The following is a 55537-nucleotide window of genomic DNA, read 5'->3' as shown; positions in this document are numbered from 1 at the left end:
CGGGATAGTTCTCGACGTCGGTGGTGATCATGAGCTGCCCCCCCTGCTGCAGGCCGGCGACCAGCATCGGCTTCAGCATGGCGCGGGCGGCATAGATCGCCGCGGTATAACCCGCCGGGCCGGAACCGATGATGAGGACAGGCGCGTGCTTGGTGGTCATGAAAGCCTCTGCGGAGGACTGCCGGCGTTTGCGGCATGGAAAACTCGTCGATGTCGCGCGTAATGTAAGTGTTGCCCACGACGCCAGCAAGGCAAGTTGGCGTTCGTCCCCGGAAAGCTTTGTCGCACCGGGCGAACCGCTCCGGTACGGCGCGGGATTTCCCCGTGGGGGATGGCGTGGACAGCAAAGTCGTTTAATTACAAAATCCCGCAAGATTCTTTCGCCACCCATAATCATCGAAAGCCCCGAAAAATGCCGCTCAAGGCCGATCTCGACGCAATCGACTGGAAGATCCTGCGCGAATTGCAGGCAGATGGACGCATGACCAATGTCGAACTGTCGAACCGCGTCGGCATTTCGGCACCGCCTTGCCTGCGCCGCGTCAAGCGGCTGGAGGAAGCCGGCATTATTCGCGGCTATCGGGCGCTGCTCAACGCGCCGGCGCTCGGTCTCGACGTAGTCGCCTTCTGCCTGGTCGGCCTGCACCATCAGGCCGATGCCGAGCTGCGAACCTTCGCCGAGCGCACGCGCGGCTGGCCGGTCGTACGCGATGCCTGGATGGTGTCGGGCGAATCCGATTTCCTCCTGCACTGCGTGGCAAGCGACCTCGGCGCCTTCCAGACCTTTGTCATCGAGGAGCTGACCTCCACGCCGAATGTCGACACGGTGCGCACAGCCCTCACCATCCGCCGGGTCAAGGATGAAGGGCTGGTCTCGTTCGAGCGGCCGTGACGCGATGACGGCGCCCGATGCGAATTCGGGAATTTCGCCACATCGCCGCCGCGTTGATAACGGACAGACACAGGCAGCCGCAGTCCTGTACGATTTGGCGCCTGATTGGTTTCCTTGCCCAAGCAGCGTAAGTTCCAACGACAATCCGCCGTGGAAGGGGACCATGACCAGGTTTGCAAGCCCGATTTCGGCGCTCATCATATGCATGAACGAGGCCGATATGATCGGCCCTTGCCTCGAAAGCATCGACTTTTGCGCCGAGATCGTCATCGTCGATTCAGGCTCCACCGACGCCACGCTGGACATCGTTCGACAGTTTGTCGCCGAGGGCTATCCGATAAAGCTGCTGCACAATGGGTGGCCGGGTTTTCCGCATCAGCGACAATTCGCGCTCGAACACGCCACCCAGCCCTGGTGCCTTTCGATCGACCCGGACGAACGCGTCGACGACCGGCTGCGGCAGTCGATCGTGGCGGCCGTCGAGATGGCGAACGCCGGTATCAGCGGATGGTACATCCGCCGCCGCGACTGGCTGAAGGGCTACGGCTATGCCCATCGCTGGGTGCTGCATAACAGGCTGTTGCGGCTTTTCCGCCGGGAAGGCGCAACCATGGACGTGACCGCGCGGGTGCACGAATCCTTCGGCGTTTCCGGCGAGACCAGCACGATCGAAAGCGGCGTGCTGCTGCATCGTCGCGAAATATCGGTCGAGGAGGATATCGCCCGCGCAAATGCCTATTCCAGCCTCAAGGCGGCCACGCTGGTCGAGAAAGGCAAGAAGCCGGGCCTGGTGCGGCTGGTGCTTTCGCCGCTCGGCAACTTCCTGAAATTCTATCTGGCCAAGCGCTACTTCCTGTGCGGCCGGCACGGCTTCGTCTATTCGATGTCGGTAATGATCTATTCCTTCGCCACCGAGGCCAAACTGTACGAGGCCTCGCAAGGCAGCGAACCGGCGTGAGCGGTCGGATCCGGGTCAGGACGGCTTGGCTCGCCCATCGAGCCGCCCTATGGCGGCGACAAGACCGTCGAAGTCGCTGCTGTCCCGCAAGGGCTTGATGATGAAACCGGAGCGAAGCTGCGCCTCGCCGTCGACGAGCCAGCCCTGCGGCAGGCCGGCGCGCAGGCCTGCCTCCATGTCGGCGAGCTTATCGCCGACGATCACGGATCGCCGGAGGTCGAGATCGAGGCGTTTCGCCGCCTCGAAGAGCATGCCGGGATTGGGTTTGCGCATCGGGTGGTCCGATATGCCCAGCGGCCCCACGCCGGCCTCGTGATAGGCGCAGGCCAGCACCATGTCCACGACAACGCCCCGATCGCACAACAGGTCGAGCACGCGGCGGTTCACATCGGCGAAGGCACTCCAGCCGAAAAAGCCGCGCGCGATGCCGGACTGGTTGGTCACCATCACGACCGGGATGCCGGCATTGTTGGCGGCGGCGATCGCCGGCAGCATCTGCGGCCGGAGCTCGATCTCGGCCGGATCGCTGGGATAGTCGGTATCGACATTGATGGTGCCGTCGCGATCGAGGAACAGCGCCGGCTGGCGGGCGGGAAAAACCCTGCCGCCGATCCGCTCCACCCAAAGGCCCGGCTCGGCCAGCGGGTGCGGCGTCTTGTCAGCCATTGCTGAGGCGCGCTTCCACCACTTCGCACAGATGATGGTAGAGGCACAGATGCCCCTGCTGGATGATCGGCGTCGAGGTCGAGGGCACGTTGAGCAGGATGTCGGTGAGCGGCGCGAGCTTGCCGCCTGTGTCGCCCGTCAGGCTGATCACCGTCATGTCCATGGTCCGCGCCTGTTCGGCGGCGGCCAGTATGCTCGGGGAATTGCCACTGGTCGAGATCGCCAGAAGCACGCCGCCGGCCGCTCCATGCGCCTCGACCTGGCGCGAAAAAACGGTGTCGAAGCCGTAATCATTGCCCCAGGCGGTCAGCACCGCGGCATTGGCCGGCAGCGCGATGACATTGTAGCCCTTGCGCTCCTTGAGAAAGCGGCCGACCAGTTCGCCGGCGATGTGAATGGCGTCGCTGGCCGAACCGCCATTGCCGCAGATCAGCAGCGCCTTGCCCGACGAAAGGGCAGCGACGATCGCGCTCGCCGCACGTTCCATCGCGCCTGTGAGATCGCGCTCGACCAACGCCGTGATCGCGGCGGCCGAGCGGACCAGGTAATCGTTCAGTTCGGACATGAAACCCTCAATTCTTGTTGCCGGCCGAGCGCAGCCTGCCGATTGTGCCGGTCGTGCTCTTGCCGGCGACGAGATCGACCAGGACCACGCGCCCGCCGGCTTTCTGCACCACGTCCGCGCCGACCACGGTATCGACTGTGTAGTCGGCGCCCTTGACCAATATGTCGGGCAGAAGCGCCTCGATCAACGCCAGCGGCGTGTCCTCGTCGAAGACCACCACCGCGTCGACAGACGCGAGTGCCGCCAACACGCAGGCGCGGTCGTGCTGGTCGTTGACAGGCCGTTCCGGACCCTTCAGCCGGCGCACCGAAGCATCGCTGTTGAGGCCGAGCACCAGCCGGTCGCACTGGCTGCGCGCCGCGTGCAGCAGACTGACATGACCGGCATGCAGGATGTCGAAACAGCCATTGGTGAAGCCGACGCTCAGGCCCTCTTCCTTCCAGGCCGCGACCATGCGCGCGGCCGATGCGGCGTCGAGAATGGCATCCTTGTGGGCGGTCGGTCCGTGCGAGCGGAACAGTGCGCCGGTGAGTTCCTCGACCGTCAGCCGTGCGGTGCCGCGCTTTCCCACCACAACGCCGCCGGCGGCATTGGCGATGGAGGCGGCCGCGGCCGGATCGGCGCCGGCGGCAAGCGCCAGCGCGAAGGTCGCGATCACCGTATCGCCGGCGCCCGACACATCGAACACTTCACGCGCCTGGGTGGCGATGTGGCGCGCCTCCGCCGGACTGACGACGCTCATGCCTTTCTCGCTGCGCGTGGCGACGACGAAGTCGAAGCCATGCGCGTCAAGCAGTTCGCGCGCCGCGGCCACGATCTCGTCATCGCTGAACACCGGCCGTTCGACCGCTTCGCCGAGTTCCTTGCGGTTGGGCGTGATGGCGGTCGCCCCGGCATAGCGTGCATAATCGCGGCCCTTCGGATCGACCAGCACCGGCTTTCCCGCCTCGCGGCAGATCGCGATCAATTCGCCGGCGACGCCTTCGAGCAGGATGCCCTTGCCGTAATCGGACAGGATGACGATGTCGGCGCGCGCCAGCGCGGTGCGGAAATGCTGGACCAACGCCGCGCGTTCCGCCGCACCGAGCGGCCTGATCTCCTCCTCGTCGAAGCGCAGCACCTGCTGGTTGAGCGCGCTGAAGCGGCTCTTGGACGAGGTCATGCGGCCGCGCTCCCGCGCCAGGCCCGTCGTGTCGGCGCCAAGTTCGCCGAGCATACGCACCAGGCTGTCGCCTGCCGTATCGGAGCCGATCACCGAGACCGGAATGGCGGCGGCGCCGAGCGAGATGATGTTGGCCACGACATTGCCGGCGCCGCCCATGGCCAGGCTCTCGCCGCGCCCATGGAGCACCGGGATCGGCGCTTCCGGCGAAATCCGCTCGATGACGCCGTTGACGAAACGGTCGAGGATGAGATCGCCGACCACCAGCACGGTGGCCTGGCCGAAATGCGCGATGGCGCGATGCAGGGGTTCGGGGGAAAGTGGATCGTGCTTGATCATGTCACTGGCAACGCGCGCAAAAACCGGTTGTGAAGATGCATCGGGGACAAATTGGCCGGGACCGGTCGTTCATGGCGATGCCGATATACCGCAATTCGAGCCAGCGCAACGCCGGCTGGCCTCGTCAGCTCTTCTGCAAGGCGACATGGACGCCGAGCCCGACCAGCACGGCGCCGCCGGCCCGCTGCATCATGCGCTGCGCGCTGCTGGAGCGGCGCAGCCTGCCGATTACGGCACCAGCCAGGAACACGCAGACGATATCGGCCGAGGAGAACATCAGATTGACTGTCGTGCCCAGCACGACGAATTGCAGCCAGACCGGGAATGCGGCAGAGGCATCGATGAACTGGGGCAGGAAGGCCATGAAGAAGATCGCGGTCTTCGGATTGAGCACCTCGACGGCGATGCTCTCGAAAAAGGCGCGGCGAGCCGATTTCCGCTCGATCGCCGGCAGTGCCATGTCACCTTCCGCGCGCTTGCGGAACAGCGACACACCGAGCCAGATCAGGTAAAGCGCGCCGACGAGCTTGACCGCCATGTAGAGCGGCGGCACGGCGTGGAAAAGCACCGACAGTCCGGCGGCGGCGGCAAAGACATGAACATAGCCGCCCAGATGAATGCCGAGCGCTGCCGTCAGGCCGGACCAGCGGCCGCGCGCCATCGTTTGCGCGGCGGCATAGAGCATGGCCGGGCCCGGAATATAGGCGAAGATCGCCGTGGTGGCGAAAAATGCGATGAGCAGTTCGGTCGACGGCATTCATGGCCCCTGTGATGGCGCCCGGCGGCGCGAGCCGACTGAAGCGGCAGCTTTGCGGCGCCACTGTGGCGCGCTGCGCCGCGCAAGGCAATCGCGGCGGGTTTCGCCCATCCTTCGTGCCGACATCGGGGGGCCGCCCCGCCACCCTGCTTTGTCGACAGCCTCGCAAGCCTCCCTTATAAGGACCGGAATCGCAAGCAACCAGAGGGCGTTCATGATCATCGTCACGGGCGGCGCCGGCATGATCGGCGCCAACATCGTCGCCGCGCTCAATGCCGAGGGTCATGACGACATTTTGGTCGTCGACGACCTTACCGATGGCCACAAGATCGCCAACCTTGCTGACTTGCGGATCGCCGACTATCTCGACAAGGGCGATTTCCTGGCCCGCCTCGAGGATGGCGGGCTCGGCCGCATCGAGGCCGTCTTCCATCAGGGCGCCTGCTCGACCACCACCGAATGGGACGGCAAGTTCATGATGGAGGTGAACTACGCCTATTCGAAGCGGCTGCTGCATGCCTGCCTGGCGCTGCGCGTGCCCTTCCTCTACGCCTCCTCGGCGTCGGTCTATGGCGGCGGCTCCGAGTTCCGCGAGGACCCGGAGCTTGAGCGGCCGCTCAACGTCTACGCCTATTCAAAAAAGCTGTTCGATGACTATGTCAGGCGCAATGTCTTCGATACCGATCATTCGCAGGTCGCGGGCCTGCGCTACTTCAACGTTTATGGGCCGCGCGAGGCGCACAAGGGCGCTATGGCCTCGGTCGCCTTCCATCTGTTCAACCAGGTCGGGCGCAGCGAGAATCCAAAGCTGTTCGGCGCCCATGACGGCTTCGGTCCCGGCGAGCAAAGCCGCGACTTCATCCATGTCGGCGACGTCGCCGATGTCAATCTGTGGCTGTGGAAGCGCGGCGCGAGCGGCATCTTCAATTGCGGCACCGGCCGGGCGCAACCCTTCCGCGCCATTGCCGAAACCGTCATCGAGGCGCTGGGCAAGGGCGAGATCGAGTACATACCCTTTCCCGACCACCTCAAGGGCAGCTACCAGAGCTTTACGCAAGCTGATATGTCGCGTCTGCGCGCGGCCGGTTACAATGGGCAATTCCGCAACGTCGAAACCGGCGTCAGAGACTATGTCGAATGGCTGAAAGCCCAGCGATCCTCGTGATCGGCCCACGCTGGGTGGGCGATATGGTGATGGCGCAGTGCCTGTTCTCGGCGCTGAAGGAGCTCCATCCAAATGCCGCGATCGACGTGCTGGCACCGGCGTGGGCGGCCCCTTTGGTCAAGCGTATGCCTGAGGTCCGCCAGCAGATCGATTTCCCCCTGAAACCCGGCGCCCTCGAATTCACGCATCGCCGCCGTTTCGGCCGCCTGCTGCGCGGCCGTTACGACAGCGCCTATATCCTGCCGGGCAGTTGGAAGTCGGCGCTGATCCCGTTCTTTGCCCGCATTCCACGCCGTTTCGGCCATCTCAGGGAAATGCGCTACGGCCTGTTGACCGATATCGTTCCAATGCCGGAGGCCGTGAAACGGCGCACGGCGCAGGCCTATTTCGGCCTTGCGCGGGGTGGCGGTTTCCAGGCGCCTCATCTGACGGTGGACACCAACAACCAGGCCGCCCTGCTCGACCGTTTCGGCCTGGGGTCGCAGAAATTCGTGGCGCTGATGCCGGGTGCCGAGTTCGGCCCGGCCAAGCGCTGGCCGAGCGAACACTATGCCGGCCTTGCCCGGGAGTTCATGGCCAGAAGGTTCAAGGTCGCGCTGTTCGGGTCGAAGAACGACCGCGACGTGACCGCGGAGATCGCCGCCCTCGCTCCTGGCGTGGTCGACCTGGCCGGCCGGACACGGCTGGAGGACGCCATCGACCTGATCGCGGCCGCCGGGCTGGCGGTCTCCAACGACAGCGGGCTGATGCATGTTGCGGCGGCGGTCGGTACGCCGGTTGTCGCCGTCTATGGTTCGACCTCGCCACAGAACACGCCGCCGCTGGCCGAACGGCGCGAACTGGTCTGGCTCGGCCTGTCCTGCTCGCCCTGCCACCGCAAGATCTGTCCGCTCGGCCACCTCAATTGCCTGAAGACGCTCGAGGTCGCACGGGTCATGGCGGCGGCGGACCGGCTGCTGGACATCCCGGCCGCCGCATGAAGGTGCTGATCGTCAAGACATCGTCGATGGGCGACGTCATCCACACATTTCCGGCGCTCCAGGATGCGCGCCGCGCACGGCCCGATATTGCGTTCGACTGGTGCGTCGAGGAGCCTTTCGCTAGCATCGTCGCGCTGCATCCCGCAGTCGGCACCATTCACACGGTCGCCATCCGGCGTTGGCGAAAACATCTCTTCGATAGGGCCACCTGGCGCGAGGCGACCGTCTTGCGACGCGCCTTGCGCGCGTGCCGCTACGATCTGGTCATCGATGCGCAAGGCCTGTTGAAGTCGGCGCTGCTGGCCAGGCAGGCGAAGGCGCCGATCGCCGGCTTCGACCGCTCGAGCGCGCGCGAGCCTTCGGCAACGCTGCTTTACGATGTCGGCCACGCCGTACCCCGCAACCTCCACGCCATCGAACGGACACGGCGGCTTTTCGGGCTGGCGTTGGGCTACCAGCCCGATCTTTCGATGCTGGATTCGGGCATCGTGCCGCCGCCCGGCAATCTGACCGGCATAGCCGGCAAAACGGCCTTCCTGCTGCACGGCACCAGCCGCGAGGACAAGAAGTGGCCGGTTGAAGACTGGATCGAAATCGGCCGCCTGCTGGTTGAGCGGGGCATGACGCCTGTCACGACCTGGTCGAACGAGCGCGAACAGGCGGTGGCCGAAGCGATCGCCGGGGCCGTGCCGGCCACGAACATCGTGCGTAAATCCCCATTGGCCGACATCGCGGCGATGCTCGGCCGCTCGACACTGGTGATCGGCGCCGACACGGGGCTGACCCATCTCGCCAGCGCCTTCGGGCTGCCGACGGTCGCGGTGTTTTTAGCGACGGAGCCGGGTTTAACCGGTCCACGCGGGCCGTATGCATCGACGCTGCTGGCCGCGCCGGGTGGGCGGGTGACGCCGGCGGAGGTGGTGGCTGAGGCTGAGAGGCTGATGGAGCACCAGGGTGACGCCGCCGCTGGCAAGAATTGATCTATCCAATCGGAAAGCTGGCGCTGCCAATCTTGGCTAAAAACGCGCAGATCAGCGCCCCTCGAGCTCCTTAAATAAACTGCACCTGGACGATCTCGTAGCCCCTTGCACCACCCGGCGCATTGACCTCGATGGCGTCGCCGACTTCCTTGCCGATGAGCGCCCGCGCGATCGGCGAGGAAATCGAGATGCGGCCGGACTTCACGTCCGCCTCCTGATCGCCGACGATCTGGTAGGTCTTCTTCTCCTCGGTGTCCTCGTCGACCAGCACCACGGTGGCGCCGAACTTGACCTTGTCGCCGCTGAGCTTGGTGACGTCGATGACTTCGGCCCGGGCGATGAGATCCTCAAGCTCGTTGACACGGCCCTCATTGAGGCTCTGCGCCTCTTTGGCGGCATGGTATTCGGCATTCTCGGACAGGTCGCCATGCGAGCGCGCTTCGGAGATCGCCTCGATGATGCGCGGCCGCTCCTCCTGCTGGCGCCAGCGCAGTTCTTCCTTCAATGACGCGAACCCCTCGCCTGTCATCGGGACCTTGTTCATGATACCTGACCTTTCCTGCCGCCACCCCCGTCTTTCGGGGAAAGCCTTGTCGATGGTGCAAAAAGAAAACGGTCCGGCAGCCTTGGGCTAACGGAACCGTTCACCGCAATTTCCCTGAATATAGCAATCTTTGCGGGGTTTTCACGTCCAAAAATCGGTTTCTGAAGAAATCATCACCGTTTTCGCGCGCACCGTCGCAGGAGCCGGCATGGCAACAAAAAACCGGCCGTGATTGCTCGCGGCCGGTTCGAAAGGCAATGAAGGATCAGCTCCTCATGAAATGATCGATCTGTTCGGCCAGCATGCCGTATTCGCGCGACCCTTTGCCGGCCCGCTTTTCGATCTCCATCAGCTGTTGCTGGGCGCCGGCCAGGTCTCCGATCTGGAGATGGGCCTCGCCAAGATATTCGCGCACCAGCGTGTAGTTGGGGTCGATGCGCAGCGCTTCCTCGTAATAGCCGAGGCCAACGGCGACGCGGCCGGAATGGCGGTGCGAATAGCCGAGATAGTTGAGGATGCGCGGGTCCTGCTTGTTGGCGGCGAGGCTGAGCACGGCGATCGCTTCGTCATAGCGGCCGGCCATCGCCAGGTCATGCCCGGCATCATAGATGCTGTCGTCGTCCAGCATGCCTTCCTGGGGTGCGACGCACTTGTTCTTCTTCTTGTCCCAGACCATGCCTTTCTTGCATTTGGTAGTCGTACTGGTGTCGTTACCGCTGCCCGCGGCAAACACCGGAACGGCAAGGAACTGCAGGGCGAGAAGCGCGCTCGCCGCCTGGATCAGCACTCTTTTATGCATCGGAGCCTCCTGGAGGGTGAGAATGCAACACTAACGCAGCGTGTCGGCGGTTTCATCCCGGAAAAAAGCACGGGGCTAACATGAGGTGACGGATGCTTGAAATCCGCTATCATCGGCGGCGATGAAAGCTGAGCCAGCGGAGACCGCCAGTGCAGCGACGGCTTGAAAAGAACTGGGATCTGACGATCGGACCCGACACCGTGCGGCTGCTCATCCTCAAATGCAAGGCGCTGAGCGCCGCCGTCAATGAAGACTATGCCGACGGCGCCGAACACGAAATCGAGTTCGACGGCGACACCCGTGACAATCACCACCATGACGGACTCGCCGAGGAAAGCTCGGAAAACCTCACCGAAGAGGAACTGCGCGAGCTGATCAACGACCTCAATGTCGACGAGGCAGCCGAACTCGTCGCGCTCGCCTGGGTCGGCCGCGGCGACTACGACGCCTCGGAATGGGCCGACGCCGTCGCCGCCGCCCGCGAGCGCGCCAACAGGCACACGGCCAAATACCTGCTCGGCTTGCCGTTGCTCGCCGATTGGCTGGAGGAAGGGCTGGAAGCGATCGGCGCGTAACGCGCCGGTAACCGATTGTGATCGGGCCTAAGCGCCCTTCCAGGCAACTTCGGGCATCCCGGCACCGTTTCGGAGCGATGGCAACACTGAGCTTTTCCCGAAAATACAGGATTGCATTGTTCATGGTCGTGGCAGCCCTGCTGGTGACGCCGGCCGATGCCAAACATCGTCACAGGCATCACGAGCCACTTTCACCACGGGTGGAACAGCCGCTGACGCCGCGGGTCGACCGGCCGCTGAAACCGCGCGGCGAAAGGCATCGCAAGCCGAAGCCGGCACGGCAGAGGACGCAAAATCCTATCCCGGTACGTGCGGATGTCCCAGTGCCTGAACCGCGCCCCGCTGACACGCCAGAGGCGACAGAACCGAACACGCAAAATCCAGCCGCAACATCCGACCGGTTCCAGGACGAAGGATCGCCTCAGAAGCAACAAGCCCGGCCCGAGCCGCCAGCCGATGCGAAAAGCGAACCGGAGCCGCCAGCCGTGGCGCCGACGCCGACACAAAGGCCTGAGACTGGGGAACCGGAGGTTGAGCCGCCGGCCCTCGCCCCGCCACCGCCGCCAAAACCGGCGGACGCGGACAAAAAGGAGATGCTTCCCGACCCGCGTTCGGCTGACCTGCCCGACGCGAAAATGCCTGCCGAGGAAGTCGCCTGCCGCGAGCGGCTGAGGGGTCTCGGCGTCGAATTCGAGGAGCACAAGGCGGAAAGCGATCGCGATATCGGCTGCTCGATCCCCTATCCCCTGGTGCTGAACAGCCTTGGCAAGTCGATCGCCATTGCCCCGGGCGCCGAGCTCAATTGCGCAATGGCCGAGGCGGCGGCACGCTTTGCCGGCGATGTCATGCAGCCGGCGGCGAAAGCCGAATTCGGCGCCGACCTGAAATCGATCGGCCAGGCATCGGCCTTTGTGTGCCGGCCACGCAACGGCACGCGCAAACTGTCCGAACATGCCTTCGGCAATGCGCTCGATATCGCCAGCTTCTCACTTGCGGACGGGAGGACGATCGAGGTCGGTCCGGCGCCACCGGACAAGGACGCCAAATTCCTCGACGCGGTGCGCAAGGCCGCCTGCGGGCCGTTCAAGACCGTGCTGGGCCCGGGCAGCGATGCCGATCATTCGCTGCATTTGCACCTCGATCTCGAGCCGCGCCGCCACGGCGGTACCTTCTGCCAGTAGGGCCGGCTCAGAAGCGATGCCGTAATTCGGCCGCAGGCATGAACGCCGGCGCTGATTTTTCCTTTACCGTTGATCGTTAAAATCCCGCCTATCGGGGAAAGGGACTGCCGATGGACGGGATATTTCGTGCCGCGCTGGCGCTTGCGCGGCAATCGAAACGCGCGCGCGCCGCGGCCGGCGGGCTGGCCGCCCTGCTTGCGCTGGCCGCGGTGTCGGCCTGCAACACCGGCAACGTGCTGGCACTGGAGCCGGCCGTCGATGTCGGCGCGCAGACCGCGGCCGTGCCGCAATATTCAGGCATGCAGCGGCTGGTTCCTTCCAATCCCTACATGACGCAGGCCGCCTATCCACGCATGGACGAGCCGATGTCGTCGGTCGAGCAGATGCCTGCCGGCGAGACCGACTGCCGTCAGCAGCTGAGGCGCCTCGGCGTCACCTTCACCGACCTGGCGCCGATCCATGAAGGCCAGTGCGGCATCGACTATCCCGTCAAGGTCACTGCCATCGGCAGCGTCGAGATGAAGCCCGCCGCGACGCTGACCTGCGACATGGCCGCCAGTTTCGCAAGTTGGACGAAGAACGAACTCGTTCCTTCCGCCCGCTGGCGCTACTTCTCCGGCGTCAGGACTATCCACCAGGGTTCCAGCTATTCCTGCCGCAACATCGCCGGCGAAGGCGTGCTGTCGGAACATGGCAAGGGCAACGCGCTCGACGTCATGAGCATCGAACTCAACAATGGCGACGACATCGACGTGCGCAAGCCCGGCCTGTTCGCCTTCCGCACGCGCGGCTTCCTCAACAATGTGCGCGCCGACGGCTGCCAGTATTTCACAACCGTGCTCGGCCCCGGCTACAATTACGACCACCGCAACCATTTCCACTTCGACATCAAGAACCGCAAGAGCGGCTATCGCGCCTGCCGCTGATCCCTTTGCCTGGCGGCGGCTTCGCCGCGTACAGTGATGTCGTAGAACTCGAGCGGCATCGATGAGCCAACGAAGCTTCCGACGACGCGCTGCGACCTGGCTGGTGTTGCTCCTGGCGGCCTATCTGGCGCTGGCCTATGTCGCCGCGCCGGAATTCTGGACGTTTCGCGATCGCGGCTTTCGCAGCCAAAGCTTCGAGATGGTGACGCACACCCCGCAAGGCATTCCGGGCGACCCGATCAATGTCGGCCTGATCGGCACGCAAAAGGAGGTTGTCCATGCCTTCGCCGTCGCTGGCTGGGACACGGCCGACGCCGTGACGCTGAGAACCGCGATCGATATCGGCGAAAGCGTCTTGTTTTCGCGCCCCTATCCGGACGCGCCGGTGAGCCGGCTGCTGTTCGAAGGCCGCGCCCAGGATCTCGCTTTCGAAAAGCCCGTCGGCGTGAGCGCCGACCGCCGTCATCATGTGCGCTTCTGGCAGACCGATGCCACGGGCGACGACGGCCGTCCGCTATGGCTTGGCTCGGCCAGTTTCGACCGTGGCGTGGGCCTGAGCCACGACACCGGCGCCATCACCCATCATATCGGCCCCGATATCGACGCCGAACGCGACTTTCTTATCCGGGATTTGACCACCGCCGGGATGCTGGTTTCAACCAGCGACCTGGAAGGCATCGGCGCCACCACGCACGGACGCAACGGCGGCGGCGACCCCTATTTCACCGACGGCAAGGCCGTGCTCGGCGTGCTGAAGCAACTGCCGTGATGGCTGAAGTCAACTCGTAACGATCACGACCATGCCGAACGGTCCCTGCTCCAGATGCCGGAAGGCCTGCGCCACCTCCTCGAAGCCGAAGACCTTATCGACCACCGGCCGGATGCCGAGCGCCTCGATCGCCCGGTTCATCCGCTCGAAGGCGCGGCGGTGGCCTATCGATATGCCTTGCACGACGATGCGGTTGCGCTGATCGAGCATTTTTCGGCGCCGCCCTGGGATGCCGCCTGACCGGGCCGCATGCGCTGTCATCTTCTTGAAAACTGCTGCTGACTATTTTCCAATCCAGCACGGCAATGCTATTGACCCCTGATGCTGTATGTTGAAATCGCCACCGTGGTCGTCCTCATCTGCGTGAACGGCCTTCTGGCAATGTCCGAGCTTGCCATCGTCTCGTCGCGGCCGGCTCGCCTCAAGGCAATGATCGACCGCGAGGTCAAGGGTGCCGGCCGGGCGCTTGCGCTTGGCTCTAACCCCGGCAAGTTCCTGTCCTCGGTGCAGATCGGCATCACCCTGGTCGGCGTGCTGTCCGGCGCCTTTTCCGGCGCCACGCTCGGCGAAAGGCTGGCGCAATTCCTGGCCGCGAACGGCATCCGCGAAACCATCGCCGATCCGCTTGGCGTCGGCATCGTCGTCGCCATCATCACCTACGCCTCGCTGATCATCGGCGAACTCGTGCCCAAGCAGATCGCGCTGCGCGATCCCGAGCGGGTCGCCGTGCGCGCCGCTCCGGCCATGACCGTCCTCGCCACCGTCTCGGCGCCGCTGGTCTTCCTGCTCGACATTTCCGGCCGGGCCGTGCTTTGGCTGCTCGGCCAGCGCGGCGAGAGCGAGGAGAAGGTCACCGACGAGGAGATCAAGATGCTGGTCGCCGAGGCCGAGCATCACGGCACCATCGAATCCGACGAGCGCCGCATGATCGCCGGCGTCATGCGGCTTGGCGACCGCGCCGTGCGCGCCGTCATGACGCCGCGCACCGAGGTCGACTGGATCAATCTCCAGTCCGACGATGCCACCATCCGCAAGCTCCTGATGGACACACAGCATTCGCGCCTGCCCGCCGGCGACGGCGGCGTCGACGCCATGATCGGCGTCGTCCAGACGCGCGACGTGCTGGCGGCGCTGCTGGGCGGCCGCGCGCTCGACCCGCGGCGCCACGTGCGCGCCGCGCCCATCGTGCACGATCAGGCCGACGCGCTCGACGTGCTGCAGACGCTGAAGGAATCCGACGTGCCGATGGCGCTCGTCCATGACGAGTACGGCCATTTCGAAGGCATCGTCACCCCCGCCGACATCCTGGAGGCCATCACCGGCGTTTTCCGTTCGGACCTCGAAGCCGGCGAGGAGGAGAATGCCGTCAAGCGCGACGACGGCTCATGGCTGCTTGCCGGCTATATGCAAGCCGACGAGATGGCCGAGGTGCTGGGCATCGACTTGCCGGAAAACCGCGACTACGAGACCGTCGCCGGCTATGTGCTGTCGCACATGCACCATCTGCCGGCGACCGGCGAATGCGTCGATGCGCAAGGCTGGCGTTTCGAGGTGGTCGATCTCGACGGCCGCCGCATCGACAAGCTGATCGCCACGCGCCTGCCCAGCGGCCACCGCGAAGTGGTGCGCTGACTGTTCGAACGTCGCCGCGGGCCGAGAGCGGTCATTGGTCGTCGGTCCGCGCCTACTGCTCCGTGAAGGCGCGGGCGAAGGAATCGAGCATCGGCCGCGCGAGATATTCCAGGAAAGTCCGGTCGCCAGTGCTGATGAACGCCTCGACCGGCGTCCCGGGATAGAGCTGTTCGGGCTTCACGCGGGATGGCAGGGCGTCGATCTTCAGCTTCGCTCGGAAATAGGGTTCACGCGTAGCCTCGTCGATCAGCCGATCCGCGGAAACCTGTGTCACGGTGGCTGGAACCTCGGGCGTGAGCCGCGTGTTCAAGGCGGACAATCGCAGTTTCGCCGTCTGGCCGACGCGGACCTGATCGATGTCCTTCGGCCGCAGCTTCGCGTCGACGACCAATCCCGATGCCGTCGGCAGGATCTCCATGATCTTTTCGCCCGGGGCAATTACGCTGCCCTTGGAATTGTAGGTCGACGACACCACGATGCCCGCTGCCGGCGCCTTGATCGTCGTGCGCCGCAGCACCGCCGCGGCCGCCCTGATCTGTTCCTCGATGTCGGCCAAGTTGGAGCGAACCTCGTCCAGCTTCGTCAACGCCTCCTCCACCCGTTGCGTGGTCAAGCGCTCGGTCTGCTCCCGCGCCTCGACGATCTGGGTGCTGGCCGATGCAAGATTGGCCTCCAGCGCCCCCGCCTGGCCGACGAGGTCGGCTTCGCTGCGCAGAAGCTGGGAGTATTCGGTGCGGTTGGTCAGGCCCTTGTCCAAAAGGCTGGTCTTGATGCCGAGCTCCTTCTTCACCACCTCGACCTGCTGCTGGATGGCTTGTTTCTGGGCGTTCAATCCCACGACGGACTGCCGATGCATCGCGACCCGCTGCGCGAGGATGGATCGTTCCGACCGGAACCGGGCGAGCCTGGCGTCGAACTCCTTCTGCTGTTCCCGAACCAGCATTTCGAAATCGTGCTGAAGCGGCGCCGGCGCCGCTGTTGTGATCGGCGCCAGCCTGTCCAGCCCGTCCCGCTCCGCCTCCAGCCGCGCCGCACTTGCGCTGAGTGCGATCGACTGCCTCGTCAGCCGGTTGAGCTCGGCCTGCGCGGCGGTTGGATCCAGCACGATCAGATCCTGCGCCTGCTCCACGCGATCGCCTTCGTGGACCAGCAACTCTTGGACGATGCCGCCCTCGGGGTGCTGGATGAGGATGTTCCCTCCCACCGCCGAGATCGTGCCTTGCGTGATCACCGCGCCGGCCAACGGGGCGCTGACCGCCCAATAACCGAAGCAACCTGCAAATACCGCTATCGCCGCATAGCCGGCCAATGCCACGCGTCCCGTGTCGGTGCGCGGACTGCGTTCCCCGGCGAGGCCCTGCACTGCCATCGTCTACGATCCAAAGCGGTTTTTTTGCGGGGCGCTGCGGATCGTCGTGGCGAACGACCCCGTCACCACCGTATTCTGCTGGGGAGAATTGCCGGCGAGCGGCTGCCGCAGCAAATCGCTGCTCGGACCGAAGGCTTCGATCGCACCGTCGCGCAGCAGCATCACGCGGTCGCAGGCCGCTGCCATCGAAGGGCGGTGCGTGATCACGATCAAGGTAGTCCCTGCCGTACGCGCGGCAGAGAGCACCACTTCGAGCGCCGCCTCGCCGGCGCCGTCGAGATGGGCGTTGGGCTCGTCCAGAACGAGAATTCTGGGATTGCCGTAGAGGGCGCGCGCCAGCCCGATCCTTTGGCGCTCGCCGCCCGACAGCGCCCTGTCAGACGGACCTATCATCGTCTGGTAGCCGTCGCGCTGCGCCAAAATCAGGTCATGGGCCTGGGCACGCTTTGCCGCCTCGACGATCGAGGCATCATCCGCGTCGGGATCGAAGCGGCCGACGTTTTCCGCGATCGATCCCGGGAAAAGTTCCACCTCCTGCGCGAGATAGCCGATATGCCTTCCAAGCTGCTTTTCGTCCCAGGTCCTGAGGTCCGCGCCGTCGATCCTGACCGAGCCGCTGACCGGTTGGAGCGCACCGACAAGCAATCTGGCGAGCGTTGATTTACCGGCTCCGCTCGGGCCCACGATCGCCACCGCCTCGCCGGCCCCGATGTGGAAATTCAGCCTCTTGACGATGGGCTGACTGCCTGGCGTATTTGGCGCGACGTAGATCAGATCCTGCGCCGATATCGCGCCTGACGGATCAGGCAAGGCCAGTTTTTGCGCCCCGGTCGGATGCGACGAAAGGGTCGCCTCCAGGCGTTTCCATGACCGCCTGGCGTCGACGATCTGCCGCCACGAGCCGATCAGCTGGTCGAGCGGCTGCAGCGCGCGCGACGAGACCAGAGAGGATGCGAAGATCATCCCGGCCGTCATCTTTCCTTGCAGGACCAGCCATGCTCCCACACCCAGTATCGCCAGTTGCAGCATCATCCGCACGGCACGCGACGTTCCGCTGAAGATCGCATTGGCCGTCGATGCGCGGTCATGAACGATCAGCGCTTCGGCGACGTGCTTTCCCCACGCCCGCGCGGCGTTCTGGACCATGCCCATGGCGCGCAGCGTCTCCGTGTTGCGGGCAAAGGCCTGCTCCGACTGGCTGGCGACCGCCGAACGTCGTGAAAACAAGGCGTCGTTCCTGCCGACGGCAAGCTGGGTTGCCAGGACCAGTGCAAGCAGCATCGCCACGCCAGCCAGCGTGAGCCAGAACAGCACGGGATGGATCAGGTAGAGCAGGCCGAGGAACACGGGAGCAAACGGCAGGTCGAACAGGACCGCCACGCCGCGCGATCTGATGAAGGCGCATACCGAGGCGAGATCGCGCAATGGCGACAGGCCTGCGGAGGCATGGTTGGGCGCGAGCGAGGCGGCGAACGTCTGCGCACCGAGCTTGCTGTCAATGCTGGCCGCGACGCGCTGCGTGTAAATGGAACGCACTGCGTCCAGAAAACCAAGAAAGGCTAGCGCGAGAACCGCGATGATCGACAGGTAGACAAGCGTCTCAACATTGGAAGAAGGCAGGACCCGATCATACACCTGCAACAGATATAGCGGGATCACCAGCAGCAGGATGTTGATCAGGAACGAGAAAACGCCGACATCGGCGATGGCGCGCCACAAGACCGCCCGCAGACCTGATTCTCCAATCATTTCCCGCATTTCCCTAGGCCGAGTGGTCGCCCGCGACGTCCAACGGGTGGTGCTGCAGGTCATCCAGCGTATAGGCGCGGATGTAGTCGATCTTCATCTCCGCCGGCGTGGCGAGATGGTCGGGAGGCGCGCCGGCAAAGCCGCCCACGGCGAGATCGGCCAGCATGTACATGGGTGTGTGCATGTCGGACGGGGTCGCGGCTTCGGCGACCTTTACGCCGTCATATGTCCAGACGAGCGTATCCGGAGTCCACAGCAGGCCATAGGTATGGAAGCCGTCGGTGTCCGAAACATTCACCGAGGAAGAGACCTTGGTGTGCTGTCCCGTCTCGTTCGTGTGCGCCGTCATGATGAGCGTGTTCGGATCCTGCCCGCGCGCTTCCAGGACGTCCAGCTCCGGCGGCCACGAGCCGTCTTCCGGCAGCAGCCAGAAAGCCGGCCAGGCTCCGGCCGTTTCGGGCAGGTCCGCCCGCATTTCGAAATAGCCGTAGGTTTGCGAGAAGCTTTCGTGGGTCGTCAGGATGCCCGAGGTGTACTCGTAATTGTTGATCAGTGGCTTGATGTCTGCCGGCGACTGCGCCGCTGTGATGGTGAGGACCCCGTTTTCCACGCTGAACGGATGCACTGAACTGGTCGGGCCGTAATTGGCGTCGATGTACCATTGCAGCTCCCCATTGCTGCTCAACGTGCTTCCGTTCGGCGCACCCCACCAGAAGTTGGAATTCCAGGTGCCGTCATGGCCGTTCCAAAGGCTGAGCGTGTTGAAGTCGTCCGAAAAGGACAGCGTCATTCCGGACTTGTCGATCGGCAGTTCGAACTGGCTGGGCGCCAGCTTGTCCACCGTCGTGTTGTTGAACACCAGCACCTCGTCGGATCCGAGGTTCAACAAGAGGTTCGCTCCTGCCTGGGTCATATGGGCCTTGACGTCATCAAACGACATGAAATCGTAGCCATTGAGGCGGACTGTGTCGTCCGCGCCGAAATCGGTGATCAGGTCGCTTCCGTTGCCCTTGGTGATGATGAAAGTGTCGGCGCCGCCGCCGCCAATCAGCACGTCGTTGCCCTGGCCGCCATCCAGTGTCTGATGGCCGGAGCCGCCCCTGATAATGTTGTCCAACGCATTTCCAAACGCATAGCGATTAGCGCCGGTGACGACGAGGTTCTCGAAATTTTCGGGGAGCTTGTAGCTCATCCATGTGTCGATCGTGTCGATGCCAGCCCCGGGATCCTCCACCACCTTGTTGTTGGTGGAATAGAGGTGGTAATAGTCGTCGCCCGCCCCGCCATAGATGGTGACGTTGACGCTGGCGTCTCCCCAGAAGGAATCGTTGCCGGAGGTGCCGTGCAGTTCCGGCCCCGATCCGGTCGCCGAGAACCAATGGGTGGACGTGCCCGTATAGGGGAGAGGAATGCCTTTGGCGTTCACGACGGTGCTCATCAGGAAATCCTTTCCTCGCGCCTGTTCAGGTCATTCGAAACGGCAACCGCTCACGGAGCAACGTTGCCATGCACGATATCGTTCCAGGAGCTTGCCACACAGTTCAGCATTACATCGGCTGTTGGATGATATTTTTTGATGCGGAAGCACTACAGGCCAGAAAATGGTCTATGGATCGTAATGAAATCAGTAAAACTTTTAATAAAACTCTCACTATACCGAGAAAAATGGCGATATACTTTCCGCCACGCCTGGCGTAGGTCAAAAAAGGCAATTCCGGCTTTCTGGCGGGCCGTAATATTGCCGCTCTGGAGCAATGGGCGAATTCCAGGGCTGGCGCATCGAGCGAGGGAACAGGCCTCGGGCCGGCAGCGCGGTGCCCGCTATTTGTCTCAGGGGAAGACCCTCAAACCGCGGCTTCGATCGGTTCGGAAAGCTTCGGATTCGAGCGCGAGGCGATCAGGCAACTGGCCACGATGAGGCCCGCTCCCGCCAGCGTGGTCCAGGTCACCGCCTCGTCGAAGAAGAACCAGCCAAGCGCGATCGCCCAGATGAAGGCGGAGTATTCGGTCGGGATCAGATATTGCGCTTCGGCGCGCGCGTACGCCCAGCTCATCAGGAATTGGCCGGCGAGCGAAAGCGCCGTCACCCCGGCGAGAGGAAGCCAGAGCTCGCTCGGCAGCGCAACGGCAAGCCAGGGCGCCGCAAGACCGAGGATGACGGCAACGCAAAGGTTCTGGAACAGCATGATCTCGATCGGCTGGGCCAGCAGCGCCTGTTGCCGCGCGAGGATCAGATTGTAGGCGTAGAACACCGTCGATACCAGCACGGCGGCGGTGCCGAGCAGGGCATCCTCGGCATAGGTCGCATGCCCGAACTGTCCGGCTATTATGATCGCGACGCCGGCAATGCCGGCCAGCGATGCCCAGATCGCCTGTCGTTGTATCCGTTCGCCCAGCAACAGCGCGGCCAGCAGGAGCGCAAACAGCGGCGCCACGAAGCTGAGACCGATCGCCTCCGCCAGCGGCAGCCTGGCAAGGCCCCAGAAAAACGACAGCAGGACAATGCCGACGACAACGGCACGCAGCGCGTGCAGTCTCAGCACGGAAAGGGCGGGAAACGCGCGCGACCCTGCCGACCAGCCGGCGCCCGCGACCACGGTCGCCAGCATGCTGCGCCATAGCACCGTGTTGTAGACACCCACGGCAATGACCAGGACCTTCATCGCCGCATCCATTCCCGACAGAAGGAAGATGCCGAGCGCGCACACCAGCACCGGGATCATGGGGGAAACGACGCCTGCCAGGCTGGACGACTTCACGGGGCTTTTGCTCATGTGATGGAACGCAGCCGGATATATCAGGGCAGAATGGCCGAGCCAGATGGCAGCTCCGCCCATATGGAGGGCCAACCCCGTGTCCGTCCGCGATCGCGCGAAAGCAATCTCCACAGCTCCATGGCTCAGCCCGGATACGATGCTGAACTCCGCTGTGTTGCTCGCTTCCGCAGCCCCGAACGTTGATGAAAACAGATGAACTTCCAGGCCTGGCCGGCGTTCCCTGCGCATGATGCGGAAACTCTTCGTGTTTGGCACCTTGAAGAAAGGCTTTCCCCTTCACGGCGAGGGTTTGTCCGAAGCCGGCTTTCTGGGCGTCTACAGGACGCGAGAGCGCTTCCCGATGCTGATCGCAGGACCTCGCTTCGCTCCGATGATGTTCAATGAGCCAGGCGTCGGTTTCCAGGTCGGCGGCGAACTCTACGCTGTGGACGATCGCGCCTTGGCAAACCTCGACAGGATGGAATCCGTCGGCAAGCCCGGAAATTTGCGCGTGCTGATCGAAACCGAGCCTGTCGGTGGCGGGGCGCCTGTCTCGGCATATGTCTACATGAAGACCCGGCATCTCGCCGCCCCGATCCACTCCGGATATCTCGAGGACTACGCTGATCGGCGCTTCACGCTCTCATCAGGCAGCTAGAACCATTCCAGGAATAAGTGCATGGCGTTTCCCGCCTGGTTCGGCCCTCATTTCTGCGACGCCAAGTGATCCACCTCGCCACGGATGCTCCGGCGGTTTTTTCGGCGAGAGATTTTGAGCTAAGGTGACGCACCACCGATGCGGCAGAGAGCATCCAGATGACTGAACGTACCGGCACAAGAGACAGCAACACGGCAGTCGCAAGCGATCCCGCCGACGACGATCCTCGCCTGGCGTTCATCTATCAGGAGGCGGTGCGAGGCCTCAATCATCAGCAGAACCTCGTCGAGAACATGAACACGCGCGCCGGCAGCCTCATCTTCGCCACCGCGTTTGTGAACTCGTTGCTTGGCGCAAGGGCGCTTTCCGACGGGCTCGGGCTCTGGGATTGGATCGCAGTGGCCCTGCTGTTCGGCATTGGCGGGCTGATCGTCTTCCTGCTTTGGCCCTATCACAAATACACGTTCCGCTTCGATCCGGAAGAGCTGCTCCACCACTATGTCGATGGCGACAGGCCGCTGAAGATATCGGCCATGCAGCGCGCGCTTGCCCTTCGCATCAAGGCGGACATGGCCAGCAACTGGCGCATCATCCAGCGGCTTCGGGTAGCATTGCAGATCGCGCTCGTTCTTTTGTTGTTCGATATCCTCGCCTGGCTTTTCGCGGTCGCCGGCATTTGACACGCATGATTTTGGGCCGATGGCTGGGCGGCGCTGTTATCCTGCGCAGGCGCCGTCGCAAGCGAATTAATCGATCGAAACTACAACTCTTCGGCTTTCCCGCGCAGGAACCCTCAACACCAAAAAAGGGCGGCGCAAGCGCCGCCCCACATCCTTGGGAGGATGATTTCGAAGCTTAGGCCGCCTTGATTTCCTCGTCTATGGCGTCGGCCTGACGCGCGCTCTTGAGCGCCTTGGCCCACCAGGCGACGTCGTTGACCAGCGCGGTCGCGGCCTGGTTCAGGTGCTCGATCTCCTCGAGCTTCTTCTCGCCCTGACGCACGGCGAGGAAGTCGCCCCAGGCGATATGGACGGCCGACTTGACCGGCGCCATCTGCAATTCGACCGCATGGAGGCGGAGCTGTTCGACGGCCCGGGCGCCGCCGACGCTGCCATAGCCGACGAAGCCGGCCGGCTTCTTGTTCCATTCATTGGCGGCGTAGTCGATGGCGTTCTTCAGCACGGCCGTGGGGCCGTGATTGTACTCGGCGGCGGTGAAGATGAAGCCGTCATATTCGGCGACCTTCTTCTGCCAGCGCTGCGCCACCTCGTTGGTCGACGGCACCCAGGCGGAGGATGCGACCTCGTCGAAGAAGGGCATCGGGAAATCGCGCAGGTCGACGACATCGACCTCGATGTCGGCATGCGACTTGGCGATCTTGGCGATCCACTGGGTAGGCACGTCAGCGAAGCGCGCGGCGCGTGTCGAACCGACGATGATGGCGATCTTGGGTTTGGACATAGGGCTCTCCTGGTAAGCAATTCCGGGGCAGGTAAGACTGGTATCGTTTGGATACCGGGGCTATATGAGTTCCTGTCAACTTCGTGCGCAAGGAGGCACCTTTTTGTTACTGAGGAACCCGCACAACACCGAAGACTGCCGTGCCGTTTCGGAAATCCTGCAGCGCGTCGGCGACAAGTGGACCGTGCTCGTCGTCGGCAAGCTCGGCGACGGACCGCTGCGCTTCAATGAGCTGCGCGCGGCTGTCGGCGGCATCTCGCAGAAGATGCTGACCACCACCTTGCGCGGGCTGGAACGCGATGGTTTCGTCACCCGCACCGTGTTCCCGACCATTCCGCCGCGGGTCGATTACGAGCTGACCGAACTCGGCCATGAACTGCTGGTCCCCGTCAGCGCGCTCGGCGAATGGGCGCGCAGGAACACCACGCGCGTGCGGGCCGCGCGTGCGAAATTCGATGGTCTGCATGGCTGAAATTCTACTGTCGTTCAGCAATCGTTGACTGATTGTCTTCGTGCCTGCACCACCCACCCGGACTTAAACAGTTCGACAGCGGTCCTGGGCTTTAGCTTTCGGCTGGAACGGCCTTCGGCTTGCCCTCGCCGTCCAGCGCCACCATGACAAAATCGGCGTGCGTGACCTTTTCCATCAGGTCGGAGAGATAGCGCTGCGCCCAGGCCTCGACCTTGAGGGTCATCGAGGTGCGGCCGACGCGCTCGACATGGGTGTAGATGCACAGCGTGTCGCCAATCTTCATCGGCTTGGCGAACGACATCTCCTTGACCGCCGCCGTCACCACCCGGCCCTTGGCGCGCTCGGCGGCGCGGATGCCGCAGGCAAGGTCCATCTGCGCCATCACCCAGCCGCCGAAAATGTCGCCGGCGGCATTGGCGTCCGAAGGCATGGCCAGCGTGCGCAGCGTCAGATCGCCGACCGGCCGTCCGTCCGCGTAGTGCACCATGCAAGATATCCCCAGAGATCGACTGCTGCTGATCCCGTATCGTCAAGGCGCCAACGCGTCAACGCGGGATGATCGCGGTCCGCGGCTCGTGCCGGCTCTGACCTTCATTTCGCGTCCCACGCAAGGACTCGCGGCGTTCTAGAAATAGCGCTCGAGGTTCGCTCGAATGCGATCCAGAACGGTATGCCCGGAAACGTCGGGGACGAACGCCTTGCCGGTGATGGCCTCGTAAGCCTGCGGATAGACTTTGGAGGCCTGTTCGATGATCTCATCCGGAATTTCCGGAATAGGATCCCTGTAAGGGTCGCAGCGCGCCGTCACCCACGAGCGGATGAAATCCTTGTCGAAACTCTCCGGCCGCGTGCCGTTCGCCAGGGCCTGTTGGTAACTCCCGGCGATCCAGTACCGGCTGCTGTCGGGCGTGTGGATTTCGTCGGCCAGGATGATCGTCCTGTTTTTGTCGATGCCGAATTCGTACTTCGTATCGGCAAGGATCAGGCCGCGCTCGGCGGCGCGCGCCTGGCCGCGGGCGAACAGGTTCAAGGCGTAATCCGAGACGGTGTCCCACTGCGCCTGGGTGAGCAGGCCCTGTTCGATGATCTCGGCCCTGGACAGCGGCTCGTCATGGCCGCCATGCGCGGCCTTGCTGGTCGGCGTGATGATGGGCTCGGCCAGCTTCTCATTGTCGCGTAGGCCGTCCGGCAGCCGCATTCCATACATCTCCCGTTCGCCGCGACGATAGCGCGTCAGGATCGAGGTGCTGGTGGTTCCCGCCAGATAGCCGCGCACGACGATCTCGACCGGGAGGATGTCGAGCCTGGTGCCGACGACGACGTTGGGGTCGGGATATTCCAGAACATGGTTCGGACAGATATCGGCGGTTTCCTCGAACCAATACCGCGCCGTCTGCGTCAGGATCTCGCCCTTGAACGGAATCGAGGTCAGGATGGTGTCGAAGGCACTGAGGCGGTCTGTGGCGATGATGATGCGTCTGTTGTCCGGCAAGTCGTAATTCTCGCGGACCTTGCCCTTGTAGTGACCCGGCAGTTCGGGAATGAAAGCATCCGACAGGACACGCATGGGATCTCCTGCCTTGCGCAGAGTGGCCGATGTCCTCGCATAGGCTGTCGACCCCATGCGTATCAAGCGGGATGTTAAGGGTTCCCCCGCAAATGGACCCGGTATCGCGGTCGCTTTTTTCACAACGCATGCCGGAAGGTCCAGCGACGCGGCAAGCCCACCCCGTCTAGGCTGCGGCCAGATTTCCGGAGCCGGCCGTACCCATCATGCAGACCTACGACTTCATTATCGTCGGCTCCGGCTCGGCCGGTTCGGTGCTCGCCGATAAATTGTCGGCCTCGGGCCGTTTCTCCGTGCTAGTGCTCGAAGCCGGTGGCAGCGACCGCCGCTTCTACGTGCAGATGCCGCTCGGCTATGGCAAGACCTTCTTCGACCCCACGGTCAACTGGAACTACAAGACGGAAGCTGATCCCGGTCTTGGCGGCAATGTCGACCACTGGCCGCGCGGCAAGCTGCTTGGCGGGTCGAGCTCGATCAACGCCATGGTGTGGATCAGGGGCGCGCGCGAGGATTTCGACGACTGGCGCGACGCCGGCAATCCCGGCTGGGGTTACGACGACCTGCTGCCGGCCTTCAAGGCGCTGGAAGACAACCAGGCCGGGGCCGACAGATGGCGCGGCACTGGCGGCCCGCTGCACATCAGTGATACGTCTGATGCCGTCCACCCGCTGACAAAGCGCTACCTCGCCGCCGCCCAGCAGGCCGGACTGCCGTTCAATCCCGATTTCAACGGCGCTGCCCAGGAAGGCGTCGGCATCTACCAGATCTCGACCCGCAACGGCCGCCGCATGTCGGCCGCGCGCGCCTTCCTGCGCCCGGCGATGAAGCGTGCAAACGTCCGTGTCGAGACCAACGCGCTGGCAAGCCGCATCCTTTTCGAAGGCAAGCGCGCGGTCGGCATAGAATATCTGCAGAACGGCCAAACGAAAACGGTCCGCGCCGGCCGCGAAATCATCCTGTCGGCCGGCTCGATCAACTCGCCGCAGCTTCTGCAACTCTCAGGCGTCGGTCCGTCGGCGCTGCTGAAGGGGTTGGGCATCCCGCTCATTCACGCCAACGAGAATGTCGGCGCCAATCTGCAGGATCATGTCGGCATCAACTACACCTTCAAGGGCAAATTGCCGACGCTCAATCAGATCCTGCGTCCCTGGTGGGGCAAGCTCATGGTCGGCATGCAATACATCCTGACGCGCTCCGGCCCGCTGTCGCTGTCGATGAATCATGGCGGCGGCTTCTTCCGCACCGACCCGGCCTTTTCGCGCCCCAACATGCAGCTCTATTTCCAGGCGTTTTCGACCGTGATCCCGAAGAGCGGCGAGCGTCCGATCCTGACTCCCGACCCTTGGCCGGGCTTCTCCATCGGCCTGTCCAATTGCCGCCCGTCGAGCCGCGGCGAGATCATGATCCGCTCCAGCAATCCGTTGGACTATCCCAGGATCGTCGCCAACGCCTATTCGACCAATGCCGATGTCGAGGAGATGCTGGCAGCGGTGAAATTCGTGCGCAAGATCGCCTCGATGCCGGCCATGGCCGAGATCATCGCCGAGGAGGTTTTGCCAGGCCCGTCAATCACTTCGGACGCCGACCTGATCACGGATTTCAGGAAACGCTCCGGCACCGTCTATCATCCGGTCTCGACCTGCCGCATGGGACCCGATCCCTGGCGCGCCGTGGTCGATCCGCGGCTCAAGGTGCATGGGCTGGAAGGCTTGCGCGTTATCGACGCCTCGATCTTCCCCGACAACATAACCGGCAACACCAACGCCGCCTCGATCCTGACCGGATGGAAAGGCGCCGAACTGGTTCTGGAGGACCAAGAATGAAGATCACCGACGTCAAGACCTGGGTTGTCGGCAATCCCCCGCCCGGCATCGGCGGCAAGTATTTCATCTTCGTCAAGCTTACCACCGATGGCGGTGTGGTGGGATACGGCGAGGCTTACAACGCCACCTTCTCCGCCCATGTCACGGCCAGGATGATCGAGGACATGGCCGAGCGCTATCTCGTCGGCCGCGATCCGCATGACATCGAGAACTTCTTTCGTCGCGCCTATTCCTCCGGCTTCACCCAGCGCCCCGACGTGTCCGGCATGGGCTGTTTTTCGGCGCTGGAAATGGCCTGTTGGGACATCATCGGCAAGGAAGCCGGCAAACCCGTCTACAAGCTGCTCGGCGGCCAGGTGCATGAGACGCTGCGCTCCTACACCTATCTCTATCCGCATACTGGCAGCGTCCATTCCGAGGATGCCCCGAACGGCAGGAATGTCTACAACGATCCCGAAATGGCGGCGGCCTGCGCGCTCGAATATGTCGAGCAGGGATTCAATGCCGTCAAGCTCGACCCGGCCGGTCCCTACACCGCCTTCGACGGCCACCAGCCGCGCCTGCTCGACATCGATGTCTCGACCCGCATGATCAAGGCGATCCGCGAGGCGGTGGGCACGCGCGCCGACATATTGTTCGGCACGCACGGCCAGTTCACCGCTTCGGGCGCGCTACGGCTCGCCCGTGCCATCGAGCCCTACGATCCCTTGTGGTTCGAGGAGCCGGTGCCGCCCGACATGCCGGAGGTGATGGCGCAAGTCGCCCGCGCGACCTCCATCCCGATCGCCACCGGCGAGCGGCTGACGACCAAGTTCGAATTCGCCCGCGTCATCGAGAACCGGGCCGCGACCATATTGCAGCCGGACCTCGGCCGCTCCGGCGGCATTCTCGAAACCAAGAAGATCGCCGCCATGGCCGAGGCCTACCACATCCAGATCGCACCGCATTGCTATTGCGGACCGATCGTCGGCGCCGCCAACATCCAGCTGGCGGTGACATTGCCCAACTTCCTCATCCTGGAATCACTGAAGCAATGGGACGGCTTCCACGCCACGCTGCTCAAGAAGAAGATCGAGTGGCAGGACGGCAACGTCATCCCGCCGAAGGAACCCGGCCTCGGCGTCGAGCTCAACGAGGCTGTCTGCGACGCCCATCCCTACACCGGCAAGGACCTGCATTTGCAGATGATGCAAACGCCGCTAATGCCGTGAACGAACGCTGGATGGCGGGTTTCACCATGCGGCCGGTCATCTACAACATGTCCAGCCGCAAGGGTCCAAGGATAGGATCATCCGGGGGCCAAGCTGGGCCGGAAAGGGGATCGGCTCGCAGTGACCAGATCAGGCCGTCGGGAGCAGTTTGCTCATGCTCACGCGCTCCTCAACCTCATACCCGCATTTGTGGTAGAACCCCAGAACCTCTGAATTGGAAGCGACAACTTGGAGGTTGATCTTTACGCAGCCAAGGGCGGCGAGCCGCCGTTCGGCTTCCTGGATGAGAGCCTCGCCGATCCCTTTGCGGCGATGGGATTGCAGGACGGCGATCCGGGAAATCCAGCCCCGGTGGCCATCATATCCGGCCATGATCGAACCAACGACCCGACCAGATTCGAGTACGACCAAAAGGAGGGTCGGCTGATACCTCAGCTTCTCGGGGATCGAACTACGAGCGGCGTTCCACGGGGTGTCATTGGGGAATGCGTCCTGCCAAAGCGCATCAACTCCGTCAAAATGACTGTCGGTGTATTCAATGATCGAGAACATTCGCGTCCATTCCAGCTGATCTGATTGAAGCCTGAAACAGGGTAGATTATCGGGCGATTTCAGAACCTTAAATGGATCGCCGGAATCACGGCCGCAACGGCCTGAATCAGTCCCTCAACGTCTTGATTCAATATCTGAGCGTCAGCGCGCCGGGCAGGATCTCGAAGGTCGCCGGTATGCGCCCAGGCGATTCGCCGTCGATGTCGACCAGCGCGCCGTTCTTTTCCACGTCGCCCAGCGGTTCGACCACCACTTTCCTGCCGCGCAATATGGTGATGGCCGGATGGTTGCGATGCCTGCCGCCATAGAGCAGGCGGATATCCCAGATCAGCTTCAGCTTGCTGGCCGCGCGCAGGATGACGATATCGAATTGGCCGTCGGTCAGGTCGGCGTCCGGCGCGATCATCATTCCGCCGCCGAAGAATTTGCCGTTGGCCACCGCCACCAGCGCCATTCGCGCCTCGACCGGGGCGCCATCGTCGACCGAAATCGTCACATCCTGGAACCGGTAGCGGGCGAATTCGACCACGGTGCGCCACAGGAACAACGTCTTGGCCGCAACCTTGCCCTTGCGCTTGTCCGCATTGACGGCCCGATCGGTCGCGCCAGAGAGCCCCAGGCTCGCAACGTTGACGAAGTGCCGGCTGGCCAGCGCGCCATGGTCGTCGATATAGCAGATGCGTCCTGCATCGACCGCCCTGCCCTTGGCCCCGGCGATCCGCTTCAGCGTCGCATCCACCTCCTTCGGCAGGCCGAGCCCGCGCGCCAAGTCGATACCCGTGCCGCACGGCAGCAGGCCGAGTTCGGGCGCGCGGCCGTTTTCCATCGACGCCTGCAGCAGCCCGTCGGCCACCTCGCTCGCCGTGCCGTCGCCACCGGCCGCGATCACCAGGTCGAACCCGTTTGCCGCGAGGTCGAGCGCGAGCCGCTCGGCGTCGCCTTCGGCCTGCGTTTCGCGCAGTTCGAACTCGCCGAAGTGGTCTTTCAGCGAAGCGGCGACCTCGGACCAATGCCGTTTCAGCCAGCCGCCGCCGGCAATCGGATTGAGTACCACCCCGACCTTCAATGCGCATCCTCCCCGCAAGGCGCCGAGCACGCGGCCCGATCTTTTGCCGGCATTGAAGCCCGCGCCCGTTGGCGGAGCAATAGGCGCTCTCGGTTCCAGGCCGAAAAAGCGGGGCAGGCTGTCTAAGGCCTTGGCGCCTGAATTTCCGAGGCTTCTGGCAATGGTCCCCGATAATCCCGCTATCCACAGCCTCAGGGCCATTCCCCAAGGCCCTTCCCCGGCGTAAATTCAACCCATCTCAGGCGGCTACCGATCATCTCGCCGAAAGGCGAAAGTGAAAGGCGGATTTCCTGAGGCCCGTACGGCCCGAAGCGAGAGCAGGCTCGCCTGCTTCGAGGGACGGAAGCCGAGACCTACGGGGCCGCGGAAAGCGTGCCAACGCCGACGGCGGACCGATGCTGCCATGAAGGACGGCAAAAACCTTCGATGGCCGCAGGGCAAAGCCCGCAAGGGTGGAGACCGGCGTGGTCTGGAACGGGCGCGGCCTTCGGGCGGCGACTGGCAGGACCGTCAACATCAAGGCCGGCATGGTGCGACGACTTTACGGAAGTTGCTGCCGTGACCGTGTCCTGGTCTGACAGGGAGGCGCTGGGAGAAATCCCGGCGCCGACTGTCTTTATCCTTCCCGCTCAGGCGCCTTCCCGGGGAAGTTGCGGGCACCGCTTCACCGCGCGCCAAAATCGGTTAGTATCGCCCTGTCAGAGCCCGCCTGCGTTTGCAGGCGGGTTCGCTGAAGGGGGATACTTCATGACATTGATCCAGAAGCTTGCCGCCGCCACGGCCTGATCGGCCATGGTCCTGTTCCGCTTCATGAAGCGTATCATCAGGACGATCCTCTGGCTGATCGTCATCATTGTCCTGATCCCGATCGCCGGGCTGGCCTACGGTTTCCTGACGACGCCGTCGCTGGACAAGGCACCGTTGCCGGGCATCGCCGAAGGCGCGCCGCCGTCGGCGCTCGCCGCCAGGGTGCGCGCCGAAATCCCCGGCTACCAGCGGCCGCAGGAATCGACCTTTCTCACCTACCCGGAATGGGCCATCGTCTATGCCGCGCGCGAATATGCCGGTTTCGTCGCCAAGGACCAGCCGAGCGGCTTTCCTTACTTCGCCTATGTCGGCCGCTTCTGGCAGGACTACGCCATGGTGATCCGCGCCAGCTCCGCCTATAAATTCAACTACGCCAACCACCAGATGCCGGTCGTCATCGGCACCAGCCACACGATTGAGCATGCCCTGCAATGGGCTTATGAAAACACGGTCGGCCGCATCACCGAGGCAATTGCGGGCAGGCGCACGGCGACTGACATCTACCAGGGCAAGGTGGCGGCCGAATACGCCGCCTTCCTCGACCAGGGGCCGTGGTACCAGTTTCCGTATGCCGAGAAGCGCGCCGGGCTTTTCGCCGTCCAGCCGGCGCCGGGCGACAGCGCCGTGCGCTCCAGCGAACGAAAGCTTGCCTTCGGCCTCGCCGACACTATCAAGCAGTTCTATGCCGACCTGATCAGGCAGGCACTCGCGGCAACGTCCGATCCGGCCTTGCTCGACATCCATGTCTGGGCCAAGGGGCCGGTCGGCGAAGCGACGCGCAACGAAGCCGACACCTTGCTCGAACGCGACTACGGCCCCGACGGCACCGTTTTCGTCACCAGGCGCTACCAGGTGTTCACCGACATGATCCCGCGCCTGATCGACAAGGGCGTCTCATTCGTCGAGATCGGCGGCAATGACGAAATCATGGTCACCGTGCTCTCCACGGATTCGATCGCCGTCCCCGAAGGCATGCGCATCCTGTTCAGCTATCCGCTGCCGGCCGATCCATCGACACGCCGCACCGGCATGGTCGTAGCCGTACCCAAGCTGCATCTGGTATTGCCGGCGCTGATCAAATCAGGCGCCAGGCTGGAGCACGTCTACGACTACTGAGGCCTTTCGGCCACGGTGCGCGGAGAACGGCTGTGTCGAGCGCCCCGCCATGCTCATTCCACAATCGTGGCCAAATCCCGCCTTGTTCGCGCGCGATGGACTGTCGCATGTCGCCCAAAGCGTGCCCGCGGGCCGCACCCAATGGGTCGCGACATGCATCTGAATGGGCTGCCGAGGGGCACATCGAGGGGACGAGACCGTGATCAAGACCGCCCTTGTCGCCATGACCATCGTCGGCTGCGACTGCGACGCCAGGCTTTGCGAATATATCGGCGAGACGCCGGCCAAGTGGTCGACCCTCGCCGAATGCGAGGCGGCGATGAAGAGCCAGATGCTGCACGAGCGCAATTTCAACTATCCGCTCGTCTCTGGCATCTGCCGCGCGAAAGGTTCCGCGTCCTCCTCGCAACTGGCCGCGACCGCTTCGCGCCCGGAGCTGACGCCCGCCAGCCGCGCCGTTGAACCGACGAGCCCGCTGCCGCCCGAACTGAGCCACAGGCCGACCGTCCCGGTCGGCTCGCCCACGACGGCGATGGAAGCGGCCGCCGCGCGGCCGGTCGCCTATGAACAGGTGGTCGATGGCGGCACCGGCGTGCTCTATCGCACGAAAAACGGCTATGCCGTCGTCAAGACCGATCTTGGCCGCGCCGTATCGGCAACCGCCGACATGGCCAAGCGGTCGGCCAACTGGCTGGCTGGCCTGGTGCCGAGCAAGCTGTAGGGACGAAGCCTTCTTCACCGGCGTCACCAATGCCGGTCTTGTCATCGGTCGCCGCCACCTTGGATCTGAAGGGGCAAACTCGCGCCAGGGTTGCAAGCTGGATAGGAATGCAGCATTGTGTCGACCGCAATGATGAAGGGGGGCCTTCCATGAAACCAGCGGTCCGAACTGCGGCTGCCTTGATGCTGGCGCTTGCTCCGGGATCGGTCGGCGCGCAAGGCGTGGATCCAGGTGACGACAAGGGGATCATCTTCGCTCCGGGCGATCCCGACATGGCTGCGGCGACCAAGCAGGCGCTCGCCGGCCTGGATGAATTCCTGGCACTGTCCGAAATGCCTCCCTCCGGCACGAACAGGTTCAAATTGAAGGTCAAGGTGCGGGAGGGGCATGTCACCGAGCACTTCTGGGTCATACCGTTCCGCCGCGCCGGGACAGGGTTTGTCGGCATATTGGCCAATGAGCCGGAGGCAGTGCACAACGTCGTGCTCGGCCAGAACATAGAATTCACCAGGGACGACATTTCCGACTGGGGATATACGCGCGACGGCCATCAGGTCGGCAGCTTCACGATCTGCGTGATGTTGAAGCGAATGTCGAAAGAAGAGGCGGACGATATGCGCGAAAAGTACGGCTTCGACTGCTGACGGGAACGCCGGCTGATCAAGCCGCTTCGTCCCCGGCGCCGATCTTGCGCACCAGCGCCGCCGTCGCCAGCATGGCGCCCATGTCCGATATCATCGGCGCGACATGGGCCTGGTAGCTCAGTGGCACCGAAAATGGCGGGCAGCTCGAAGAAATTCTTCGCCTGCGGCAGGAGCAGAAAACCCTCGCTGCCGTTGAGGGCCACGCGCGCCGGTTCCTCCGGCCAAGTTTCGCCCAGCCGTTTCAGCGCTTGCGCCAATCGGCCGCTCACCAACGGCCGCGCCGCCTCGGCATTGTCGGTGCGGAACTCATAGGCGGCATCGAGTTCCGGCACGCCGGACGACAGTTCCTGCATCTTGGCTGCGAACATGCCGCGGAAGAAGCCGACGACCGCATTGGTCCGCCGCGTCGCCACCAGTATTCCCGGGAACGGTTCGATGGCTTCGAAGGCGACGATCACGCCTTTGAAGGCCGTCGATGAGCCCTGGCCTGCCCGTTCCCGCAGTTCCGCTTCGTAGAGCTCGAACAAAAACTCTTCGTAACGGCCGGAGACGACATCGTCGAACGACTGCCGGTTGAACGGCCCGACCGCCTCGCGCGGCAGCCGGTCGAAGGAATTTGGCCTGCCCCCATGCGAATAGCGCACGTCGCGGATGAAGCTGAATATGATGGGCAGCAATGTTTGCCGAAATGATTGCTGCAGCCGCGTCGCCGGCTTCATCGCCTGGAAATAAAGCAGGATCGAAACCGCGAAGCCGGCGACATAGAGAAACACATGCGGGGTCGAGAACCATTGCTCGTTGGGATCGGCGACCTTGTTGAACAGCCAAGCGACCAGCACCACCGTCGCCAGCACCAGGCCGACGAACAGCGGCACCCGCCAGCGCACCTGCCGCACTGCCGAAGCCCGCGCAGCTTCACAGGCCTCGATGTTTTTCCGGATGCCGGCAATCACGGCGTCGCCAGGCATGAAATCCGCTGTTTCCACCGCCACCCCCGCTTGCCCGGACCGGTTCATGATAGCCGGTTTTGTCTGAAGTATCGACTGTGGCGCCTTTTCAACAGATGCTTGCGCCACCCCTCATTTCGCCAATCATCAGCGCTTGGAAAAGCGCCGACATGGCGATCTTGGCCGATGTCCACACCTGTAGTTACGGAAAAACCGCGCTCAACCGCCTCTCCACCTTGTCACGCATGCGGCCCTCCAATCCCTCCACCGGCGCCAGCCGCTCATGATCCCCGGCGCGCAGCCGCACAAACGGATGCATTCGGTAGGAAACGACAGACCCCCGCGTTTCCGCATCGGCGCTGATGTCGGCGACAAGGATCCCGCCAATGCGTCCCGGCCAAGGCTGGCGGACAAGGGCGGTGCCGAGGAAATCGCCAAGTCCATAGGCGACGATCGTATCGCCGATCCGCTCCACCGGCTGCACGACATGGGCGTGGTGGCCGGCGATCAGCCCGACGCCCTGCCCTGCCAGGCGCCTCGCCAGTGTCCGCGTTTCGACGCGCGGAAAGTGGCGGAACTCCCAATCCCAATGCGGCACGGCGCAGAGGAGATCGAACCCGTCACCTCGCCGGCGGGCAATATCGCCGGTCATCGATACGCGGCCGGCGAACAGGTCCTCGCCCGCATTGCGCCACAACGTGAAGGCGGCGAACCCGACAGTCAGCGGTCCGACTTCGACAGGCTGCACCGGGCCTTTGTCGGCGAGGCCAATAGTGCGGATACCGAGCCGCGCGAGCGCAGCCACGGTCTCGTCGAAACCGGCAACGCCCTGGTCGAGCACATGGTTGTTGGCCAGCGACAGCACCAGTCTTTCGCGCGCGATGCCGACTGCCGCCAACGCGTCGCCGAGAAAGCCCTCGCTCATCGCGTGATGGGTGCCGAGCCTGGTGCCGAGCACGGCGCTTGGCTTGTCCACGACAGGGCTTTCGCAATTGCCGATCACCAGGTCGGACGCGCCAAGCAGCGTCTTGATGGCCGGATCGCAGTCCGGCGCGCGGCGGTTGGCCACCGCCGAAATGTCGCCGACGAAGGCGAGCCGCACCGTCCGCCTCGGCGCCCGATCCATCATCGTGCCGGCCATCGGGGCGAAGCCCTGCACATCACCGGCCAGCGACGGCTTCAGGAACCGCGGCAGCCACGACAGTTTGTAGGAGAGCGGATAGTTCGACACGCGATGCCCAATCGTTTGCCCTGTGTAGACCGTCCGCCGGGCGCGTTGAAGCCAGCCCAATGACAATCATGCGTCCGGGCCGGCAGACGCGGCATTGCAAATGCGTGTATGATTGCCGGCACGACGCCATGGGAGGGGGAAAATGACACCACTGGCAAGCCTGCTGGCATTGGCACTTGCTCTGGTTCTGCCGATGTCTTCGGCCCAGGCCGCCATGCCCGAAAGCGCGGCCGCTCTGTTCGAGGCCAAAACCGTGGTCGCGCGCGACACGGCGTTATCGGCGCTGGAGGCAGCCGCGCCCACCGACCCGGCATCCGCCTATGCCGCCGGCGCCGGCGAATTCTTCAGCGCGCTTGAATTGCTGGCCAGCGGCCTGCACCGCCACGGCTTCGAGAGCCCGCGATCCTTCATGCTGCCGCTGATGCGGCTACCGGTGCCGGAAAACCCGAATCCCGAGCCGCTGAGCTACGAGCAGTTCCGCGCCATTCTGGTTGCCTTCCGCGACCGGCTCGAGAAATCCGCAGCCACGCTCGGCTCGGTGCCGGCCGATGCCGATATCGGCATTGTCATTGACCTCACCCACGTCGGCATCGACCTCGACGAGGACGGCACGATCGCGCCCGACGAAAGCATCGCCGCCATCATGGCCTCGCTGTCGCGCGGCGGCGTGGCGCCCGACGATGCCGGGCCTGCGCTCACCTTCCGCTTCGACCGCGCCGACGGTTATTGGCTGCAGGGCTATGCCGAATTCCTGATGGCGCAGGCCGATTTCTGGCTTGCGCATGATTTCAGGAGCACGTTCGACGGTTCCTTCCACATGCTCTTCCCGCGCGCAAAACTGCCGTTGCAGGACATCCTTGTCCCGCCGGCTGGCGACATGGGCAGCAGCATCTTCTCCTCGGAATGGCGCATCGCCGATTTCATCTCGCTGGTGCATCTCGTGAACTGGCCGGTGGTCGAGGCCGAACGGCGGCAGGCGGCGCGCCGTCACCTGCTGGAGATGATCCGGCTGTCGCGCGAGGACTGGAAGGCAATCCGCGCCGAGACCGACAATGACCGCGAATGGCTGCCGGGGCCGCATCAGAAGGGCGAAAACCCGCTCACCGGCCTCGAAGTCGGCGAGCAGCAGGTCGCGGCCTGGCTCGCCACCTTGACCATGGCCGAGGACCTGCTCGAAGGCCGCGTGCTGCTGCCGCACTTCCGCATTACCGGCAAGGGCATCAACATGAAGCGCTTCTTCGACGAGCCGAAACCTTTCGACCTGGTGCTGTCGATCACCGGCCCGGCCATCGCGCCGTATCTCGAAAGCGGCACAATCCTGACCAGCGACGATTTCGACCAGATCCAGAGCGAATTCGGCGGCGGTGGTTTTCTGACATTTGCGCTGTGGTTCAATTGACGGCCTAGCAGGACTGCGTTCCTGGGTGATCGCCGCCAGCCCCCACACGGACCAGCGGTCCGACCTCCCCACAAGGGGAGGTAGAAGCTCCGTCGCAACGCCTCGGAAGATCGCGCCCTGGTACAGCACCGCTTCCGCCTCCTCCGGCGCGAACCGCCGCGCCAGCGTGCGAAAGGCGTTGTGCACGCCGTCGCGATCGATGTTGCAGCTTCTGAGATGGCGCACGGCCAAGGTCGGATCGAACGCCGTGCGGCCATGCAGGACGCGCTGGTTGTCGAAGACCAGCACCTCGCCGGGCTGCAGCTGGTGCTGGAACTGGTTTCGCGGATCGCAGATCAATCGCGTCAATTCGGCCAGCGCCCTGCCGGCGTGAAGTCAAGCAGGTGTATCGTTTGAAGGCTAGCCAACAGCGCCGAGAGCACGAGGCCGGACGGCGCGGCCTGCCGGAGAACCCGTTGGCCGATCAATGGCCGCCGCGAGACCGCCATACGGCCGGGACTCTGCGGCGGGCGGTAGCGGTTTTGAGCGACGCCATGGGCCTGCTCGGCAGCGCGGAATAACACGCGCTACCGTCGCGGACCCGCTGAAACGGCCATTCGCTTTAATTAGCAAGAGCTGTTTTGCTTGACTCGGCCGTTAAAAGCAGGCAGCAAAATAGTCTTGGAAGGGCTGCAATACCGCGTTCATGGTCGTGGACGAGCCTTTTTTGGCACAAAGTCCACGTCTCTCGGTTGGTTTTGAGAGGGATTGGTTAACCAACTTTGTCCATATTTTGAAGCAATCGGCAACCAAAGACAGGCGCGGCAAACGCGTCGGGGACCACCTGGGATCACTCACAGAATGGTCGTCGCGGCTATCACAGCCGCGGACGTGGGAGCCGATTGGAGCAAGATTGGTTGAATGGCGTTCTTGAGTAAGAAAATCGTCGGGGACAGGCGGTGGGACGGCGAAACTGCCGACAACACGTCACGTGCCTCATCCCTCAACTCTAAGCGGATGGTCCGTTGGGTCGCCGTGCCCGGAGTCAGCGCTGCCGTTGGCCTGTGGCTGGTCGGGACAATGGCTGGTCTGAGCTCCGTCGGCGCTTCGCTGTCGTCGACCTCGAGCGTCCTGCCGCAGAGGCTGGCGATGCCGGGCTCGCTCGCTCTTGCCGATCCGCTGAAACAGCATTTGCTGTCGCCCGCTGCGCCATCCACACTGGCCAACGCCGATGGCGGCACGCAGGCGCTGCACAACCATGCCGTGCAATGCGGCTCCGGATGTTTCAGGCTGGCCGCGCTCGCCCCCCGGGCGGAAAAAGCGGCGCGCCTCGTGGCCGCGTCCACGGTACATCCTGTTACGATCGCCAAGACGACCTCGCAGGAGCGCTTCGAGCGCATGGAGGCATCACTCTCGCCAAGCAAGCTCGCCGCCGTATTCGCCAACGCGGCCAAGCCCGTGGTCGCGGCCGGCGCATCCGCCCGTCCCGTCATCTCGACCTCCGCTCCACAGGTCGCCGAGGCATCGCTGGTGCCGGGCGCCAAGCTCGTCGCCAGCCTGTCGGAAGACTTGCCGGCACCCGCGGCGGAGCGCTTCGCCCGGATTGACACCGGCTCGGTGGTTGTCCAGACCGCGCCGCAGCCGATGCATTTTGCCCGGCCGGATGCCGGCACGCCGGACAATTCGCAACTGGCCCTGGCGCTCGCCCGGTCGCTGCCGGTTGAAGACGAGGCATTCGCCTCGCCATTGCCGATGACGGACCCTTCGGGCGATGTCGCGGTTTCGCCCGTCGAAACGCAGCAGGAGCAGCCGGGCGATGCCGCAGCTTTACCCGACGCGCTCACCGATGACGTGCCGCTGCCGACCCGTCGCCCGCAATTCGACGCGCCGCGCCAGCCCAGGGCCGTGGAGCAGGACAGACCGGCGCCGCAGCCCAAGATCGCGCAGCAGAAGCCGGCAACCCAGACAAAGCCGGTCCAGCAAGCCCAGCCGGCAAAGCCGGCCCGGCAGGGCCGGCCGGCCGATGGCGGCGACGCCTTGGCCTATGCGAAGCCAGACACGCCCTCGGGCGGCCTCGGCCAGGCGTTCAGGAACCTGTTCAACGCGCCGGGCGGCTCCAGGAGCGGAGCCGGCAGCGGCGTCGCCGTCTATGACATCAGCGCCAAAACCGTCTACATGCCTGACGGTTCGAGGCTCGAAGCGCATTCGGGCATCGGCGCCATGGCGGACCAGCCGCGCTATGCCGATCAGAAGAACCGCGGACCGACACCGCCCAACACCTACAATCTGTCGCTGCGCGAGTCGCGCTTTCATGGTGTCGAGGCTTTGCGTCTGACACCTGTCGATGGCCGGAACAAATACAACCGCGACGGCCTGCTGGCCCACACCTACCTGCTTCGGGGCCGCTACGCACAGTCCAGTGGATGCGTCGCCTTCAAGGACTATGCGCGCTTCCTCGCCGCCTTCAAGAAGGGTAAAATCAAGCGCCTCGTCGTGGTGCCGCGCCTGAACGGATCGCCGACACGCGTGGCGGACAACGCACGCGGCGCCTGACCGCAATCGGCAGGCATCACCGGCACTTGCCTCCTCCTGACAGCCTTCTGTCAGGAGCTGTATCTGGTGATGCGCCTCGGCTGATCGCGCTCTTTCCATTTTCGCCAAGACCTCCCATATTCCGGAGATGGCCAAATCCACCGAAAAGAGAACGCCGCCGACGGCGAATGACGACCGCGCCGCGCACAAGCGGCGCAGCCCGCTGACCGATTTCCTCGACGCCTCGGAACCGCTTCACAAAGGCGGCTTCGCCGAGATGCCGCAGCCCGAACTGTCCGGCACGCCGCTCACCGGTTCGGTCGCGGATTGGGCCGAGCAGATCGAGCAGGAAGCCGAACGCGAAGGGCGTCAGGCCGGCAAGGACGGCGGCAAGTCGCCGAAGCCGTCGAAGAAGATCCCCGAGCGCTCAGCGGCGCCTGGGCGCACGGCGCGCGGCACCTCGATGGGCGGCGCGGCGACAGCCCGCGAGCGCGCGGCGGCCGGCCTCAATCCCGTCGCCGGCCTCGACGTCTCGCTCGAGGAAGCCGAGACGATGACGTCGAGCGGCGTCACCGCGACCGTGGCGGCTCTGTCGGCATTGATCGAATCCGGCAATCCGCTGCACAAGGACGGCGTGCTGTGGACGCCGCACCGGCCTGCCCGGCCGGAGAAATCCGAAGGCGGCATTACCATCAAGATGGTGTCGGATTTCGAGCCGGCCGGCGACCAGCCGACCGCCATCAAGGACCTAGTCGAGGGCGTCCAGAACAACGACCGCACCCAGGTGCTGCTCGGCGTCACCGGCTCGGGCAAGACCTTCACCATGGCCAAGGTGATCGAGGAGACGCAGCGTCCCGCCTTGATCCTGGCGCCGAACAAGACGCTGGCGGCGCAGCTTTATTCCGAGTTCAAGAAATTCTTCCCCGACAATGCGGTGGAGTATTTCGTCTCCTACTACGACTATTACCAGCCGGAAGCCTACGTCCCGCGCACCGACACCTTCATCGAGAAGGAATCCTCCATCAACGAGCAGATCGATCGCATGCGCCACTCGGCGACGCGCTCGCTGCTCGAACGCGACGACGTCATCATCGTCGCTTCGGTCTCCTGCATCTACGGTATCGGCTCGGTCGAGACCTATACCGCGATGACCTTCCAGATGCAGATCGGCGACCGGCTCGACCAGCGCGCTCTGCTCGCCGATCTCGTCGCCCAGCAATACAAACGCCAGGACGTCAACTTCGTGCGCGGCTCGTTCCGCGTGCGCGGCGACACGATCGAGATCTTCCCGGCCCACCTTGAGGACCGCGCCTGGCGCATCTCCATGTTCGGCGACGAGATCGAGGCGATCACCGAATTCGACCCGCTGACCGGTCAGAAGACGGGCGAACTGAAAAGCGTCAAGATCTACGCCAATTCGCACTATGTGACGCCGCGCCCGACGCTGAACCAGGCCATCAAGTCGATCAAGGAAGAGCTCAAGCACCGTCTGGTCGAGCTCGAGCGCGCCGGCCGCCTGCTCGAGGCGCAGCGTCTGGAACAACGCACCCGCTTCGACCTGGAAATGCTGGAGGCCACGGGCTCCTGCGCCGGCATCGAGAACTATTCGCGCTATCTCACCGGCCGCCAGCCGGGCGATCCGCCGCCGACCCTGTTCGAATATATCCCCGACAACGCGCTGGTCTTCATCGACGAAAGCCACGTCACCGTGCCGCAGATCGGCGGCATGTATCGCGGAGACTTCAGGCGCAAGGCGACGCTTGCCGAATACGGCTTCCGCCTGCCTTCCTGCATGGACAACCGGCCGCTGCGTTTCGAGGAATGGGACGCCATGCGCCCGCTCTCGGTCGCTGTCTCGGCAACGCCCGGCGGCTGGGAGATGGAGCAGTCCGGCGGCGTGTTCGCCGAGCAGGTCATCCGACCGACCGGCCTCATCGACCCGCCGGTCGAGGTGCGCCCGGCCAAGACCCAGGTCGACGATGTCGTCGGCGAGATCCGCGAGACGACGAAGGCCGGCTACCGCACGCTGGTCACCGTGCTGACCAAGCGCATGGCCGAGGACCTCACCGAATATCTGCACGAGCAAGGCGTGCGCGTGCGCTACATGCACTCCGACATCGACACGCTGGAGCGCATCGAGATCCTGCGCGACTTGCGCCTCGGCGCCTTCGACGTGCTGGTCGGCATCAACCTTTTGCGCGAGGGCCTCGACATTCCAGAATGCGGCTTCGTCGCCATCCTCGACGCCGACAAGGAAGGTTTTTTGCGCTCCGAGACGTCGCTGATCCAGACCATCGGTCGCGCCGCCCGCAATGTCGACGGCAAGGTCATTCTCTACGCGGACCAGGTCACCGGCTCGATGGAACGCGCCATGGCCGAGACCAACCGCCGTCGCGAAAAGCAGATGGAGTGGAACGCCGCCAACGGCATCACGCCGGAATCGGTCAAGTCGCGCATCTCGGATATCTTGGACTCGGTCTACGAGAAGGACCATGTCCGCGCCGACATCTCGCAGTTCACCGACAGCGCCGGCGCCATGATGGGCAACAACCTCAAGGCCCATCTCGACGCGCTGGAGAAGCAGATGCGCGACGCCGCCGCCAATCTCGATTTCGAGAAGGCGGCCCGCATTCGCGACGAGATCAAGCGCCTGCGTGAGATGGAGATGTCGATCTCCGACGATCCGCTGGCCAAATATGCCGATATGGAAAGCCCGGTCTCGGGCCGCGAAAAAGGCAAGCACAACAAGGGCGTGGCCAAGCATCGTACAGCGGAGGAACAGGAGCGCTTCCGCAAGCTCGACGAAGCACGTGCCGCCGAAGAGGCCGCCAAGGCTGCCCGGCCCAACCTCTTCCGCAAGCCTGATCTCGACGAGATGGGCGCCGACGGCGCGGTGCCCGTGAAGAAGCCGCTGTTCGGCAAACCTTCGATCGACGATATGGGTCCGGGCACCGACATGCCGACGCCGGCCGGTGCCGTGTCGCGCTCGCTGTTCAAGAAACAGTCGGCGTCCGAAGCGCACGGCTCCGATTTCGGCATTCCGGGCGAGCCGACCAAACCGCTGTTCAAGAAAAACTCTCTTGACGAGATGACCGTGCGTCGCACCGAAAAACCGGTCGAGGGAAAAGTGCCGGCGAAGCCACAGCCGATCTCGCCCCTTGTGGGTGCGGGCAGGACGGAGGGGGGCGCGAAGGAACGCGACGACAAACCAATCGTGCGCCAACGCGCCGGCATTGGTTCTTACGAAGACCCCGGCGACGCCCGCCGCGAAAAGCGCCGGCCCGCGAAGACCGGAAGGCCCGGAAAGTAGTTCATCGAAATGCCGGCGGGACAGCGCCCCCCTCTGTCCTGCCCGTCCTCCGCAGCAGCTGCGGAGGGTCGACCGGACATCTCCCCCAGTGGGAAGATTGGCAGCTTCAGGCCCGCTCGACACTACCCTCCTCTTGCCCAGCGCATGACCTTTGGTGTACTCAGTCCCCACACTCGAACGTCTTGAAAGGAGGGCTGCGTGTTTATCGATCACCATCGTCAGCGTGGCCCGATTTCCGCCCTGCGAGCTTGCTTGCAGGGCTGACCAGGGACGGTCCGGGTTTTTCCCGCTTCGATTTTTGGTCTGCCCTTCGTGGTGCGCATTGCCGAGCCTGATGGCCGCTTGCGCACTGACAAAGTGCATTGAGCCGGACTTTCCGGGCAGACCAGAGAAATCGACATGGCCCTGATCAGCCTCAAAGCCCTCGGCGTCACCATGAGTGCGCCGCTCTTTTCCAATCTCGACCTCACCATCGGCAGCGGCGACCGGCTCGGCATCGTTGCCGCCAACGGTCGCGGCAAGTCGACCTTGCTCAAATGCCTGGCCGGCGAGATGGAGCCGACCTCCGGCGACATTAGCCGCACGCGCGGCTTGCGCGTCGGCCATGTCGAGCAGTCCGTTCCCCCTGCCCTGCTTGGCCGCAGCTTTCATCAGGTGGTGGCCGATGCTCTGCCCGCAGAGCAGGCCGAAAGCGAACTGTGGCGTGTCGATGTGGTGCTGGATTCGCTCGACGTGCCGGAGGCGATGCGCGAGCGAGAGATGCAGGCGCTGAGCGGCGGCTGGCAGAGGCTGGCATTGATCGCGCGTGTCTGGGTCACCGATCCCGACATGCTGCTGCTCGACGAACCGACCAACCATCTCGACCTTGTCCGCATCAGCCAGCTCGAAACTTGGCTGAACGCGCTACCGCGAGAGGTGCCGGTGGTGATCGCCAGCCACGACCGCGCCTTCCTCGACGCCGCCACCAACCGCACGTTGTTCCTGCGCCCGGACCAGTCGCCGGTGTTTTCCCTTCCCTACTCCCGCGCTAGGGACGCAATGGACGAGCTCGACGCCTCGACCGAGCGCAAGTTTCAGCGCGACATGAAGGTGGCGCAGCAATTGCGCCGCCAGGCCGCCAAGCTCAACAATATCGGGATCAATTCGGGCAGCGACCTTCTCACGGTCAAGACCAAGCAGCTCAAGGAACGCGCGGAGCGACTGGAGGATGCGGCGGCTCCGGCGCATCGCGAGAAATCGGCCGGTGCGATCCGGCTGGCCAATCGCGGCACACACGCCAAGGTGCTGATCACGCTCGACGACGCGGCGGTGGCAACGCCCGACGGCACGCTTTTGTTCAGGACCGGCAAGCGCCACATCTGCCAGGGCGACCGCATCGTGCTGCTCGGTCGCAACGGCGTCGGCAAATCGCGCTTCGTCACCCTGATCCGCAACGCCATCGTCGACCCCGACACGGTTCAGAACGTGAAGGTGACGCCGTCGACGGTGCTCGGCTACAGCGACCAGGCGCTGTCCGGCATCGGCGGCGACGACACGCCCCTGGCGATGGTCTCGCGCCGCTACGACGTCGGCGAACAGCGCGCCGCTCGCTGCTTGCCGGCGCCGGCGTCGGCATCGAGATGCAGGAGCGCAGGATCAGTGTGCTGTCCGGCGGCCAGAAGGCGCGGCTGATGATGCTGGCGCTGCGGCTCGCCAATCCGAATTTCTACCTGCTCGACGAGCCGACCAACCATCTCGACATCGACGGCCAGGAGGCACTGGAAGCGGAGCTGCTCGCCCACCAGGCAAGCTGCGTGCTCGCCTCGCACGACCGCTCCTTCATCCGCGCCATCGGCAACCGCTTCTGGCTGATCGAGAAGCGGCGGCTGACCGAAGTCGACGACCCGGAGGCGTTTTTTCGTTCGGTGGCTGATGAAAACCGCTAAGCGACAGGACAAGCCATGCCATGCGAAACTCTGGCCTGTCATTGACAGGTCGGGGTTTCGTGTCATCTCATGAGACGTTTTCTTGACTTTCGAAACGTATCGTGCGATGGTACGTCGATTGGACCCGGCAGGTGATACGCTCGTTCAGGGACAAGACCAGCGAAGCTGTATCGAGCGGCAAGGCTCCAAAGGGTTTCCCGTCGGATCTTGTCCGATCGGCCCAGCGGAAGCTGTTCATGATCGACAATGCCGCTGAACTTTCGGATCTCAGGACGCCTCCCGGCAACAGGCTTGAGCCGCTGAAAGGCAAGCGCGCCGGTCAGCATTCGATCCGCATCAACGATCAGTTTCGCATCTGCTTTCGTTGGGTGGACGGACAAGCCGAGGACGTCGAGATAACAGACTACCATTGAAAGACAGGTTTCAAATGCTGAACATCAAGCCGCCTATCCATCCCGGCGAAATTCTCCGCGAAGAGTATCTCGCGCCGCTTGGCCTGAAGCCTTATACGCTCGCCAAAAAGCTGCATGTGCCGCGCACGCGCATCGAGCGCCTGGCCAACGAGGCAACACCGGTGACGCCCGATACTGCGCTGCGTCTGGCGAAATTCTTCGGAACCACACCACAGTTCTGGATGAACATGCAGGCCAGCTACGACCTCGCAGTCGAGGGAGAGGCGAAGAAAGCCGATCTCGACACGATCGAGCGCTTGGAAGTTGCCGCTTGAGTTAACCGCGCAAACCACCCGCCGCGAATCTACCGCTGTCCGACAAAAAATTTCGACGACCTGTCGGATCGCCAGAACCTGCCTCGTCCTTGGGATGCCGACACGATGATGCCGGCGCCAACCCAGGGAGAATGCATCATGTCCGTCCTTTCCTCCATCAGCCGCATCGCAACCCAATATGCGGCGGCGCGTGCCCGCCACCGCAGCGAGCGCATCCTGCTTTCGCTGCCCGCCGAACTGCGCAAGGATGTCGGTTTTCCGGAACTCTTCGATGCGCAGAACAGCCGCCGCTCAGCCGCCGTCCCGGCCAAGGTCATATGACCGGCCGAGCCATGCGCCTATCGCTTGAGTTCGCCGGTCGCCCGGCCAGTCCAGGCCCGGCCCACGAGAAAAATTTCACGCCCATGTAGGACCGCCGTCCCCTCGCGCGTCCTATGGTCCGCAAGGCCAAAACAAACGTGAAGAGGAACACGCAATGACCGACCAGACCCCTGTTCAGCCCAAGGCGAAAGTGCTCGGCGGATTGACCCCCTATCTGCAGGTGGACGGCGCCTTCAAGGCTGCCGAATTCTACCAGAAGGCGTTCGGCGCCAAGCAGGTCTTTTTCTACCCTGCGGACGAAAAAGGCCGCACCATGCACATCCATCTCCACATCAACGGTTCGACGCTGATGCTCTCTGACGCCTATCCCGAGCACGGCCACCCGCACCAGGCGCCGCAGGGCTACACGCTCCAGCTTCATCTCGGCAGCGACGAGATCGACGGCTGGTGGCAGCGCGCGGTCGACGCCGGCTGCGAGATCGTGACGCCGCTGCAGGTGATGTTCTGGGGCGACCGCTGGGGCCAGGTGCGCGATCCCTTCGGCATCGACTGGGCGATGAACGCACCGGTCAAGTAAGCTCTTTCACCTCGCCTCTCTGTGGGGTGAGCAGCCGGTTCGCCGAAGGCGAATTCATCCTGCAAGTAGCACGATGAAAGGCCGGCGAACGCCGGGTCGCTGCGAAGCAGCGGGGATCCGGCAAGTGGATCGGCCACCACCCGGCCCTTCGCGGGCTCAGGGCGTTCGAAGCTCGAAAAGCCAGGGAATTGGCTTTTCGTCCGCTAGCGCGGACCGCCTTTACCCCACAGGCGGATAAGGAAGAACCGCCGCCAATCAAGGAGACCCTTAATGTCCTATGTCGATGGTTTCGTGCTTGCCGTGCCAAAGGCAAAACTCGACGATTACAAGAAGTTCGCCAGCGACGCCGGCGCCATCTGGAAGGAACACGGCGCACTCGCTTATGTCGAGTGCGTCGGCGACGACGTGCCCTATGGCGAGATCACCTCGTTTCCACGTGCCGTACAGGCCAAGGATGACGAGGTCGTCATCTTTGCCTGGGTAACCTACGAATCCAGGCAGAACCGTGATGCGGTCATGGCCAAGGTGATGGCCGATCCGCGTCTGCAGCCGGATATGTCGACAATGCCGTTCGACGGCAAGCGCATGATCTTCGGCGGCTTCCAGTCGTTCATAGAGTTGTAGGCAACGCGTCCGGGCAGAGCGGTTCAGCGCCCTGCCCGGGATGCCGAGCCGCTTTAGGCCAGTCTGTCCAGCAGCGGCTTCAGCCTGTCGCCGTAGCGCTTCCACAGGTCGACCGAGCCTTGATACATCGGCTGGCGCACCTGCGCGGCGGAAGCCGTGCGCACCGGCCGGTCGGTCTGGTGGAACGACAGCACGGCATCGTCCCATGGCAGCCCGAGATAGTCGATCAGCGCCCGGCTCTGGCCTTCCTGGTCGGCGACGAAATCCTCGTAGCGCACATCGTGCACGACGCCGGGCAGCACCTTGTGCCAATGCGCCATGATGTCCGTGTAGAGATTGTGGAAATCGGCGAGTTCGCCCAGATCATAGCCGTACCGGTGGCTGTCGCCGCGGAAATGCACCTTGTAGATCGAAAGGCAGGTTGCCGCCGCATCGCGGGCGCAATGGATGATCCTGGCCTTCGGCATCATCATGTGGATGAAGCCGACAAGCAGGAAGTTGCCCGGCATCTTGTCGGTGACGTGGCGCATGTGCGGATAGCGGGCATGCAGCATGTCGAGATAGGCGCGTCCCGCCTCGGCAAAATCCATATCGGGCGCATCCGAAACGCCCCAGGGGAAACCGCCGGGCATGGTCGCCGGGAACTGCCTGCCGACCGCCGTCTTCAGGATGCCGAGCTCGCCGGCGCCGTAGACCTGCGGATGGCTGGCGATGATCTGCTCGATCAGGGTCGTGCCCGAACGAGGCATGCCGACGACGAAGATCGGCGTATCGTCGGAGATCGCGCTGGGCCTGTGCTTCTGGAAGAAATCCCTGTCGAACACCGTTTTCATAGCCTCGAATTCGGCGCGCGTCCTTTCGGCGTCGTAGTCGATGCCCTTGCGGCGGATGGCATTGCCTTCGGCGAAATAATCGAAGGCTCTGTTATAGTCCTTCAGATCGTCATTGACCTTGCCGAGGCCGAAGGCAAGCTGCATGCGCGCCAGGCTGTCCGGCAGCGCCTTGGCGTGCTGGGCTTCCATCCCGGTCAGTTCGGCATCGCGCTCCTTCTGGCGCTTGACCTGCGTCAGCATCAGCCAGGCGCGCGCCATGCCGGGATCGGCCGCCAGCGCCTGCCGGAACAGGTCTGCCGCCTCGTCGAGCTCGCCCTTTTCCATCAACCCGACGCCCAGCCCGTGCAGCAGTTCGGCGTCCTTCGGACGGATCGACAGCGCCTCGCGGAAGACGGCCAGCGCCTCGTCCAGGCGGCCCGCTTCCTGCAGGGTTTCGGCAAGCCCGATGCGGGCGCGGAAATGGAAGGGATTGCGCGCGACCGTGCCGCGATAGATCTCCTCGGCGCCCTCGAACTGGCCAAGCTGCTTCAGCGACGAGCCGAGATTGTCGCGCGCCGCAAGTTGGTCCGGCCGCAGCGCCACCGCGCCGCGGAAGAAGTCGGCGGCCGCCGCGACACGGCCGAGATCGCGCATCACCGTGCCGAGGTTGTTGAGGAAATCCGGATTCTTCGGCTGCAAGCGCACCGATCGCTCGAGGAGACCGAGCCCCTCGGCGCTGCGCCCGGTCTGGTGCAGCAAAAGACCGAGGAAATGCGCAGCCGCCGCATGGTTGACCTTGTGGGTCAGCACCTGCCGATAAAGCGCCTCGGCCTCTTGCCGCCGCCCCGCCTGATGCAGTTGCAGCGCCCTCTGCACATGCTGGTCGAGACTCGACGGCGGCTGTCCGCCCGAGCCGGAATTGGCGCCAGCACCCGCCGCTCGTCTCTGATCTCTGTTAATGGGAAACCTGCCGTGTTTGTCCGCCTGCCGCGATCTAGGCCATTGGCGCGGCGGGTTCAAGGCTTTGCTTGGTTTCTTGCGCTTGCCATCGGCGCGGACGAGATCAAATCAGCCGGTTGGTCTCGGCCGTCTGCCTGGCGCGCCGAACCGTTCCATCAGTATCGGCGATCGTCCGCCTTTCCGCCTCGTCGCTTCTGATGGTCAGCCGCGCCGACCTGACGATCACAGGTTTGCCGGTACGTCCGATGGCGACGGCATATGCGGTGGCCGGCCTGATGGGCGGGTTGATCGCGGTGGTATTGCCTCTCGAGCTTCTCGCAGAAACCATGGTTTTGTCCTTATTTGGAGAAAATAAACGTAAATTTCGGGAATGAACCCCAAAATAATTTTTGAGAATTTTTGGAAACTATCATCAAACCATAGCAGAGTTTTTCGAATGAACGCAGCAATATTTTCCTTTGGGTTACTTATTTTTCAAAATCTTCTTGAAAAACGCCACCGCGCTCTTCCATACGCTCGCAATGCCGCAAATCCCTGACCGCGTGCGCATCTGCGATGAGCACGGCAGCGAGCTTTACGCCGGGCCGGCCGACGGGGCCTATCCATCCCCGTTGTGACCGTCACACGTCCCCGAAATTTGTTTTAGACGGCATCCGCTTTTCCCGAAGTGCGGAAAAGACGAACACCCGGCCTTTCAGCAGCGGCCCCCGCCAACGATGCGGTAGTCGGCGGCGCGTGCCTCGCAGGCGTTGGGGAAGGTTCGCAACTCGCCGCCCCGCCGGGCGCAGACCGGCGCGTATTCGCGGGTGCAGAAGGTCTGCTCGCCGCCACCCCCGCTGCCACCGTCACGGCAGGGACCGTCGCGCACGATGCGATAACCGGCCCGGTCGGCAAGACAGGCATTGGCGAAGGTCTGGCGGTCGCCACCGCGCCGGGCGCAGACCGGCTCGTACTGCTTGGTGCAGAATTGCGGTCCCGGCCGCGGCGGCCGTGGCCGCGGTCCAGGACCGTCGTCGACGACCACGGTACAGGCGGCAAGAACAGCCGACAGGAACAGGATGACAAAACCCTGTCGCGAGAAGATTGTCGCAAGAAACCTCATGATCGTCTCTCCCTCGATCCCCGTCCCGCTGCGTGTCGCTCCAAATCCGCAGCGATCCCGGACAATGATATTCACGAAAGCAAAGGCTCAAACCAGTCGCGCTGTGGCGATCCTCCTCATTCCATCGCCGATTGCAACCCTCGTTGCAGCCGACTGCTTAAAAAACGGCGCCTGGATCATCCCGGAGCCTCGCACCGCCAGCCGTCGCCGCCGCTGGCCCATGCGTGACGGGGCTGTGGCCGATGACCCCTCAGGCAACGAGGCCTATTTGCGGCGCGTCGATGCTCGGATTGATCGATTCATGCGTCGGGACGCGCCCATCGGGGGCGGCCCGCGGCGCTATCTTGCAACCTTCACTTTTCCGTGCGATAAATTCCGTGTTCGGGCATTTGCGACCCGGAGAGCGGAACGTTTTGGACGACCTTTCCCCGATACTGTGAATCTCTGACGGCCCCGTTTTTCGGCGGGGGGTTTGACCATGCGCCAATGCATGACTGCCGAAAGCTACCACCGGGAACTGCCCTCGACGCAAGGTGGCGGGCAGGACCATCAAGACTGAACGGGTGAAGGAGTTTCCCCAATGGCCCAGACCGGCACCGTTAAATTCTTCAACGCGACCAAAGGCTTCGGTTTCATCACGCCCGACGGTGGCGCCAAGGACGTATTCGTCCACATTTCCGCGATCGAGGCCTCGGGCCTGCGCACGCTCGTCGACGGCCAGAAGGTCACCTTCGACGTCGAGCCGGATCGCATGGGCAAAGGCCCCAAGGCCGTCAACCTCCGCGCCGCCTGAGCCATCGGCCAAGCCGCACGCCCTTCCTGGCCGTGCGACTGAGGCTCCGAAGCTTGAACGACTTCGGAAGAGGCAAACGAATTTTGAAGGCGCGGCGATTTTCGTCGCGCCTTTTTCATGTCGCAGCGCAGCAAAAATGCTGTCGCCCCAAAGTGGATCCGGTGTCGGGTCAACGACATGCATCATAACAAAAACTTAAAGCGCTACGCGCTTTAAGTGCCCGCAAAACTTTCTCTTGCCGATCACGCTAAAATAAAGGACAAATTTCCATTCGGGCATTTGCCGGCCCGAGACTGGAGTTTATGGGATCAAAGGAGCTTCCCATGCCGCAGACCGGCACCGTCAAATTCTTCAACCATGCCAAAGGGTTCGGCTTCATCACACCGGATGATGGCGCGAAGGATGTCTTCGTTCATATTTCGGCCGTGCAGGCGTCGGGTCTTCCCGGTCTTGAGGATGGGCAGAAAGTGACATTCGACACCGAGCCTGACAAGCGCGGCAAGGGTCCCAAGGCCGTCAACCTGTCGATCGGCTGAGCCGGCTCCAGACCGGCGGCGGTTCTGGCAGGACAGCTTCGCTCGCTGGAGCGTTCGATATTTGATGCCCGTGGCCCTCCGGTCAGGCAAAAATTCGTTCAGCCCCCGTTCAGCCATGGTCTCATATTAATCTTTCGTAAAAGCCGGACCACATCCCCGGAATTCTTACGGGCCGGCACGAAGGAGATCGACATGAACCGAATTTTCAAGACAGCCGTGCTGTCCGCCGCAGTGGCCGCCACAATGCTCGTGGCCTTGCCCGCGGCCAACGCCGATGATTGGCGTCATCACCGCCACCACGGCCATGGCGACGCTGTTGCCGCCGGTGTGCTCGGCCTCGCCGCAGGCGCACTGATCGGCGGCGCGTTGGCCAACCAGCAGCCGCCGCCCCGCGACTACTACGATGACGGCTATTACGATCGCGATGTGCGGATACGCCCGGCGCCGGTCCGCCGCTACTATGCCGAACCGCAAGTGGTCTACGCCGACCGTTATGCCGAACCGTGGACGCGTGGCTGGTACGACTATTGCTCCGACCGGTACCGCACCTTCAACCCCCGCACCGGCACTTTCACCGGCAATGATGGCGAGCAGCATTTCTGCACCGCCAACTGACCAAGGGCTTCCCTGCCCCAACAAGAAGCGCTGACCGCAAGGCCGGCGCTTTTTTGTCAAGCCGGCACCGGCCTCGGCGCGACGCGCTTCACGTCAAAAACGGATTGCTCCGCCGCTCCTCGCCGAAACGCCCGCCCGGACCGTGGCCGCAGATGAAGCCGATGTCGTCGCCGAGCGGCAAAAGCTTGTCCTTGATCGAGGCGATGAGTGCCGCATGATCGCCGCCTGGCAGGTCGGTGCGCCCGACCGAGCCGCGAAACAGCACGTCGCCGACATGGGCGAATTTGGCCGCGCGGTTGTAATAGACGACATGGCCGGGCGCGTGGCCGGGGCAATGCAGCACCTCGAAGAGATGCGAGCCGAAAGAGACCGTCTCGCCTTCGGTGAGGAACCGGTCGGGCACGCAGTTGCGCACGCCGGCAATGCCATAGCGCCTGCCCTGGCTCTCGAGATTGTCGAGCAACATCCTGTCGGCTTCGTGCGGGCCGATGATCTCGACGCCGAGCGCTTCCTTCAACTCCATCGCGCCACCGGCATGGTCGATATGACCATGCGTGATCCAAATCGCGCCGGCCGATATCGCATTATCCTTCAGCGCCGCCAGCACCTTGTCGATATCGCCGCCCGGATCGACGACGACACCGTGCTTGTCGTCCATGTCGAACAGGATCGTGCAATTCTGCTGGAAGGGCGTGACCGGCACGATGCCGGCATTGAGCTGACCCATGATCGTCCTTTCGATGTTCACGCCGTGATGTAGAGGCGCGAACGAAGGGCGTCCACCCTTGGGAACACCAACAATCGGTCGTTCCAAGGCGCGCCGCGCCTAAACGCATTTCATGCGGCGCGCTCTGGAAACAGAAATGGGCGGCCGAAGCCGCCCATTTGGCCAGCCCGAGATCGCAGGCTTACTTCTTCATGGCGCCCATGACCGCGCCGATAATGCCGGTCAGGATCGCACCGCCGCCGGCGCCGCCGACGATGTTCTGCAAGTTGAGCGCGCTGCCCAGACCACTTGTCGCTGCCGCAGCCGCTGCCGGATCGACTGTGCCGCCGAGCAGGCTGCCGAGGATCGCCGCGCCGCCGACGCCGCCAATGGCGCCGCCCAGGATCTTGGGAAGCTGCCCCATCGCCGCCGTCTTGATCGCCGCGCCGACCGCCTGACCACCGATGATGCCTGTAATGATCTGAACGATGATCGGAAGAAGCGTATTCATGTCCATCTTACCAGTCCCTCCATAGCTGCCAGCCTCCCGGGCCGACACCATCATGGAGACGCTGAATTCGGCGAAAGTCAAATGCAGAAACGCTGAAATAAAAGAGGCGGTCCGAAAACCGCCCCTGCTTGCGCGAAAAGCTGTGACTTTCGTTATTCTGCGGCTATCGCGTGCTTCGGCTGAACGGCCGCAGAATAGTCATTCATCAGCGTCTTGGCGATCTCGCCGACCTCGAATCGGTACGGCCCGATCTCCGAAACCGGGGTCACTTCCGCTGCCGTTCCAGTCAGGAAGCACTGCTCGAAGCCCTCGAGTTCTTCCGGCATGATGGCGCGCTCCACCACCTCCAGGCCGCGGTCCTTGGCGAGGCCGATGACCGTGCGGCGGGTGATGCCGTCGAGGAAGCAATCCGGCTTTGGCGTGTGGATCTTGCCGTCCTTGACGAAGAAGATGTTGGCGCCGGTGGCTTCCGCGACCTGGCCGCGCCAGTCGAGCATCATGGCGTCGGCATAGCCCTTGGCCTCGGCGGCATGCTTGGACATGGTGCAGATCATATAGAGGCCTGCGGCCTTCGATTTGGACGGCGCCGTGCGCGGGTCGGGCCGGCGCCACTCGGCCATGTCGAGACGTATGCCTTTCAGCTTCTGCGCCGGATCGAAGTAGCTGGGCCACTGCCAGATGGCGATGGCGCAATTGATGCGGTTGTTCTGCGCCGAAACACCCATCTGCTCGCTGCCGCGCCAGGCGATCGGCCTGACATAGGCATCCTTGAAGCCCTGCTTCTTCAGCAGGGTACTGGAGGCGTCGTTGAGCTCGGCCACCGAATAGGGGATCTTGAAGCCGAGCAGCCGCGCCGATTCATGCAGGCGCTCGGTATGCTCGTTGAGCTTGAAGATCTCGCCGCCATAGGCGCGCTCGCCCTCGAATACCGCGCTGGCATAGTGCAGGCCGTGGGTCAGCACATGGATCTTGGCCTCGCCCCATTGCACGAACTCGCCATTCATCCAGATGAAGCCGTCCAGTTGATCAAAGGGAACGGATGCCATGGTAACCTCCCGCGGGCGGCAGCCCGCATATCGTTGTTCGTTGCGTGCTCTTGTCGGCCGCGCCATCTGGTTGGGGCGCCTGCCGCTGTCTGGAAAGGTAGGCGGATAATCGTGCTCTGGCAAACTCAGGAAGTTCCGGAAAACCCGGCCTATCTTGCCTTTTCGTTCGCAATCCGCCCAAAACCTTGTCAAAAATTACCATTGCAGGGAAATTATGTCAATAGTACTGACATAATCTTCCCTGCCCATGGAGTAGAGATGACGGATCGAAGCCGAACAGCCGGGACACCGATCAGGACCGCGATGTCAATCGAGGATGGCATTGATTTCGCCCTCATCGAGCTGTTTTTCTTCGCCTATCGCGATTTCACCTCGGATCCCGATCAGATCCTGGCCGACTATGGCTTCGGCCGCGCCCACCACAGGGTGCTGCATTTCGTCAACCGCAGGCCGGGCCTGACGGTCGCCGAACTGCTCGATGTCTTGAAGATCACCAAGCAGAGCTTGGCGCGCGTGCTGAAGCAGCTGATCGACACCGACCATGTCGTGCAGTTGCAAGGGCCGCGCGACCGTCGCCAGCGCGAACTGTATCCAACCGCCAAGGGCCGCGCGCTGGCGCTGGCGCTGGCGCGGCCACAGTCGCGCCGCATCCATGCTGCATTGGAAGATTCCGGAGCCGCCGAACGGACCCAGGTGGAACGCTTCCTCGAAGCAATGGTCAATCCGGAACTGAGAGCCCAGATCGACGTTGGGTCCGCAAAAATGTCAGGGAAAAGCCATGGAGAGCACTGAACGCGCTGATCACGCGGCCGCACCGGACGACGATGCGCCGCATCTGCTTGTGGTCGATGACGACACCCGCATCCGCAACCTGCTCAAGCAATATCTGACCGAGAACGGTTTTCGCGTCACCGTCGCCGGCACTTCGGGCGAAGCCCGACGCAAACTCGCCGGCCTCGACTTCGATCTTCTTGTGCTGGACGTGATGATGCCCGGCGAAAACGGCGTCGATCTGACAAAGGCGCTGCGGGCCGAGAAGAACGTGCCGATCCTGATGCTGACGGCGCTATCGGAGACCGACAGCCGCATCACCGGCCTGGAGGCCGGCGCCGACGATTACCTGCCAAAGCCCTTCGATCCGCGCGAATTGATCCTGCGCATCAACAACATCCTGCGCCGCGGCGGCCCTGCGACCACGCCCAAGGTGGAGCAACTCGTCTTCGGTCCCTACACATTCCAGATCGCCAGGCGCGAACTGAAGCGTGGCGGCGAGGCGCTGAAGCTGACCGATCGCGAGCAGGAGATCCTGGCGATATTCGCCGCGCGCGCCGGCGAAACCATCCCGCGCCACGAACTGGTCGGCGACGAATCGGATGTCGGCGAGCGCACCATCGACGTCCAGATCAATCGGCTGCGCCGCAAGATCGAGCGCGATCCCTCCAATCCGGTCTGGCTGCAGACGGTCCGCGGTATTGGGTATCGGCTCAGCGTCGAATAGACTACCGCCTTCGGCCTGGCGGCCACGGAGCGAGCGAAAGGTGAATGGCGACCACGGAACTGGAACAGCCGGAATCTGACGGCTTGAGCACGCGCTCCACACCGCTGCTCAAGAGGGTTCCGCGCGTCTGGAACCGGTTCTGGCGCCTCGTTTCGCTCTACATGCCCAAGCGCCTCTATGCGCGCTCGCTGATCATCGTCATCGCGCCGATGATCCTGCTGCAATCGGTGGTCGCTTTCGTCTTTATGGAGCGGCATTGGGCGACCGTGACACAGCGCCTGTCGCAGGCGACCGTGCGCGACATCGCCGCCATCATCGACCTGATCGAGACCTATCCGCACGACGCCGACTACGCCAACATCATCCGCATCGCCCAGGACCGCATGCAGCTGAAGGTCGACCTCCTGCCGCCCGACCCGCTGCCGCCGCCCGGGCCAAAGCCGTTCTTCTCCATCCTCGACGACGTTCTCTCCGCCGAGATCACCCGCCAGATCAACCGGCCGTTCTGGATCGATACGGTCGGC

Annotated in this window: 57 protein-coding genes and 3 pseudogenes (2 of these 60 only partly in view); 35 read left to right on the top strand and 25 right to left on the bottom strand. The window is 63.7% G+C overall.

Features of this window, described 5'->3' with window-relative positions:
• Nucleotides 1-160, bottom strand: the 5' end (the start) of a protein-coding gene (gene trxB / locus LB551_RS00855; protein ID WP_224657875.1) for a thioredoxin-disulfide reductase. Its footprint begins 815 nt before the window's first position; 160 of the gene's 975 nt are visible here — the first part of the coding sequence; the start codon lies at nt 158-160; the stop codon falls past the left edge of the window.
• Between the two features lie 252 nt (nt 161-412).
• Between trxB and LB551_RS00850 the strand changes: the two genes are divergently transcribed.
• Both LB551_RS00850 and LB551_RS00845 read left to right on the top strand, forming a co-directional pair.
• Nucleotides 413-892 carry an Lrp/AsnC family transcriptional regulator gene (locus LB551_RS00850; protein WP_224623715.1) on the top strand — a complete coding sequence of 160 codons (480 nt, stop codon included), beginning with the start codon at nt 413-415 and terminating at the stop codon, nt 890-892.
• 163 nt (nt 893-1055) lie between these two features.
• Nucleotides 1056-1850: a glycosyltransferase family 2 protein gene (locus LB551_RS00845; protein WP_224657874.1), complete on the top strand. Its 795-nt coding sequence runs from the start codon at nt 1056-1058 to the stop codon at nt 1848-1850.
• Nucleotides 1851-1865: 15 nt separating this feature from the next.
• On the opposite strand, the gene LB551_RS00840 is transcribed toward LB551_RS00845, so the two are convergent.
• From LB551_RS00840 to LB551_RS00825, 4 genes are all read right to left on the bottom strand, one after another.
• Nucleotides 1866-2516: an HAD-IIIA family hydrolase gene (locus tag LB551_RS00840; RefSeq protein ID WP_224657873.1), complete on the bottom strand. Its 651-nt coding sequence runs from the start codon at nt 2514-2516 to the stop codon at nt 1866-1868.
• Nucleotides 2509-3081 carry an SIS domain-containing protein gene (locus tag LB551_RS00835; protein WP_224623717.1) on the bottom strand — a complete coding sequence of 191 codons (573 nt, stop codon included), beginning with the start codon at nt 3079-3081 and terminating at the stop codon, nt 2509-2511. Before LB551_RS00835 ends, LB551_RS00840 begins: the two co-directional genes overlap by 8 nt.
• A 7-nt stretch (nt 3082-3088) precedes the next feature.
• The gene (gene rfaE1 / locus LB551_RS00830; protein ID WP_224657872.1) at nt 3089-4582 is read right to left on the bottom strand and encodes a D-glycero-beta-D-manno-heptose-7-phosphate kinase; all 1494 of its coding nucleotides are present in this window, start codon (nt 4580-4582) and stop codon (nt 3089-3091) included.
• Nucleotides 4583-4706: 124 nt separating this feature from the next.
• Nucleotides 4707-5339 carry a LysE family translocator gene (locus tag LB551_RS00825; protein WP_224657871.1) on the bottom strand — a complete coding sequence of 211 codons (633 nt, stop codon included), beginning with the start codon at nt 5337-5339 and terminating at the stop codon, nt 4707-4709.
• A 214-nt stretch (nt 5340-5553) separates the two neighbouring features.
• Here LB551_RS00825 and rfaD point away from each other — a divergent pair, with 214 nt between their 5' ends.
• The 3 genes from rfaD to waaC are packed head-to-tail and all read left to right on the top strand — an operon-like array spanning nt 5554 to nt 8464.
• Nucleotides 5554-6504 (top strand): ADP-glyceromanno-heptose 6-epimerase, encoded by a 951-nt coding sequence (gene rfaD, locus LB551_RS00820; RefSeq protein WP_224657870.1) that lies wholly within the window; start codon nt 5554-5556, stop codon nt 6502-6504.
• Nucleotides 6477-7484 (top strand): lipopolysaccharide heptosyltransferase II, encoded by a 1008-nt coding sequence (gene waaF, locus LB551_RS00815; RefSeq protein WP_224657869.1) that lies wholly within the window; start codon nt 6477-6479, stop codon nt 7482-7484. Before rfaD ends, waaF begins: the two co-directional genes overlap by 28 nt.
• A complete protein-coding gene (waaC, locus tag LB551_RS00810) occupies nt 7481-8464 on the top strand; it encodes a lipopolysaccharide heptosyltransferase I (protein ID WP_224657868.1) in 984 nt (327 codons plus the stop codon). The genes waaF and waaC overlap by 4 nt, the downstream gene beginning before the upstream one ends.
• 70 nt (nt 8465-8534) lie before the next feature.
• On the opposite strand, the gene greA is transcribed toward waaC, so the two are convergent.
• The gene (gene greA, locus LB551_RS00805) at nt 8535-9008 is read right to left on the bottom strand and encodes a transcription elongation factor GreA (RefSeq protein ID WP_008877613.1); all 474 of its coding nucleotides are present in this window, start codon (nt 9006-9008) and stop codon (nt 8535-8537) included.
• A 265-nt stretch (nt 9009-9273) separates the two neighbouring features.
• Complete coding sequence (locus tag LB551_RS00800; RefSeq protein WP_224623723.1) at nt 9274-9807, bottom strand: tetratricopeptide repeat protein; 534 nt, start codon at nt 9805-9807, stop codon at nt 9274-9276.
• A 149-nt stretch (nt 9808-9956) separates the two neighbouring features.
• Here LB551_RS00800 and LB551_RS00795 point away from each other — a divergent pair, with 149 nt between their 5' ends.
• The 4 genes from LB551_RS00795 to LB551_RS00780 all read left to right on the top strand — a co-directional run bounded on the left by LB551_RS00795 (nt 9957) and on the right by LB551_RS00780 (nt 13258).
• The gene (locus LB551_RS00795; protein ID WP_140549913.1) at nt 9957-10382 is read left to right on the top strand and encodes a DUF3775 domain-containing protein; all 426 of its coding nucleotides are present in this window, start codon (nt 9957-9959) and stop codon (nt 10380-10382) included.
• A 17-nt stretch (nt 10383-10399) separates the two neighbouring features.
• Nucleotides 10400-11563, top strand: a complete 1164-nt coding sequence (locus LB551_RS00790) for an extensin family protein (protein WP_411970918.1) — start codon at nt 10400-10402, stop codon at nt 11561-11563.
• A 110-nt stretch (nt 11564-11673) separates the two neighbouring features.
• Nucleotides 11674-12489 carry an extensin family protein gene (locus LB551_RS00785; RefSeq protein ID WP_224657867.1) on the top strand — a complete coding sequence of 272 codons (816 nt, stop codon included), beginning with the start codon at nt 11674-11676 and terminating at the stop codon, nt 12487-12489.
• 61 nt (nt 12490-12550) lie between these two features.
• Entirely contained in the window at nt 12551-13258 is a 708-nt protein-coding gene (locus tag LB551_RS00780; protein ID WP_224623726.1) for an LssY C-terminal domain-containing protein, read from the top strand.
• Nucleotides 13259-13267: 9 nt separating this feature from the next.
• Here the strand turns inward: LB551_RS00780 and LB551_RS00775 are convergent, their stop codons facing one another.
• The gene (locus LB551_RS00775) at nt 13268-13468 is read right to left on the bottom strand and encodes a zinc-binding dehydrogenase (RefSeq protein WP_224657866.1); all 201 of its coding nucleotides are present in this window, start codon (nt 13466-13468) and stop codon (nt 13268-13270) included.
• A 111-nt stretch (nt 13469-13579) separates the two neighbouring features.
• Between LB551_RS00775 and LB551_RS00770 the strand changes: the two genes are divergently transcribed.
• On the top strand, nt 13580-14890 hold the full coding sequence (locus LB551_RS00770) for a hemolysin family protein (protein WP_224657865.1): 1311 nt from the start codon (nt 13580-13582) through the stop codon (nt 14888-14890).
• A gap of 52 nt (nt 14891-14942) precedes the next feature.
• Here the strand turns inward: LB551_RS00770 and LB551_RS00765 are convergent, their stop codons facing one another.
• From LB551_RS00765 to LB551_RS00755, 3 genes are read right to left on the bottom strand one after another with little or no spacing between them, the layout of a single operon-like run.
• Nucleotides 14943-16259: an HlyD family type I secretion periplasmic adaptor subunit gene (locus tag LB551_RS00765; protein ID WP_224657864.1), complete on the bottom strand. Its 1317-nt coding sequence runs from the start codon at nt 16257-16259 to the stop codon at nt 14943-14945.
• Nucleotides 16260-16262: 3 nt separating this feature from the next.
• A complete protein-coding gene (locus tag LB551_RS00760) occupies nt 16263-18008 on the bottom strand; it encodes a type I secretion system permease/ATPase (RefSeq protein WP_224657863.1) in 1746 nt (581 codons plus the stop codon).
• A 13-nt stretch (nt 18009-18021) separates the two neighbouring features.
• Entirely contained in the window at nt 18022-19446 is a 1425-nt protein-coding gene (locus LB551_RS00755) for a family 16 glycosylhydrolase (protein WP_318012707.1), read from the bottom strand.
• 68 nt (nt 19447-19514) lie between these two features.
• Between LB551_RS00755 and LB551_RS00750 the strand changes: the two genes are divergently transcribed.
• A complete protein-coding gene (locus LB551_RS00750) occupies nt 19515-19706 on the top strand; it encodes a hypothetical protein (protein WP_224657862.1) in 192 nt (63 codons plus the stop codon).
• A gap of 146 nt (nt 19707-19852) precedes the next feature.
• Here the strand turns inward: LB551_RS00750 and LB551_RS00745 are convergent, their stop codons facing one another.
• A complete protein-coding gene (locus LB551_RS00745; protein ID WP_224657861.1) occupies nt 19853-20782 on the bottom strand; it encodes a DMT family transporter in 930 nt (309 codons plus the stop codon).
• A gap of 247 nt (nt 20783-21029) precedes the next feature.
• Between LB551_RS00745 and LB551_RS00740 the strand changes: the two genes are divergently transcribed.
• Both LB551_RS00740 and LB551_RS00735 read left to right on the top strand, forming a co-directional pair.
• Nucleotides 21030-21422, top strand: coding sequence for a gamma-glutamylcyclotransferase family protein (locus LB551_RS00740; RefSeq protein ID WP_318012706.1), 393 nt, complete (start codon nt 21030-21032; stop codon nt 21420-21422).
• A gap of 158 nt (nt 21423-21580) precedes the next feature.
• On the top strand, nt 21581-22102 hold the full coding sequence (locus LB551_RS00735; RefSeq protein WP_181172398.1) for a hypothetical protein: 522 nt from the start codon (nt 21581-21583) through the stop codon (nt 22100-22102).
• 175 nt (nt 22103-22277) lie between these two features.
• Here the strand turns inward: LB551_RS00735 and LB551_RS00730 are convergent, their stop codons facing one another.
• The gene (locus LB551_RS00730) at nt 22278-22883 is read right to left on the bottom strand and encodes an NADPH-dependent FMN reductase (protein WP_140549905.1); all 606 of its coding nucleotides are present in this window, start codon (nt 22881-22883) and stop codon (nt 22278-22280) included.
• 103 nt (nt 22884-22986) lie between these two features.
• Here LB551_RS00730 and LB551_RS00725 point away from each other — a divergent pair, with 103 nt between their 5' ends.
• On the top strand, nt 22987-23355 hold the full coding sequence (locus LB551_RS00725) for a winged helix-turn-helix transcriptional regulator (protein ID WP_181165214.1): 369 nt from the start codon (nt 22987-22989) through the stop codon (nt 23353-23355).
• A gap of 91 nt (nt 23356-23446) precedes the next feature.
• On the opposite strand, the gene LB551_RS00720 is transcribed toward LB551_RS00725, so the two are convergent.
• Nucleotides 23447-23842: an acyl-CoA thioesterase gene (locus tag LB551_RS00720; RefSeq protein WP_140549903.1), complete on the bottom strand. Its 396-nt coding sequence runs from the start codon at nt 23840-23842 to the stop codon at nt 23447-23449.
• Nucleotides 23843-23980: 138 nt separating this feature from the next.
• Nucleotides 23981-24922 carry a phosphoribosylaminoimidazolesuccinocarboxamide synthase gene (locus LB551_RS00715; RefSeq protein ID WP_224657859.1) on the bottom strand — a complete coding sequence of 314 codons (942 nt, stop codon included), beginning with the start codon at nt 24920-24922 and terminating at the stop codon, nt 23981-23983.
• A 206-nt stretch (nt 24923-25128) separates the two neighbouring features.
• Between LB551_RS00715 and LB551_RS00710 the strand changes: the two genes are divergently transcribed.
• On the top strand, nt 25129-26745 hold the full coding sequence (locus LB551_RS00710; RefSeq protein ID WP_224657858.1) for a GMC family oxidoreductase: 1617 nt from the start codon (nt 25129-25131) through the stop codon (nt 26743-26745).
• The gene (locus tag LB551_RS00705; protein WP_224657857.1) at nt 26742-27956 is read left to right on the top strand and encodes a mandelate racemase/muconate lactonizing enzyme family protein; all 1215 of its coding nucleotides are present in this window, start codon (nt 26742-26744) and stop codon (nt 27954-27956) included. Before LB551_RS00710 ends, LB551_RS00705 begins: the two co-directional genes overlap by 4 nt.
• A gap of 129 nt (nt 27957-28085) precedes the next feature.
• Here LB551_RS00705 and LB551_RS00700 read toward each other — a convergent pair whose 3' ends face one another.
• Nucleotides 28086-28508 carry a GNAT family acetyltransferase gene (locus LB551_RS00700; RefSeq protein ID WP_224657856.1) on the bottom strand — a complete coding sequence of 141 codons (423 nt, stop codon included), beginning with the start codon at nt 28506-28508 and terminating at the stop codon, nt 28086-28088.
• 127 nt (nt 28509-28635) lie between these two features.
• Nucleotides 28636-29574 carry a diacylglycerol/lipid kinase family protein gene (locus LB551_RS00695; protein ID WP_224657855.1) on the bottom strand — a complete coding sequence of 313 codons (939 nt, stop codon included), beginning with the start codon at nt 29572-29574 and terminating at the stop codon, nt 28636-28638.
• A 792-nt stretch (nt 29575-30366) separates the two neighbouring features.
• On the opposite strand from LB551_RS00695, the gene LB551_RS00690 reads away from it, so the two are divergent.
• The 3 genes from LB551_RS00690 (at nt 30367) to LB551_RS00680 (ending at nt 32862) form a co-directional block, all read left to right on the top strand.
• On the top strand, nt 30367-31497 hold the full coding sequence (locus tag LB551_RS00690) for a hypothetical protein (protein WP_224657854.1): 1131 nt from the start codon (nt 30367-30369) through the stop codon (nt 31495-31497).
• A gap of 199 nt (nt 31498-31696) precedes the next feature.
• A complete protein-coding gene (locus LB551_RS00685; protein ID WP_224657853.1) occupies nt 31697-32218 on the top strand; it encodes a hypothetical protein in 522 nt (173 codons plus the stop codon).
• Nucleotides 32219-32367: 149 nt separating this feature from the next.
• Complete coding sequence (locus tag LB551_RS00680; protein WP_224623739.1) at nt 32368-32862, top strand: YegJ family protein; 495 nt, start codon at nt 32368-32370, stop codon at nt 32860-32862.
• Between the two features lie 16 nt (nt 32863-32878).
• Here the strand turns inward: LB551_RS00680 and LB551_RS00675 are convergent.
• Together LB551_RS00675 and LB551_RS00670 are read right to left on the bottom strand one after the other, a co-directional pair.
• A pseudogene (locus LB551_RS00675) lies at nt 32879-33830 on the bottom strand (hypothetical protein).
• A 181-nt stretch (nt 33831-34011) separates the two neighbouring features.
• On the bottom strand, nt 34012-35040 hold the full coding sequence (locus tag LB551_RS00670) for a CapA family protein (protein WP_224657852.1): 1029 nt from the start codon (nt 35038-35040) through the stop codon (nt 34012-34014).
• Between the two features lie 142 nt (nt 35041-35182).
• Here LB551_RS00670 and LB551_RS00665 point away from each other — a divergent pair, with 142 nt between their 5' ends.
• Nucleotides 35183-36439, top strand: a complete 1257-nt coding sequence (locus tag LB551_RS00665; RefSeq protein WP_224657851.1) for a hypothetical protein — start codon at nt 35183-35185, stop codon at nt 36437-36439.
• A gap of 264 nt (nt 36440-36703) precedes the next feature.
• On the opposite strand, the pseudogene LB551_RS29860 reads toward LB551_RS00665, so the two are convergent.
• Nucleotides 36704-36778, bottom strand: a pseudogene (locus LB551_RS29860) (hypothetical protein); the annotation flags it as partial.
• A gap of 720 nt (nt 36779-37498) precedes the next feature.
• Between LB551_RS29860 and LB551_RS00655 the strand changes: the two are divergent.
• From LB551_RS00655 to LB551_RS00620, 8 genes and pseudogenes are all read left to right on the top strand, one after another.
• Nucleotides 37499-38971, top strand: coding sequence for a tlde1 domain-containing protein (locus LB551_RS00655; protein ID WP_411970917.1), 1473 nt, complete (start codon nt 37499-37501; stop codon nt 38969-38971).
• A 127-nt stretch (nt 38972-39098) separates the two neighbouring features.
• Nucleotides 39099-42260 (top strand): excinuclease ABC subunit UvrB, encoded by a 3162-nt coding sequence (gene uvrB / locus LB551_RS00650; protein ID WP_224657849.1) that lies wholly within the window; start codon nt 39099-39101, stop codon nt 42258-42260.
• 399 nt (nt 42261-42659) lie between these two features.
• A pseudogene (locus LB551_RS00645) lies at nt 42660-44185 on the top strand (ABC-F family ATP-binding cassette domain-containing protein).
• Nucleotides 44186-44316: 131 nt separating this feature from the next.
• Nucleotides 44317-44598 (top strand): type II toxin-antitoxin system RelE/ParE family toxin, encoded by a 282-nt coding sequence (locus LB551_RS00640; RefSeq protein WP_224657848.1) that lies wholly within the window; start codon nt 44317-44319, stop codon nt 44596-44598.
• Nucleotides 44599-44612: 14 nt separating this feature from the next.
• Nucleotides 44613-44912: a HigA family addiction module antitoxin gene (locus LB551_RS00635; RefSeq protein ID WP_140549886.1), complete on the top strand. Its 300-nt coding sequence runs from the start codon at nt 44613-44615 to the stop codon at nt 44910-44912.
• A 138-nt stretch (nt 44913-45050) separates the two neighbouring features.
• A complete protein-coding gene (locus LB551_RS00630; RefSeq protein WP_224623748.1) occupies nt 45051-45233 on the top strand; it encodes a hypothetical protein in 183 nt (60 codons plus the stop codon).
• Nucleotides 45234-45387: 154 nt separating this feature from the next.
• Nucleotides 45388-45810, top strand: coding sequence for a VOC family protein (locus LB551_RS00625; RefSeq protein WP_140549884.1), 423 nt, complete (start codon nt 45388-45390; stop codon nt 45808-45810).
• Nucleotides 45811-46080: 270 nt separating this feature from the next.
• A complete protein-coding gene (locus LB551_RS00620) occupies nt 46081-46434 on the top strand; it encodes a DUF1428 domain-containing protein (protein ID WP_224657847.1) in 354 nt (117 codons plus the stop codon).
• A 53-nt stretch (nt 46435-46487) separates the two neighbouring features.
• Here LB551_RS00620 and LB551_RS00615 read toward each other — a convergent pair whose 3' ends face one another.
• A complete protein-coding gene (locus tag LB551_RS00615; RefSeq protein WP_224657846.1) occupies nt 46488-48122 on the bottom strand; it encodes a tetratricopeptide repeat-containing sulfotransferase family protein in 1635 nt (544 codons plus the stop codon).
• Between the two features lie 200 nt (nt 48123-48322).
• Between LB551_RS00615 and LB551_RS00610 the strand changes: the two genes are divergently transcribed.
• The gene (locus LB551_RS00610) at nt 48323-48580 is read left to right on the top strand and encodes a hypothetical protein (protein ID WP_181172395.1); all 258 of its coding nucleotides are present in this window, start codon (nt 48323-48325) and stop codon (nt 48578-48580) included.
• 320 nt (nt 48581-48900) lie between these two features.
• Here the strand turns inward: LB551_RS00610 and LB551_RS00605 are convergent, their stop codons facing one another.
• On the bottom strand, nt 48901-49308 hold the full coding sequence (locus tag LB551_RS00605; RefSeq protein ID WP_224657845.1) for a Kazal-type serine protease inhibitor family protein: 408 nt from the start codon (nt 49306-49308) through the stop codon (nt 48901-48903).
• A 580-nt stretch (nt 49309-49888) separates the two neighbouring features.
• Here LB551_RS00605 and LB551_RS00600 point away from each other — a divergent pair.
• From LB551_RS00600 to LB551_RS00590, 3 genes are all read left to right on the top strand, one after another.
• The gene (locus LB551_RS00600) at nt 49889-50101 is read left to right on the top strand and encodes a cold-shock protein (RefSeq protein WP_006202520.1); all 213 of its coding nucleotides are present in this window, start codon (nt 49889-49891) and stop codon (nt 50099-50101) included.
• 323 nt (nt 50102-50424) lie between these two features.
• Nucleotides 50425-50637 carry a cold-shock protein gene (locus LB551_RS00595; protein ID WP_006202521.1) on the top strand — a complete coding sequence of 71 codons (213 nt, stop codon included), beginning with the start codon at nt 50425-50427 and terminating at the stop codon, nt 50635-50637.
• A 192-nt stretch (nt 50638-50829) separates the two neighbouring features.
• Nucleotides 50830-51252 carry a BA14K family protein gene (locus LB551_RS00590; protein ID WP_224657844.1) on the top strand — a complete coding sequence of 141 codons (423 nt, stop codon included), beginning with the start codon at nt 50830-50832 and terminating at the stop codon, nt 51250-51252.
• 88 nt (nt 51253-51340) lie between these two features.
• On the opposite strand, the gene LB551_RS00585 is transcribed toward LB551_RS00590, so the two are convergent.
• The 3 genes from LB551_RS00585 to LB551_RS00575 form a co-directional block, all read right to left on the bottom strand.
• Entirely contained in the window at nt 51341-51979 is a 639-nt protein-coding gene (locus tag LB551_RS00585; RefSeq protein ID WP_140549878.1) for an MBL fold metallo-hydrolase, read from the bottom strand.
• 181 nt (nt 51980-52160) lie between these two features.
• On the bottom strand, nt 52161-52475 hold the full coding sequence (locus LB551_RS00580) for a hypothetical protein (protein WP_140549877.1): 315 nt from the start codon (nt 52473-52475) through the stop codon (nt 52161-52163).
• Between the two features lie 146 nt (nt 52476-52621).
• The gene (locus tag LB551_RS00575; protein WP_224657843.1) at nt 52622-53515 is read right to left on the bottom strand and encodes a branched-chain amino acid aminotransferase; all 894 of its coding nucleotides are present in this window, start codon (nt 53513-53515) and stop codon (nt 52622-52624) included.
• Between the two features lie 258 nt (nt 53516-53773).
• On the opposite strand from LB551_RS00575, the gene LB551_RS00570 reads away from it, so the two are divergent.
• The 3 genes in view from LB551_RS00570 to LB551_RS00560 are tightly spaced (at most 44 nt apart) and all read left to right on the top strand, a layout consistent with a single transcriptional unit that may run on beyond the window.
• Nucleotides 53774-54307 (top strand): MarR family winged helix-turn-helix transcriptional regulator, encoded by a 534-nt coding sequence (locus tag LB551_RS00570; protein ID WP_181172411.1) that lies wholly within the window; start codon nt 53774-53776, stop codon nt 54305-54307.
• Nucleotides 54294-55013 (top strand): response regulator, encoded by a 720-nt coding sequence (locus LB551_RS00565; protein WP_140549875.1) that lies wholly within the window; start codon nt 54294-54296, stop codon nt 55011-55013. The genes LB551_RS00570 and LB551_RS00565 overlap by 14 nt, the downstream gene beginning before the upstream one ends.
• Before the next feature lie 44 nt (nt 55014-55057).
• Nucleotides 55058-55537, top strand: the start of a protein-coding gene (locus LB551_RS00560) for an ATP-binding protein (protein WP_224657842.1). It continues 936 nt past the right edge of the window; only the first 480 of its 1416 coding nucleotides appear in the window; the start codon lies at nt 55058-55060; its stop codon lies off the right edge, out of view.

The organism is Mesorhizobium sp. BR1-1-2 (assembly GCF_020165435.1).
Classification (GTDB): domain Bacteria; phylum Pseudomonadota; class Alphaproteobacteria; order Rhizobiales; family Rhizobiaceae; genus Mesorhizobium.
This window is presented reverse-complemented; position numbering and strand designations above follow the sequence as displayed.

Excerpts from the sequence above, each read along its gene's own strand:
- LB551_RS00850 (WP_224623715.1), top strand. The coding sequence starts at position 413 with ATGCCGCTCAAGGCCGATCTCGACGCAATCGACTGGAAGATCCTGCGC.
- LB551_RS00845 (WP_224657874.1), top strand. The coding sequence starts at position 1,056 with ATGACCAGGTTTGCAAGCCCGATTTCGGCGCTCATCATATGCATGAAC.
- LB551_RS00840 (WP_224657873.1), bottom strand. The coding sequence starts at position 2,516 with ATGGCTGACAAGACGCCGCACCCGCTGGCCGAGCCGGGCCTTTGGGTG.
- LB551_RS00835 (WP_224623717.1), bottom strand. The coding sequence starts at position 3,081 with ATGTCCGAACTGAACGATTACCTGGTCCGCTCGGCCGCCGCGATCACG.
- rfaE1 (WP_224657872.1), bottom strand. The coding sequence starts at position 4,582 with ATGATCAAGCACGATCCACTTTCCCCCGAACCCCTGCATCGCGCCATC.
- LB551_RS00825 (WP_224657871.1), bottom strand. The coding sequence starts at position 5,339 with ATGCCGTCGACCGAACTGCTCATCGCATTTTTCGCCACCACGGCGATC.
- rfaD (WP_224657870.1), top strand. The coding sequence starts at position 5,554 with ATGATCATCGTCACGGGCGGCGCCGGCATGATCGGCGCCAACATCGTC.
- waaF (WP_224657869.1), top strand. The coding sequence starts at position 6,477 with ATGGCTGAAAGCCCAGCGATCCTCGTGATCGGCCCACGCTGGGTGGGC.
- waaC (WP_224657868.1), top strand. The coding sequence starts at position 7,481 with ATGAAGGTGCTGATCGTCAAGACATCGTCGATGGGCGACGTCATCCAC.
- greA (WP_008877613.1), bottom strand. The coding sequence starts at position 9,008 with ATGAACAAGGTCCCGATGACAGGCGAGGGGTTCGCGTCATTGAAGGAA.
- LB551_RS00800 (WP_224623723.1), bottom strand. The coding sequence starts at position 9,807 with ATGCATAAAAGAGTGCTGATCCAGGCGGCGAGCGCGCTTCTCGCCCTG.
- LB551_RS00785 (WP_224657867.1), top strand. The coding sequence starts at position 11,674 with ATGGACGGGATATTTCGTGCCGCGCTGGCGCTTGCGCGGCAATCGAAA.
- LB551_RS00780 (WP_224623726.1), top strand. The coding sequence starts at position 12,551 with ATGAGCCAACGAAGCTTCCGACGACGCGCTGCGACCTGGCTGGTGTTG.
- LB551_RS00775 (WP_224657866.1), bottom strand. The coding sequence starts at position 13,468 with ATGCTCGATCAGCGCAACCGCATCGTCGTGCAAGGCATATCGATAGGC.
- LB551_RS00770 (WP_224657865.1), top strand. The coding sequence starts at position 13,580 with ATGCTGTATGTTGAAATCGCCACCGTGGTCGTCCTCATCTGCGTGAAC.
- LB551_RS00765 (WP_224657864.1), bottom strand. The coding sequence starts at position 16,259 with ATGGCAGTGCAGGGCCTCGCCGGGGAACGCAGTCCGCGCACCGACACG.
- LB551_RS00760 (WP_224657863.1), bottom strand. The coding sequence starts at position 18,008 with ATGATTGGAGAATCAGGTCTGCGGGCGGTCTTGTGGCGCGCCATCGCC.
- LB551_RS00755 (WP_318012707.1), bottom strand. The coding sequence starts at position 19,446 with ATGAGCACCGTCGTGAACGCCAAAGGCATTCCTCTCCCCTATACGGGC.
- LB551_RS00750 (WP_224657862.1), top strand. The coding sequence starts at position 19,515 with ATGCACGATATCGTTCCAGGAGCTTGCCACACAGTTCAGCATTACATC.
- LB551_RS00745 (WP_224657861.1), bottom strand. The coding sequence starts at position 20,782 with ATGAGCAAAAGCCCCGTGAAGTCGTCCAGCCTGGCAGGCGTCGTTTCC.
- LB551_RS00735 (WP_181172398.1), top strand. The coding sequence starts at position 21,581 with ATGACTGAACGTACCGGCACAAGAGACAGCAACACGGCAGTCGCAAGC.
- LB551_RS00730 (WP_140549905.1), bottom strand. The coding sequence starts at position 22,883 with ATGTCCAAACCCAAGATCGCCATCATCGTCGGTTCGACACGCGCCGCG.
- LB551_RS00720 (WP_140549903.1), bottom strand. The coding sequence starts at position 23,842 with ATGGTGCACTACGCGGACGGACGGCCGGTCGGCGATCTGACGCTGCGC.
- LB551_RS00715 (WP_224657859.1), bottom strand. The coding sequence starts at position 24,922 with ATGCGTGTCCTGTCGGATGCTTTCATTCCCGAACTGCCGGGTCACTAC.
- LB551_RS00710 (WP_224657858.1), top strand. The coding sequence starts at position 25,129 with ATGCAGACCTACGACTTCATTATCGTCGGCTCCGGCTCGGCCGGTTCG.
- LB551_RS00705 (WP_224657857.1), top strand. The coding sequence starts at position 26,742 with ATGAAGATCACCGACGTCAAGACCTGGGTTGTCGGCAATCCCCCGCCC.
- LB551_RS00700 (WP_224657856.1), bottom strand. The coding sequence starts at position 28,508 with ATGTTCTCGATCATTGAATACACCGACAGTCATTTTGACGGAGTTGAT.
- LB551_RS00690 (WP_224657854.1), top strand. The coding sequence starts at position 30,367 with ATGGTCCTGTTCCGCTTCATGAAGCGTATCATCAGGACGATCCTCTGG.
- LB551_RS00680 (WP_224623739.1), top strand. The coding sequence starts at position 32,368 with ATGAAACCAGCGGTCCGAACTGCGGCTGCCTTGATGCTGGCGCTTGCT.
- LB551_RS00665 (WP_224657851.1), top strand. The coding sequence starts at position 35,183 with ATGACACCACTGGCAAGCCTGCTGGCATTGGCACTTGCTCTGGTTCTG.
- LB551_RS00655 (WP_411970917.1), top strand. The coding sequence starts at position 37,499 with ATGGCTGGTCTGAGCTCCGTCGGCGCTTCGCTGTCGTCGACCTCGAGC.
- uvrB (WP_224657849.1), top strand. The coding sequence starts at position 39,099 with ATGGCCAAATCCACCGAAAAGAGAACGCCGCCGACGGCGAATGACGAC.
- LB551_RS00635 (WP_140549886.1), top strand. The coding sequence starts at position 44,613 with ATGCTGAACATCAAGCCGCCTATCCATCCCGGCGAAATTCTCCGCGAA.
- LB551_RS00630 (WP_224623748.1), top strand. The coding sequence starts at position 45,051 with ATGTCCGTCCTTTCCTCCATCAGCCGCATCGCAACCCAATATGCGGCG.
- LB551_RS00625 (WP_140549884.1), top strand. The coding sequence starts at position 45,388 with ATGACCGACCAGACCCCTGTTCAGCCCAAGGCGAAAGTGCTCGGCGGA.
- LB551_RS00620 (WP_224657847.1), top strand. The coding sequence starts at position 46,081 with ATGTCCTATGTCGATGGTTTCGTGCTTGCCGTGCCAAAGGCAAAACTC.
- LB551_RS00605 (WP_224657845.1), bottom strand. The coding sequence starts at position 49,308 with ATGAGGTTTCTTGCGACAATCTTCTCGCGACAGGGTTTTGTCATCCTG.
- LB551_RS00600 (WP_006202520.1), top strand. The coding sequence starts at position 49,889 with ATGGCCCAGACCGGCACCGTTAAATTCTTCAACGCGACCAAAGGCTTC.
- LB551_RS00595 (WP_006202521.1), top strand. The coding sequence starts at position 50,425 with ATGCCGCAGACCGGCACCGTCAAATTCTTCAACCATGCCAAAGGGTTC.
- LB551_RS00590 (WP_224657844.1), top strand. The coding sequence starts at position 50,830 with ATGAACCGAATTTTCAAGACAGCCGTGCTGTCCGCCGCAGTGGCCGCC.
- LB551_RS00585 (WP_140549878.1), bottom strand. The coding sequence starts at position 51,979 with ATGGGTCAGCTCAATGCCGGCATCGTGCCGGTCACGCCCTTCCAGCAG.
- LB551_RS00580 (WP_140549877.1), bottom strand. The coding sequence starts at position 52,475 with ATGGACATGAATACGCTTCTTCCGATCATCGTTCAGATCATTACAGGC.
- LB551_RS00575 (WP_224657843.1), bottom strand. The coding sequence starts at position 53,515 with ATGGCATCCGTTCCCTTTGATCAACTGGACGGCTTCATCTGGATGAAT.
- LB551_RS00570 (WP_181172411.1), top strand. The coding sequence starts at position 53,774 with ATGACGGATCGAAGCCGAACAGCCGGGACACCGATCAGGACCGCGATG.
- LB551_RS00565 (WP_140549875.1), top strand. The coding sequence starts at position 54,294 with ATGGAGAGCACTGAACGCGCTGATCACGCGGCCGCACCGGACGACGAT.